The organism is Dysgonomonas sp. GY75 (assembly GCF_015234155.1).
Taxonomy (GTDB): domain Bacteria; phylum Bacteroidota; class Bacteroidia; order Bacteroidales; family Dysgonomonadaceae; genus Dysgonomonas; species Dysgonomonas gadei.
On record NZ_JADCLQ010000047.1, the window covers coordinates 1 to 57671 of the forward strand.

Here is a 57671-nt window from a genome sequence, read left to right on the forward strand (position 1 = left end):
GTTATCTCAAAGGTAACACATAAGCCGATTATGAAACTGACTTCAACAGCTTAGCACCAAAGATTGTGACCTGTGAGCACGTGTATGAAATTTTAATCTTCTTGGCTGTTCCCTTTTAATATATCCAATAACCATGCATTTATTACGATAAGTGCTCTCTCTTGTTTCGCCTGAAATAATGATTTAATAACTAAAAGTCCTATTTAGGGACTATAAACTATAATTTATTTACGTATGAAAACAACTATTATAACTTCAGTATTTGCAGTGTTAGTTTCAACAATGAACCTAAGTGCTAAAAATGTAATAACTTACAGCAATGTAGAGAATAATGAATCCGGGGTAAAGAAAGAATATGTTACTATAAACAAAGAAACTTCGAAACCCGAAAGCAAAGGATGCTACCTCTATGACAGAAAAGGCAACATAACTGAAAAAACCATAAGTGTATGGAACGACGGAAAAGGATGGGTAAACACTGCTAAATATGAGTATCAATACACAAGTGCAAACAAAATATCAGGTCTGACTTACACTGAATGGAATAAAGAAACGAGCAACTGGGCAGACAAATCATCTTTCATTGCCCACATATATGATGAAAATGATGAACTTCTCTCTATAGAACAAATCAATATACAAAACATGGCGAATAACGATAATAACTTCATTACCCAAAAATAAGTTAGGATTAAAACAACAACAAAATAAGGCTGCCTGAGAAGGTGGCCTTATTTATTTCATTTATTTCCCGGACAGAAAAAATGTTGAATTGTATCAAAAATGGACACTTATGTAAAAAATATTTACAGTACAAAACACACGCATTTGCGTAAAGCGTTGAATATAAGAAAATAAATTCTTTTGGCACAGAATTGGCATATTATATTGTAAATAAGAGATACAAATTATAACTATAAAAACATACAATTATGAAAACAACTATTTTAACTTCACTATTCGCAGTATTAGTTTCAATAATGAATCTTAGTGCTAAAGACGTAATAACTTACAGCAATGTGGAAAATAATGGATCCGGGGTAAAGAAAGAATATGTTACGCTTGATGACAAGACTTCCATCCCTTTAAGAAAAACCTCCTATTTCTACGACGAAAAAGGTAGACTTCTTGATAGAACAATACAAAAATGGAATGATAAAGGCGGATGGGTAAATCTTGCTAAATTTGAATATAGATATAACAAAGCGGGCAGAGCCAGTATGATAACTTTCACACAATGGAATAACAAGAAAAAAGACTGGGTTAATAAATCAGATATTTACACATACATATATAACGATAGCAATGAGTTCCTATCAATAAAACGAGAAATAGTAGATAACAAAATCAAAAACGAACTACTTACTCAGAAATAAGGTTGTTCGAAAATAAAAAGATAAGGTTGCCCATATGGAGCAACCTTATTTTCATTTAAATATATACTGGTTATAGTAAATTACCGATTTTAAATCCAAGAAACACAGTACGAGGCAAACTTGGTCCGTAAATATAAGAAGGGTCCCGGTCAATACCTTTATCAAAATCCTTTTGATAAGAATTGAATATATTCTTCATGCCGGCAAACCATTCAACTGTCACACCACCTGTTATCTTCATATCGTAATGAAACTTAAGACCGGCATCGAAAAATGTTTTTGATTTGCGCAGTTCCCCGGCATCGCGGGCATCTCCCTCCGGCAAACCAACTCCAAAATAGGGAACCAGCATCCTGCCTGTATAATTACCTGTTGCAGACACGCCGAAGTTGCGGGCAAACTCCCAGTCCACAGTAAAGAAACCATATGTATCCGGAGTCCTGAAAAAGTTCTTTTCTCCAAAAGTCTCCTCAGCTGTCTTATATTTACTTGATTGAATCGTAAATCCGGCACTCGCACTCAGCTTATCTGACGGCATTACTTTCAATTCCAGATTCAAACCTTGTACCGACGCCCCGTCTTTTGAATTGATACGGGTATAGATCACTGTACCATTCTCATCCGGCTCACCTATTTCATTCCTGAAAGGATTATGCAATTTATTGTAAAAGCCTTCTATCAGGATATTGGTATTGACGCTTCCCAGTTTCTTATTGAAATCAAAAGACAAAGTCAAACTGGAACTGTTTTCCTGTTTCAAGTCCGGATCATTCTTATTTATAACCTGACGCGAACCCGATGTCTCTATATGAAGATCCTCATCGAATATTTGCGGAGCACGGTAGCCTCTCGAAAAACCAAGGCGCGTTTGCAGATAATCTGTAAGATCATACATCACACTTGCCCTGGGTACAAGGACAGTTCCCGATTTGTCGCTATCAGTCTGTTTATCGTTGATAGAATAATGCTCTACACGTGCGCCGGCAAGAAATTTTGCCTTTCCCACCTTTATCTCATATTGAGCAAAAGCACCGGTGGTAGTAAGCGACTGGTCGGATACGATACGATTGGGAACATGCGTTGTTTCTATTTCACCATCATCATTCACCTTATATTCAGGATACCCCAGCTTCTTGTCTGTCAGATGTGATCCGGTATGTTCAACACCCCCTATAATAGTCGAAATATCATTTATCGAAGCCTTATATTGAGCGCCTATATTAAATGTTTTATCTTTTGTGTTGCCATAGTCGCTTAACGACTGGTTAGCCCCGTAATATGAGTCTCTGTCCAGATACTGTCCCGAAGCAAATACGGTAAGCAGGTCGCTTTCACGCAGATATTGTTCATAAGTCAATGCTCCTGTCACCATATCATGTTTTACCGATTCCGAGATATCCCGTTCATGGTCCGGATAGTCCTGCTTATTACCCCCTTTGCGTTGTTCTCGGATATTAAAGAAGTCGAGGCTTATTTTGCTCCTGTATCCGGGACGGTGAAATATACGGGTACCGATAACGGTATTCTTCATTGGTGCTATTTCTGAAAAACTATCATCATTAGCATCAAACATTTTACGGTCACGCATATTGCCGAATACCGAAATTCCGGTCTTATGGTCTTCTGTAACCAGAGTAGCGTTCATGGTTGCATTATAATCGGCTGCCGGGCCATTGGAACCACTTAACCCCGTACCTATCAATGAAGTATTAAATCCGGCTTCGAATGAATTCGTTTTCGGGTCTTTCAGTATCAGATTGATTGTTCCGGCAATGGCATTCGACCCGTAAAGTACCGAACCTCCGCCACGTACAACTTCTATCCGTTCCAGCATATTAGCCGGAATCAGTTCCAAACCATAAACTCCGGCAAGCCCGCTAAATATAGGGCGGCTATTTATCAGTATCTGAGAATAAGGGCCTTCCATACCATTCATACGTATTTGAGAAAAGCCACAATTCTGACAGTCGTTTTCATAACGTAAGCCGGTACAGTAATTCAAACCTTCTCCTAATACGACTGACTGGGTTGTTTCCAGCATTTTGGTACTGATGGTATTTACTATCACAGGGGCTTCGGCCCTTTTTTGAGAAGTACGGCCTGCAGTGACAACAACTTCGTTAAGATTCAGGGCATCTTCTTCTATTTCAAAGTTCACTTCTAACGATTTCCCACGCTTTAGTTCTATTTCTTTTTCCTGTGGCTTGAAGCCGATGCCTTCAGCAACAACAATAAACGTTCCTTCGGGCAAGTTCTTTAGTGCATAATGTCCGCTTGCATCTGTAGCAACTCCTATGGTTGTATTTTTAAGGATAATATTGATATACGAAATATGTTGTCCCGTCTTACTATTAACCACATGTCCGAAAATATTGGCGTCGGTACGCACCAGATTAGCCTGCATTACTCCTGCAGACAGTATTAGTATAAATAATACTATTATATGTTTTTTCATCTTTTATTTTTAATTAATCAGTATCTGTAAAAGTAAAGTCTGGTTCCGGATGCCGGATTATAAGAAAGGTGGAGGACGCAGCAGAAAACATCCTCGTTGATACTGAAAATGGAGTACGACACCCGAATTTGTAAGAAGTATGACCGGTTTAACAAAAGGAATACTTAAATCAATAATAGATGCGGATAAGTCTATTATTTCAAATGCCGATAAATGTTGTATTAATTGTAATTCTGTTTTTGTATGAGTATGCGCCGGTTTTCCATCACACCCTTTTTTATAGGGATGCGAATGGAGGATCATCGTATCATCAATCTTATGGATATGATGAAAGAAATTGATAGACCCCAGATATAAAACGGTTACAATCAATAAACCAAACTTACTGACTGTTAACGAATAACTGTTACGCATTAATTTGCGGTGTAATGATAAATAGCTTTTTAGTTGAGGTGCAAAGCTAAAGAAATCGGACTTTCCGGACAATCACCATTATTAGGTATATAAAAAAGCATCAATACCTAGATATAGGTATTATATATGCAAGATAGAAAAATATTATAACTAAAAAATCCGCAACATTTGTTACGGATTCAACTATATTGTTAGAACATCGGACCACCGGGTCCCCTGCCTCCTCCACCGGGACCAAATCGTCGTCCACCTCCGGGACCTTCCATATCACTGCTCTTAGCCCCGCCTTTAAAGGATTGGAAACGAATAGTAAGCCCAACCATGAAATAACTGCTGATTGTATTATAAGTACTATAAGTTATATTGTTGGCATTCGAACTACGGGAGATGTTGCTCTGATCCTGAAGTATATCATATATCTTAAAGCGTAGAGTAGCCGGAAGGTTGACTGTCCCTGACTCTTTCTTTATTTTTATATTAAATTCTTTAGCCAGAGAAGCATTCCATATCCATGAATTTTCCTGATAACCTCCGGTATATCCCGAATTGGATGAATAGTTCAAATCGCTTTCAAGGACAAAATTGTATGGCAGATACCAGGAAAAATCACCACCACCGCCATAGTTGTAAATCTCCTGATTATTAAGCGATTCATTCTCAGTGGATGCTAAGGAGTTTCTGGTATTCTCATAAGCAATATTACCCCTGATATTAAACTGGAATTTATCAGAGTTGAACTTTAATCCAAGGCCTTCACTGATGCTATATGTATTAGCTGTATTCTTCTGAGGGTCACCTCCGTTACGGTCCGAAATAAATGTATTATCACGGTTATAGTTACCGAATGTACGTGTATTGATAGAAAAACGCTTGTTTCTCAATGGTGTATTATACATGACCATAAGCCGTCCTGTCATATTGCCATCGATATTCTCATATGTGGTATTCCGGCTATTACCTTCCCCGATACGTGTAATGCTGGCAATGGCATTCATTGTGTACCTGATATCGGCAAAGCTCATTATGGACGATGCTTTTTCCTGTATATACTTCTGATAACGTATATTCAACCGGTGTTCAAAGCTCGGTTTCAAATTAGGATTACCCCGGGTGGTATCGGTCGCACTCTGAGAAAGAATACCATCAAACAACTGGTCGGTAGAAGCCTGCCCTGTTTGTCCGTTATACCTGATCCGGAGGTTATGGCGTCTATCCCAAAGGTAATTAAATTCCAGCCTTGGGGCAAAGTTCACAAAATTCCGGGCCCTGTCTTTATTTTCTTTCTCACCCGGCTCCACTACCGAAGTCTGTGAACGGGATGGTTCCAATCCTACACCTACTGTATAATTATACTTTTGTCTGTGAGCCTGAAAGTTTAATGATATATTCTGATTCAGAAAGTCATTCTTTGTATTGCGTGTATAGTCTTCTGCTATAACTGTATATTTCCCCGAAGCATCTTTTTCGTAAGTCTTCTTGTCTGTCTCGGAATGAGTATTCCTTATGTTATAGGCCAGTTCAAGGAAATTATTCCGTCCCACAGGTTCCAGGTATGACATACGGGCACGCCAATTGTTACTATTATTTTTTTGATTGTATACCTGATCCTGTATCCTGGACCTGGTTGGATCATTAGAATAATCGGTTTTCGAATATGTTATACCATCGGTATCTCCGTCCGATAACCCTCCTGATAGTTCTACGGTAACAGAGCGTCCTTTACTGTTCAACTTTCTGTTTATTAACAGATTTCCATCCAGCCGGAGCGTATGGCCATCCGATGATGATTCAGAACTAGTGGAAAAGTTATCTATTTCATTAGAAGCGCTCGTACGCTCCGACTTACTCATAGAAAACTGATTTGATTTGGAATAAGAAATATTGGGGCGGAATATAATATTAGTAAGGCTGTCGGGTGTCCATTCGAATTTGAAGCGGGTATTCATATTTTTATTAACGCTATTCCGCGAAGACACTCCATTTTCAATCATATCACTACCCGTATACGTTGTATTACTGGTTGTTTCCACTGTATTATCCGTACCCCGGTATTGAGCATCACCATCATACTTAAATTTCTTGGAAGGCTCCATAGCAACATTGACCCCACCCATTGTAGTCTCAGTGAGTCCTCTGTTGTTTCCCCAGCCACGTCCGCCGCCACCGCCACCGCCGGCATTGTTATTATTATTGAAATTGCCCAACGCCGAAAGACGGTTGCCCCCCCTGGCTACATTGACAAATCCGTTTGCTTCATAGCGGTCTTTGTTTCCGTATCCTCCCGATACACTACCCATAACTCCTTCTTTCATTCCTTGTTTTACTACCAGATTTATCACAGTTTGTTCTTCTCCGTCATCAAAACCTGTAATCTGAGCCATATCCGATTTTTGATCCAATACTTGCAACTTCTCTACCATCTTGGCCGGTAAATTCTCTGATGCGGTCTTAGGATCTTCACTGAAAAATTCTTTTCCATCTACAAGGATTTTGGTTATATCTTTTCCGTTTATGGTTATTTTGCCATCCGAGTCGATTTCTGCTCCGGGTATTTTCTTTATAAGGTCTCCCAATACTGCACTTTCCTGCACCTTATATGCTGCTGCATTATATTCTGCCGTATCCCCTTTTATAATTATTTCAGGAGCTTTAGCTTCTACTGTGGCTTCACTCAGCAAAATGCCATCCTCTTTCAGATATACATTTCCTATTGCAGTTTTTGTTTTTGTACTCACCTGAAAATATTGCTCAAGATACCCTAAGAACGAAACATGAACCAGATAGTTCCCCGGTTTTACAGCAACACTGAATTTTCCTGTTGCATTCGTAGCGGCACCTGTCACATAAGCACTATCTTTAGCGTTCAGAACACGGATGCTCGCCAATTCAATTTCCTCTTTGGTACCGTCATCAAATACGGTCCCTGTTATATTTACCGTCTGAGATTGTGCATTTAACTGAAAAAGCATGCACAAAAATAGAAGCAGGGGAATATTCCTTTTCATTATTTCCTTATATCTAATTTTTATTTACCTGACAAGTCTGACTTGATTAATTAGAAAAGGTTTAATTTCAATTCGCTTTTTTAATAAAAAAGTAGGGAATATTATAATTTTTGTATTATTCCTTTTTAAATTCTTTTACAAAAGATAAAAAAAGCCTGCGACGTTCCTTTCTAAAAAAGCGTTATATTTGTGTTTTATATCATTACAAAAATTAAAGAGATAAAGAGTATTCGTCTCACTTCACCATATGGCTAAAAAGACAGTCCAGAAAAAGAAAGCCCCAAGTAAAGGCTCTCGATTTTTAGAGTTTATAAAAAAAGAACGTACCAGGTTCCTGTTAGGCGTGTGCCTTGCATTTATCGGAGCATATATATTACTGGGGCAGGTGTCATTCTTCGTCACCGGAGCTGCAGACCAGAGCAAGGTTGTAAACAGATATTTCTTCGACCTTATATCCCATAAACAGCAGATTGCTAACTGGACGGGTGTTGCGGGTGCTTTTGTTGCGGAGAAATTTATAAACCAGTGGTTCGGCATTTTTTCATTACTTATCCCTGTCTATTTTATACTGATGGGACTTAAACTGATGCGGGTAATAAACATCTCCGCCATCCGTACATTCCTGCTTCTGGCTTTCGCAATGATCTGGGGTTCTATAACAAGCGCCTTTACCTTATCACGTATTTTCCCCGACAGTCATATTATATGGGGCGGCGCACACGGGCAATACATTGAACAAACCCTGGAAGCCGCACTGGGAATACCCGGAGTATTGATGATCATCGTCTTACTCCTGATTATATTTCTTATTATCACGAAAAAAGCGTCCATGGAGTTCTTCCGCGGATTGTTTAGAAATCCATTGAAAAATAATTCGGCACAGGATATAGATCCCGAACTTGAGAATTTCTATGACGAAGAAATAGAGGAAGAAGAACCCGCCAAAGAAAAGAAAAGCTGGTTTAGCTTCTTTAAAAGGAAAAAAGAAGACAAGGCTATAGAAGAAGAGGCTAATAAAGATATCCTTGAAGAAGATACAGAAATACTTCCGATAGAAAATACAAAGCCGAAAAAGACTTCGACAACTGTAAAAGTAGATCAGGACTTTGAAATTGTTGTACCAAAGGATGAAGAGTTTATTCAACCTGTTAGAAATGCGGATTCGCAACCTCCAAAACCAGCTGAACCTATTTTACCGGCCCTCGATGGAGAAACCGACATATTACCTGAAGGTGAAGAAATGGAGGATTATGACCCGACAAAAGACCTGTCTAACTTTCATTTCCCGTCCACGGAACTACTAAAAGTATACGACACCACTGGTAAAGGGGTAGATATGGATGAGCAAAATGCCAATAAGAGTAAAATTATAACTACTCTGCAAAATTATGGCATAGAGATCACTTCTATCAAAGCAACTGTAGGTCCTACAATCACATTATATGAGATAGTGCCGAAAGCCGGAGTGCGAATTTCGAAAATCCGTAATCTGGAAGATGATATAGCCCTGAGTTTATCAGCACTAGGTATCCGTATCATAGCTCCAATGCCGGGTAAAGGCACAATCGGGATAGAAGTACCAAACAAAGACGCGCAAATCGTATCCATGCAGTCGGTGATTGCCTCCCGCAGATTTCAGGAATGCACTTACGACCTGCCTGTTGCTCTGGGAAAGACCATCACAAACGAAATATTCATGTTCGACCTCTGCAAAATGCCACACTTACTGGTTGCGGGAGCTACAGGACAAGGAAAATCGGTAGGACTGAATGCGATTATCACATCCCTGCTGTACAAAAAGCATCCGGCCGAAATGAAGATGGTACTCGTAGACCCTAAAATGGTGGAATTCAACATCTATTCTACAATAGAAAAACATTATCTGGCAAAGTTGCCCGATGCGGAAAAGGCCATTATCACGGATGTAACCAAAGTAACCCAGACTCTCAACTCACTAACAAAGGAGATGGACGACCGTTACGAATTGCTGATGAATGCCGGAGTGCGTAACATAAAAGAGTATAACGAAAAATTCCGTAAGCGCCGTTTGAACCCGTTGAAAGGCCACCGCTTCCTGCCATATCTTGTTATCATCATAGACGAGTTTGGAGACCTGATAATGACCGCCGGAAAAGAAATAGAAATGCCTATCGCCCGTATTGCACAGAAAGCACGTGCAGTAGGTATGCATATGGTCATTGCCACTCAACGACCGACTACAAACATCATCACAGGTACAATAAAGGCTAACTTCCCTGCACGTATGGCATTCCGTGTAACATCGCAGATAGACTCACGTACTATTCTGGATATGTCGGGTGCAAACCAACTGATAGGACGGGGAGACTTACTATTCTCACAGGGGAGTGATCTGGTCCGCATCCAATGTGCCTTTGTAGACACTCCTGAGGTAGAAGGAATAGCTCAGTATATTGGTAATCAACAGGGATATTCACACGCTTTCGAATTACCTGAGTATGTTGGTGAAGGCGGGGATGACAAAATCGGAAATATAGACCTTAACGACCGCGACCCGTTGTTCGACGAGGCCGCACGGCTGATAGTCGTACACCAACAGGGGTCAACCTCACTTATTCAACGGAAATTCTCTATCGGATACAACCGTGCCGGACGCCTTATGGACCAGCTTGAAGCTGCAGGTATTGTAGGCCCTACACAAGGCAGTAAGGCCCGTGATGTACTGATTGCTGATGAATATAGTCTGGAGCAGAAATTAAATGCATTTAATTAGAGGATAATGCTAGTCAGTAGTTGAGATTAAATGTTCCTTTTTGTATAGCTACTATCCCTATTTATTATTTGATACCTTATCTCATTACTGCCGCGCCCTCCCGGGCTTGGCTTTCATTTTGCCTTGATGCAAAACGAAACAAAAAATCAAGGCTGCATCCCTCCGGCGACCCAAAACCGTAGCTGCGGTGGAGCAAAATAATACGGAGTCATCTTTAGCCTAATTATCATCTTAGCATAACAGCTACCCTATTTTGCTCTCCACCTCCGCTTTACGGATTGGGTACCCCGCCTGTGGGACGAGGCCAGAATCGCGATGCGACGACAGGACAAAGGTTCTTCAGGCGTTAGCCCCACGTGCGTCAGCCCTCGCGCATTAGTGACGCAGGCGGGGTACCCACACGGTGAAGCTGGCGTAGAAAGGGACGGGGCGATAGCCCGTTCGTCACTTTCAGCCGGCAAAACGGTTGTGGGTCGCCGAGGAACGAAGCGCTAGCTTTTTGCTTACTTTTGGGCAATGCCAAAAGTAAGGACAAGCCCGGGAGGGCGCGGCAGTAATGAGATAAGGTTGCAAGTTGTAAACAGGGATAGGTGTTATGTGTAAAAAAACGAACATAAGATCTCAACTACCGATTCGCATTAATAGTTATGCAAAACATCACTTACATAAAGACAAAAAATATGGTCGAAAATAAGAACAACATTATTTAACTTAATTTATTCCATTATTTTCTTTACCGATTATCTATACTGAAAGCTATATCATTAACTATTTAAATATTTCAGTATCATGGCAAAGTATAATCAGGAATTGGCGGAAAGAATTACTTCATTGATGGCGGAAGAACTGTGCAGTGTGTCCGATATCTGTAAAGCGACAGGAATCAGCAGAAATACCTTCTACAAATGGAAACGTGAAAATCCCGACTTCGATAAAGATGTTGAAGATGCAATGAGTTATCGTAACGAAGTATTGCTATCTATGGCATATTCGTCTATCAAGCAACGGCTCGAACGCCATACCCTTGTTGAAGAAAAAGACACATATACCCCTAACGAAGCCGACCCCGAGGAAATGGTGTTTAAATCGAAAACCGTGCACAAAAAAGAATACCTGCCCGACCTGAGGACTATAAAAATGATTCTCGACAGAGCCGATAAAAGTATAAAAGATAAGGTTTGCAAACGGGAATCTGCAATAAAGGATGTTGAAATAGTAGAACCACAAGTCGCTGCACACAACGCCTCCATAGCTGCCGACAAGCCCTTGCCCGAAGAAACAGATAATATGCAAGAGCCGCAACCATTCATTACTTCGGAAAATAGTCTGTCTCAAAAGAAGAAAAACAGTGTGGAAAATATGAAGAAGAATATGAAAATATTGAGTGGTGGCAAATCGCAAAGAAATGCACAGTACAGGAAACAATTTTTGAAAACAGCTTCTTAGAAATTTATGTAAAAGTGTAACTTTTGTAACTTTTTATATGAGATGTAAGTGAAACATTCTTAGAGCCTGTTTAAATTTTACCAAAACATTTTAATTACAGTTCCTAATTTGCTTTCACCATTTTTTAAACTTTTCTGTTTATTAATTGTCTATATTTGTATACTAAACAAAACAAGAAATGAAAATCAAATTATTCGCATTATTCATCCTTATCACATTCACAATAGGATTATTTGCGCAAAATGCCCGAGAGATATTAGACAAGGCATCGGAAACATATAATAAGGCGGGTGCAGTTACAGCGAGTTTCACACTGGATTCGAAAGATACAAAAGCCCGGTCGGTTCACAGCTACGATGGTAAAGCCTTTATGAAGGGTAATAAATTCAAGATAGAAATTCCTGATGCCATCACGTGGTTTGATGGAACAACCCAATGGGTATATATAAAAGATACCGAGGAGGTAAACATAAGCAATCCTACAGGTGAAGAGTTACAGGCAATCAGCCCTTCGGTGTTATTCAATATATATAAGAAAGGATTCAACCTGTCATATAAAGGAGAAAAAAGGATAAACGGCAAATCATTATATGAAGTAGAGCTAATACCTCAGAAAAAGGGTGGAGATTTTACTAAAATAGCCGTATTGATAGATAAAGCAAGCAATATCTTCTCAAAGATCACAGTAACCGATAAAGCAGGGATAGAAAACATACTCACGATTAAGAGTTATCAGGCCGGGAGCAACCTGACCGACGATGTATTTCATTTCAATAAAAAGGACTTTCCCAGGGCCGAGGTAGTTGATCTACGATAGATAGATTCTGTTTATCATACTATAAAAAATATGAAATAGATAAGCTTTGGATCAATAAATATTTTCTATATATTTGCACTAAATATAAACAAAACATATAAATCTCACAACATGAACGAAAAAGTACGTTGCCTGATCATCGGTTCAGGTCCTGCAGGGTATACTGCTGCTATTTATGCATCAAGAGCAAACCTATCACCTGTACTTTACGAAGGAATACAACCCGGAGGACAGTTGACAACAACTACCGAGGTTGAGAATTTTCCCGGTTATCCGGAAGGCATCACAGGCCCCGAACTGATGGAAGATTTGAAAAAGCAGGCTACACGTTTTGGCGCTGACATACGTTTTGGTATTGCCACATCTGTAGATTTCACCAGTTATCCCCGTAAAGTAACTATCGATGGAGAGAAAGTGATAGAAACCGATACTGTAATTATCGCTACCGGAGCCAGTGCTAAATATCTCGGATTACCTGATGAAACAAAATATGCAGGAATGGGAGTTTCAGCGTGCGCAACATGCGACGGATTCTTCTACCGCAAAAAAGTGGTAGCCGTAGTAGGTGGTGGCGACACAGCTTGCGAAGAAGCTATATATCTGGCCGGACTGGCGGAAAAAGTTTATCTGGTTGTACGCAAACCTTATCTCCGCGCATCGAAAGTAATGCAGGACAGGGCAATGCAGAATCCTAAGATAGAGATTCTGTTTGAGTGTAATGCAGTAGGACTATTCGGTGAGAACGGCGTTGAAGGAGCCCATATCGTGAAACATCAGGGAGAAGCTAACGAAGAAAAATTCGATATCAAGATCGACGGATTCTTCCTTGCCATTGGTCACAAACCCAATACAGACATATTTAAAGACCAACTTAACCTCGACTCAGTAGGCTATATCCTCACGGAACCCGGTACACCAAAAACATGCATAGAAGGAGTATTTGCAGCGGGTGATGTTGCCGATCCTCACTATCGTCAGGCTATTACTGCCGCAGGCACAGGATGTCAGGCAGCGATAGAAGCTGAAAGATATCTGAGCGAAAAAGGATTATAATATATCCAACATATAAAGTTTAAGGAAAGTCTACGGTATCCATATCCGTAGACTTTTTTTATTATTTTTGGTATTCTAAATTAAAAAATAACCTTGATGAACTGGAAAGACTACTTATACTTTCAGAAACGGGACAGAGTTGCAATTATATTACTACTCGTCCTTATCACACTCACCGGAGGGATATATATCTTTACCAGACCACAACAAAAGGCAAATAAAGAAGAAGCTGAACCTTCCAGTGTGCGAGTAACTACAAATACTAATACTCCATATAGCAATACAATTCCTACTTTTTCTAAGCAAAATAAGGATAAAACACCCGGCTATCCCTATCAGAAGAAACTAGAGACAGGGGGAATCGTGGAACTCAATACTGCCGACACCACATCGCTGAAAATGATACCCGGGATAGGGACCGGATTCGCAAAACGGATAGTCAAGTATCGTAATCTGTTAGGTGGCTTTGCGGATATCACTCAACTGAAAGAGGTCTGGGGACTGGATAATGAATTATATGACAAGATCACGCCGTATATTGTGCTTGTTCCACAGATAGAGAAAATAAAAGTCAACTCGGCTGACTTCAACGAATTGAACAGGCATCCCTATATAGATTACAAGCAAGCCAGAGTCATTGCAGATATCAGAGAGTGGAAAGGCAGGATAGAATCACTAAAACGCCTGCGTTTGCTCGAAGAATTTACCGACGATGACATCAAAAGGCTTACACCTTATCTTTCCTTTGACTAGATATAATATTCGGCGAGGTCTACCAGCCCGGCACGCATAGCATACTTAATAGCCTCATGCACATTGTTTACTTCCAACTTACGGAAGATATTCTTTCGGTGAGTGATGATCGTATGAAAGCTAAGATTGCGGTTAGATGCTATTTCTTTCGTAGTTCGCCCCAATGCTATCTCCTTGAGAATCTCTTTCTCTGTAACAGTAAGAATATGATCCAGTGATTCGGTCACAGGCTTCTGGCTTTGCAAAAGCTGGTTTGTAACACGTCCGCAGATAAAACGTTCGCCACGGAATATATGCAGCAAACCCATATTTATCTCATCCAGTTCGCATGACTTCAGGACAATACTAAACGACTCACTGCTCATAATCAGGCGACGGAGAAAGTCATAACTCAACTCTTCGGAAAACAATAGCCAACGGGACTGTGAAAATCTATACCCTACATTTAGCAGTTCGTCTACACTCCCAAAATCGGAGAGGGTATAATCCAGTATCACAACTGCATCGGGGGTAGTTGTAAGCATCTTCACCAGATCGCCCTTACTGTCGGCGACCTGAACAGATGATGCCTTGTTGGTATCACTTATAAGGGTTTCTATCCCCACACGTGTGATATCCTGCCTGTCGACTATAATTACATCTTTCATCCCAATCTTTTGCGATTTGATACGATTAAAACTCAAAGATAGTTATTTCCGTCCAAAGAATTTTGAAAAAAACATCATTTGATAATCCACGGCATTGTTCCAGTAGTCATGTGTATGTGCTCCCGGACGTATAATATAATCGTGAGGAATATTCATATATAACATTTTCTTATGCAGTTCTTCATTTACATTATAAAAAAAGTCATTCACCCCACAGTCTATTATTATGGCCAGTGAGTTCGGCTCTATCTTATACAATTGGTCTATAACAGTATGTTCATTCCATTGCCCTTCATTCTCTTTATATTTTCCAAGCCAGCTTTTCATTTCCCAATTGTTGGGAAAAGGACGGATATCTACCCCTCCGCTCATAGAACCGCATGCACCAAACACATCACTATGATTGATCCCAAGCCACAAGCCGCCATGACCACCCATACTGAAACCCGTTACAGCGCGCCCTTTTGGGGAAGCTACAGTATTGTAATGTTCATCTATATACTTAATCAACTCGGAGCTTACATATGTTTCAAATTGCATTGACGGATCAACAGGGCTATCCCAGTACCAACTATTCTGCCCGTCGGGGCAAACCACGATCATCTGCCAACGCGTAGCATCCTGAGGCAAACTCTTTTTAGTACCGTTTACCCACGTGTCATATCGTCCTCCATAGCCATGCAAAAGGTAAAGAACCGGGTACTTCGCGGGATTACTCTTGTCATATCCTTCCGGCAGAACAACTACATTTTTGATGGTCTTATTCATTTTAGGGCTGAATACCTGAATGGTATCTACTGTTTGCGAAAACAATGGCAGACATATTATAGCCACCAGCAAAGTCAAAGTTGTAAATAGTTTTTTCATTTTGTCAGATCATTTAGTTATTAGGTTTATAAGTTGCTCTTATTAAAAAAGTCGGAGAAAAACTGTAGCTGTTTTACAATAGCTTTGTTCCAGTATTTACGGTCATGTCCTCCGGATTCTACAATATATTGGTGCTCTATCCCTTTATGTAGCATTGCCTGATGAAGTTGTTCGTTTACTTTCAGAAATCCATCTTCATATCCGCAATTTATGATTACAGATAAAACATCCGGCTTTAGTTTTCCCAGCATATTAATAATCACACATTCATCCCATCGTTTTTTATTTGTGGCATAACCACCCAACTGGCTCCTCAGTTTATACACCTTTGGGAAGGGACGGAAATCCACAGCGCCACTCATAGACCCACATACACCGAAAACACCGGGATGAAGGATAGCCAGACGCAAAGCCCCGTAACCGCCCATACTGAATCCCGATATAGCACGAGCCGGGGATGAAGGTATTGTTTTGTATTTATTGTCTATCGACTCTACCAGTTCCTCTGTTATGTATGTTTCGAATTGTGAAGCAGGATTTACCGGGCTATCGAGATACCAGCTATTTTCCCCGTTGGGGCATACGATTATCATATTATATTTGGTTGCGTCGTCAGGCAATTCTTTCCTTATTACCTTTGTCCATGAGATATGATCGGCCTGTACACCATGAAGAAGATACAGTACCGGATATTTTATGCTGTCCTGCCTGTTATATCCGGCAGGAAGAATGACAAGATTCTTTATGTCCCTTCCCATCTTTTTACTGAATACCTCAATAGTATCAACAGTCTGCGCATTGAGACTACCGATAAAGCAAAGCAAGGAAAATAATATATAAAGACTCCTTTTCATATCATCTGAATATACCCCAGTTGTCATTCAGTTTCTTTAAGGCCGGACCTTCTTTATTTTCTGATTCTTTAAGGCCTTTTACACAATACCAATATTCGAATGGAGCAATATAATTCTCGAAATCGACATTCAGATGAATTATTGCAGTGTCATCCGTATCATATGTTATCCAATATCTTCGCACCGACAATTTCTTTTTCAACGAGTCTATTATACTGAGATCTTCATCTTCACTCGATGTCGATATCTTATCTTTTAGCAATTCGAAAGAGAATCTGTTATCTTCATAAAACATCGTTATCTTTTCTTCCTCCGTATACCAGAATCGCTGGTAAGATATATAAAGCAATGCGGCAATTAAACATAGTGTGAATATTCCTCTGGTCGATCTGTTCCTTCTGTTGCTCATATAGTTAATCCTCTTTCTTTCCAAACGATTTCTTCACCCATCCCGGTACAATTACGGCACCTACAAACAGGTAATTGTAATAAGTAAGTAGCCGCCACAGCAGGATTATAACAGGTACTACACCTGCCAACGGAATAAATTCGCTCAGGTACTGTTTGAATATAAATTCCGTAAACCCGCTTCCTCCAGGAGTGGGACTGACCACCATAACAACCCACATAACAAACTGGCGGGCAAAAATCAACAGATTATCATGTACCTGAAAGAATGCCATAAAAATAGCATTCACTACCAGATAACGTGAACTCCACGACAAGATGGTAGCCATTATCAGCGGAAACCAATACGACAGCGTCTTACCTCTAATCTCCCTTGAGCTTATAATAAGGTCATCTCCGGCTTTAGCCGCACTTTTGTGCCAACGACGAAGGAATGGTAGCCTGAATATCTTTATTATCAGCCAGCGGATAGCCTGAGGCCTGAAAAACAGTCCCACTATCAACAGTGTACACAGAAGCATCTTGATAATATAGGCAACAATGAAAAGCACCAACACCCCCGAACCCAATGCCGTATTGTCGGCAAACAGGTTATGGAAAGGGATAAATATAAGAAGTATAGGAAAGGTGACTACGAAAAACATCTCATCGAGCAGCAAAGTCACAAATACCATTGCCGTACTGCGCCCGACAGGAATTTTCTCTTTTGCCAGAAATAATACAGCCATACTCGACCCCCCTACTACGGAAGGGGTAACAGCTGTTCCAAACTCGGCTAACAGGGTAACTTTGATGCATTGTTTCCACGACAATTGCTTTTCTGTAAGGTAACGGTAACGGATTACAAAGCCGGTATCGCGCCCCAGCATAAAACAGAAAGCAACAAAAATCCAGAAAACAGTATGTCCCGTAATTGTGATTTGCCTGAGATCATCCAGATTAAATTCACGACTGAACATATAGATGATGACCCCCATGCCTATAAATGTAGGCACAAGTATTTTCCAAATACTAAAGCTTGAAGACTCCTTTCCCATCCACAAAATCTGATGAATATACAAAAGTAAGAAAACATTTTATCTTTTTCTTTTCTTTTGTACATTTACAGTAAAGTATAATATTACACGAGATAATTTACAGAATATCACAAAAGAAATAAGGTAATTTCAGCATAGGATATGACATTCTTATTATAACTTTATCTATATATTATAACCGGCTTATATTAAAGCCGGAAGAGAAAAAGTTACAATAGTAAAAATATGCAATATGTGTCAAGTTTGTCAGGTTTTGGATTTCATGTAAGCACAATTCCGTGTTGTTGCGCATTACTTATAAATATTTCGGTTCATCGGATTTGCAATCCAAATGGACGAGAATAAAGTAAAAAACAACAAATAAAAAATTATGAAAAAGTGTAACTTTTGTTACCTTTTTGAATTTTCAATTCACTCCCTACAAAGGAAATAATGAAAACAATGTAAAAGTTGTCAAGTTTGTCAGGTTTTAACAAGTAAGTAGAAAAGAAAAATGGTAACACAATACCTACGAATTATAAAATCTTTCCTTATTCGCCAGTGGGAACGATATAAGAGAGCAAAGAAGAAATACCAAATCGGTATTCCTCTGTGCCTTGTCTTACTTGTATGGTATATATTCTGTCTGTCATCGCCACTGTTCCATGTACCATACAGCACGGTAGTTTCCGACAGACACGAAGAGTTACTAGGCGCGCGTATCGCCAACGACCAGCAATGGCGCTTCCCCACTTCCGACTCCATACCTGATAAATACAAGACCTGTCTGATAGAATTTGAAGACAGACATTTCAACCGCCACTGGGGCGTAAATCCATTAGCTCTGGCTCGTGCTATAAAACAAAACATCAGTAGCGGACGGATTGTAAGCGGAGCCAGTACTATCACCATGCAGACTATCCGCCTCTCGCGTAAAGAGAGCCGAACCTTCGGCGAAAAATTCATCGAGATGATCCTGGCTACCCGCCTCGAATTCTCTTATTCGAAAGACGAAATACTTAACCTGTACGCCTCACATGCTCCTATGGGTGGAAATGTAGTAGGTATAGAAGCTGCGTCGTGGCGATACTTCGGACATCAGGCGGCGACTTTGTCCTGGGCAGAAGCAGCCACCCTTGCAGTACTGCCCAACTCTCCTACCCTGATGCACTTTGGTAAGAACAGAGACAAATTACTTACTAAAAGAAACAGGCTATTGGAGCTATTGTATCAACGGGAAATACTGGATAAGGTGGATTACGAGCTGGCGGTATCCGAGCCCCTGCCCTTCCAGCCACATCCCCTGCCACAAGTAGCGCCGCACCTTGTTACCCGCCTGTATAAAGAACAGGGAGGGAAGCATATAACTGCCACTATAGATAAATCGCAGCAGGAACGTATGGAGTCTGTTCTCAGCCGATGGAATGCCGAATTTTCACAAAACGGGATAAAGAATATAGCTGCCATAGTCTTCGACGTAGAAAAGAATGAGGTAGTGGCCTATTGCGGTAATGTAGACTTCGAAAAAAGCACGTCGGCTAATCAGGTAGATGTGATACAGGCTCCACGCAGTACAGGAAGTATACTGAAACCATTTCTATATTGTGCAATGCTACAGGAAGGCGAATTACTACCCGACCAGCTACTACCCGATGTACCTATCAACCTGAATGGCTTTGCTCCGAAGAATTTCAGCCTGCAATACGACGGAGCTACACATGCTTCTGAAGCGCTTGCCCGCTCGCTCAATGTACCGTTTGTTGTTTCGCTGCGCAAATATAGTGTCCCTAAATTCTACAACCTCCTAAAACGGGCAGGAATGACTACACTCAACCGCACTGCCGACAACTATGGCCTGTCGCTTATTTTAGGGGGTGCAGAAGGCAAGTTATGGGATATCAGCACCATATATCTTCAAATGGCTCAACAACTCAATACATACAATCAGGAGGGCCGGTATTATGATATGAAGCAGCCCTCATATATTTTTAATGAGAATAATAACGAAAAGAGAGATCGAATCCCTGCTCCATTATTCTCGGCAGGAGCTATCTGGCAAACCTTCGAAGCTCTGACAAACGTAAATCGCCCCGAGGAGATAGACTGGCGCTCTATCCCTTCTATACAGAAAATAGCATGGAAAACAGGAACCAGTTTTGGTTTCCGCGATGGATGGGCAGTAGGTATCAGCCCCAAATACGTTGTAGGGGTATGGGTGGGAAACTCTGACGGAGAAGGCCGTCCGGGACTTACAGGTGCGCGCACAGCAGGCATGGTGATGTTCGACATATTCAATGTCCTGCCGCAAAGCCGTTGGTTTGCCAGACCGGAAAATGATCTTGTAAGAGTCGAAATATGCCACGAAAGCGGCTACCTGAAAAGTATGAACTGTCCCGATACAGAGACTGATACGGTATGGGTAAGCAAAAAAGGGCTGAACGGCGCGGTTTGCCCTTATCACAAGCTAGTACATTTATCCGAAGATATGAAGTATCAGGTATATGACGAATGCGCAGGTAAAAGGGGCATTATCCATACTTCATGGTTTATACTGCCTCCGTCGTGGGAATGGTATTACAAAGAGCAACATCCTGCATACCGTCCGTTGCCTCCGTATTCACCCGAGTGCAGAGAAGATTCTGATATAAGGCTGATGGAGTTTATCTATCCTTTCCCTAATGCAATCATTAGCTTACCGAAGCAATTGGATGGCACTCCCGGCCAGTTGGTTTTCGAACTGGCTCACCGTTCTCCGCAAAACCGGGTATTCTGGCATCTGGATGGACAATATATCGGAGAAACTAAAGTATTTCATAAAATGGAGTATAGTCCGGCTAAGGGAGAGCACCGTTTGATAGCTGTTGATGAAAGCGGAGAAAGTATTTCGGTAAAATTTTCAATAAAATGATTATTTTTCACAATGCACAATTATTTGATTATAAACACATTATATGGTTAGCATTGAAGAATTGCAATATTTATTCATTTTTTTTAAATTCGTTATGCAACGTTTTACATATTTAGCCATCTTATAATTGTAGAGTAGTAAAAATACCTACTAGCGAATAGACAGACTTCCCAACCTTACACAGAGTTTTTTTACAAACTACATGGCTTCACATTCACATTCGCTACTGATGTGATGTTCTGAAAACAATAGTTCGACAGAAGAGCTAGCTTTTATTAAGCAAAAAAAAGTATCCTGAATCCAGGATACTTTTTTTATTATATTAAATAAGAGTATAACCTCTTATTCTTCAGTCTTTGGCTTCTCTTCTGCAGCAGGAGCCTCAGGAGCCACTTCGTCTACTACAGGCAAAGATCCCGGAGCAGCTTCTAATGCTTCCACTTCTTCCACAACCGATGCTTCAGGAGCAACTACATCTTTAGCTTTCGCTTTAGGAGCCGCAGCGCCTTTAGCAGCAGTTTCAGGTTGGTCAGCAGCTTTCTTAGATCTACGGGTTCTACCTTTCGATGCAGCTTTCTTCTCCTTCAACATATTTTCGTTATAGTCTACCAATTCGATAAAACACATAGATGCATTATCACCCAAACGGTTACCTGTTTTGATGATACGGGTGTATCCTCCCGGACGATCAGCTACTTTCTGAGATATGTTCTGGAACAACTCAGTTATGGCAGCCTTAGTCTGATCGCTGTTTATCTTAAGATCCTGGAAAACCAGACGTCTCGAATGTGTTGTATCTTCTTTCGATTTTGTAATCATCGGCTCTATAACCTTCTTCAAAGCCTTCGCTTTGGCCACGGTCGTAAAGATACGTTTATTAGGGCTCATGATCAAAGATACACACATATTAGCCAGCATGGCATTTCTGTGTGAGCTGGTACGCCCTAAATGATTAAATTTTTTATTATGTCTCATGTCGCTTACTAATCTTTATCTAATTTATATTTAGAAATATCCATACCGAAAGACAGGCTCAGGCTATCCAATAGTTCATCAAGCTCGGTAAGTGATTTCTTACCAAAGTTTCTGAATTTAAGAAGGTCATTCTTATTGAATTGCACTAATTCGCCCAGCGTTTCTACCTCTGCCGACTTCAAACAGTTAAGAGCGCGAACCGAAAGGTTCATATCAGATAACTTAGTCTTAAGCAGCTGACGCATATGCAGAATTTCTTCATCGAATTCTTCGTTTCCATCTACTTCGCTTTGTTCAAGGAGAATCTTCTCATCAGAGAACAACATAAAGTGGTGGATAAGAATCTTTGCAGCTTCTTTCAATGCATCCTTTGGATGAATAGATCCGTCGGTTGCTATTTCTATAACAAGTTTCTCATAGTCCGTTTTTTGTTCTACACGATAGTTTTCTATCGAATATTTTACATTACGGATGGGAGTATAAATAGAATCAATAGCTATAACATTAACATCGTCGGACAGATTGCGATTTTCATCAGCAGGTACGTATCCACGGCCTTTGTTAATATTCAATTCGATTTGGAAGCTTGCGTTCTTGTCTAAATGACAGATTTCCAAGTCAGGGTTCAATACTTCAAATCCTGACAGATGCTTTCCAATATCTCCAGCTTTGAATACTTCGGCACCTGAGACTGTAATACTCACCTTCTCGTTTTCGATCTCTTCTACTATCTGCTTGAAACGTACTTGTTTCAGATTCAGAATGATATTTGTAACATCTTCTATAACACCCGGTACGGTGGCAAATTCATGTTCAACACCGTCGATTTTTATAGAAGTGATAGCAAAACCTTCAAGAGATGAAAGCAGAATACGGCGTAAAGCATTACCAACGGTAATACCATATCCGGGTTCTAAGGGACGAAATTCGAATTTTCCGAAGAAATCGTCCGCTTCTAACATCAATACTTTATCCGGTTTTTGAAATGCTAATATAGCCATGAATTTAATTAATTTTTAGAATACAACTCTACGATCAACTGCTCTTTAATGTTTTCAGGGATATCTGCTCTCTCAGGCAGGTGAAGAAACTTACCTGTCATAGATGCTGCATCCCATTCGATCCAAGGGTATTTGCTATGGTTAAACCCAGACAATGCTTCACTTACTACTTCGAGAGATTTTGATTTCTCACGAACTGCGATCAATTGTCCCGGCTTGATTGTATAAGACGGAATATTCACGACTGAGCCATCCACTGTAATGTGGCGGTGAGATACAAGCTGACGGGCAGCTGCTCTCGTAGGTGCTATTCCAAGACGGAAAACGATGTTATCCAATCTTGATTCCAACATTTGAAGCAACACTTCACCTGTGATACCACGTGATGAAAGCGCTTTGTCAAACATATTACGGAATTGTCTTTCAAGCACACCATATGTGTATTTTGCTTTTTGCTTTTCACGCAATTGAATACCGTACTCCGACGATTTTTTCTTCCTTCCGTTTCCGTGTTGTCCGGGAGGATAGTTCTTTTTAGAAAGAACTTTGTCAGGTCCGAATATTGGCTCTCCGAATTTACGGGCGATTTTTGATTTTGGTCCAGTATATCTTGCCATTTCTTTTCTAATTAATAATTGATGAAAGCTGAAATTGTGCAGCCGCGATTACAGAGAGGGTAAACTTGCAATCAAAATCACAATTTAAGTTCCAAATTTAAAATTTTGATTAAACTCTTCTGTGTTTTGGAGGACGGCATCCATTGTGAGGTAGTGGAGTAACATCAACGATTTCTGTTACTTCTATTCCTGCTGCATGGATAGTACGGATAGCAGACTCACGTCCGTTGCCCGGTCCTTTTACATACACTTTTACTTTTCTCAATCCTAAGTCAAATGCAACTTTAGCACAATCTGATGCTGCCATTTGAGCTGCGTACGGGGTGTTCTTCTTTGAACTTCTGAAACCCATTTTCCCTGCCGAAGACCAGCTGATTACCTGGCCATCGCTGTTTGTAATCGAAATAATGATATTGTTGAAAGAAGAATGCACATGAGCTTGTCCTGTAGCATCCACTTTAACGTTTCTCTTTTTCGCTGCGACTGTTTTCTTTGCCATATCAAATTAATTATTTTGTAGCTTTTTTCTTGTTAGCAACAGTTTTCTTTCTACCCTTACGTGTACGGGCATTATTTTTAGTACTCTGACCTCTCAAAGGTAGACCGATACGGTGACGGATACCTCTGTAACAGCCTATATCCATCAATCGCTTGATATTGAGCTGTACTTCCGAACGCAAGTCCCCTTCTACTTTAAACTGGGCAGCGATAATTTCACGCACTTTACCTGCCTGATCATCATTCCAGTCTTTTACTTTGACATCTTTGTCTATTCCTGCTTCAGCAAGGATTTTGTTAGCAGAACTACGTCCGATACCATAAATGTATGTCAAGGCTATCTCGCCTCTTTTATTTTGTGGTAAATCGACACCAACTATTCTTATTGCCATATATTTTTTCGATTAATTTGCAAAATTAATAAATTATCCCTGACGTTGTTTGTACTTAGGATTTTTTTTGTTAATAACGTATAAGCGTCCTTTTCTTCTGACAATTTTGCAATCAGCAGTACGCTTCTTCAATGATGCTCTTACTTTCATATGTTTGTTTTTTATTTGTATCTGAATGAAATCCGTCCTTTTGATAAATCATAGGGTGACATTTCCACACGTACTCTATCTCCCGGAAGTATTTTGATATAGTGCATACGCATCTTTCCTGAGATGTGCGCTGTTATTTCATGTCCGTTTTCAAGTTCGACACGAAACATTGCGTTCGATAGTGCTTCTACGATCACTCCGTCTTGTTCTATTGCTGCCTGTTTAGCCATATATATAATAAAAGGTTTTTAAATTGCGTTATTTCCTAAAACAGCTTCTACAAATTCAAATGTAGATAAAATATCAGCTTTACCCTGACGAATAGCCACAGTATGCTCGAAGTGGGCCGAGGGTTTACGATCACGGGTTCTGATAGTCCAACCATCGCTTTCAAAAACAACATTTTTGCTTCCCATGTTAATCATCGGCTCTATTGCTATACACATCCCTTTTTTGAGTAAGGGACCTGTACCCCGTCTGCCATAGTTAGGAACTTCAGGCGCTTCATGCATCTTACGTCCTATACCATGTCCTACCAGTTCGCGAACGACCGAATAACCACGCTTCTCACAATATGTCTGAACGGCATCACCGATATCGCCTATGCGATTACCATCTACAGCCTTTTCTATTCCTTTATAAAGAGCCTCTTTCGTTGCCCTAAGCAAAGCCTTCACGTCTTCTGCTACTTCTCCTACACAAAATGTATAGGCTGAATCACCGCAAAATCCGTTTTTCTCTGTACCACAATCGACAGAAATAATATCACCGTCTTTAAGAACATAGTCTGTTGGAAATCCATGCACAACCTGTTCATTAACTGAAGCACAAATTGCACCCGGAAAATCCACAGCGCCCGGAGCACCCTTATATCCCAAGAAGGAAGGTCTGGCTCCATGATCCTGTATAAATTCTTTTGCAATTTTATCTAATTGAGCCGGAGTAACCCCCGGTTTTATATGCTTTGCCATTTCGCCCAAGGTCATACCTACAAGGCGATTGGCTTCGCGCATCAATTCGATCTCTTCGTCTGTTTTCAGAAATATCATTTATAACCTCCTTAATATGCTGCAATTGAACCAGAACGACCTTTGATTCTTCCCGATTTCAATAAACCGTCATAATGTCTCATCAACAAGTGACTTTCGATCTGCTGTAATGTATCCAACACAACCCCAACAAGAATCAACAATGATGTTCCTCCAAAGAATTGTGAGAATTCACGGCTCACACCAAAGTAGCTGGCAAACGCAGGAAGAATAGCAACCATAGCCAGGAACAATGATCCCGGGAATGTTATACGAGACATGATAGAATCGATATAATCTGCTGTTTTCTTCCCAGGCTTGATACCGGGTATAAATCCGTTATTACGTTTCAGTTCGTCAGCCATCTGCACAGGGTTTATAGTCACAGCTGTGTAGAACCATGTGAAAGCAATAATAAGAAATGCAAACACAACATTGTATGCTACACTGGTATGATCCATAAAAGAACCCCAGAATCCGCCTTTTTCGGTAGAGAATCCCGCAATAGAGATCGGTACAAACATAATTGCCTGAGCAAAGATGATCGGCATCACGTTAGCAGCATTAACCTTCAATGGTATATACTGACGTGCACCACCATATTGTTTGTTTCCTACAACTCTTTTTGCATATTGTACCGGTATACGGCGTGTACCTTGTACCAACAGAATTGCACCGCAAATAATAAGCAATAAGAATACAATCTCTGCAAGGAACATTACCAATCCACCTCCCTGGCTTGCCAGACGTGAAGAAAATTCACCGATAAGCGCATGTGGCAGACGGGCTATAATACCCACCAAAATGATGAAAGAGACTCCGTTTCCGATACCTTTATCTGTGATACGCTCTCCTAACCAAAGAACAAACATACTACCTCCGGCCAAAATAATGGTTGAAGGAATAAGAAATTCCCATGAAGTAGGAGCTGCCGCACCCAGCGCACCTAACAGGTATGCCGGTCCTTGAAATAGAAGTATGGCTACTGTCAGATAACGTGTGTACTGGTTCATTTTGGTACGCCCGCTTTCTCCTTCGCGCTGTAGCTTTTGGAAATATGGCACAGCCATACCCAACAACTGCATAACGATAGAAGCAGAGATATAAGGCATAATACCCAATGCAAAAATTGATGCATTAGCAAATGCACCTCCCGAGAACATGTTCAATATGTCCAGAATACCCCCTGAAGTCTTAGCCTGAAGGGCATTAAGAGCTTCCGGGTCTACTCCTGGCAGAACGATATGAACTCCGAAGCGATAGATCACCACGAAAAAGAAGGTAATCATGAGTCTTTTTCTAAGATCCTCAATCTTCCATATATTTTCCAGTGTTTTTACTAATCCCATCTTACTTCAGTTTAGTTACTGTTCCACCTATTGCTTGAATTGCAGCCTCTGCTGTTTTTGAGAAAGCGTGAGCTTCAACATCTACCTTTGTAGTGATGGCTCCGTTTCCTAATATTTTCACTAATTGATTGGAAGAAATAAAACCTGCATCGATCAATGTCTGAATATCGATTTTAGCAAGCTTCTTAGTTTCTGCCAAACGTTGCAATACATCCAGGTTGATGGCTTTGTATTCTACTCGGTTTATGTTTTTAAATCCGAATTTAGGCAAACGGCGTTGGATAGGCATCTGCCCTCCTTCAAATCCGATCTTCTTAGAATAACCTGATCTGGACTTAGCTCCTTTATGACCTCTTGTGGAAGTGCCACCTAATCCTGAACCCGTACCACGTCCGATTCTTTTTCCGGTTTTAGTTGATCCTTCAGCAGGTCTCAAATTTGATAAACTCATATTTTTATATTTTTTATCTTATAAACTAAATTACTCTACAATAGTAACCAAATGGTGTACTTTGTTGATCATTCCTCTGATAGCAGGTGTATCTTCGTGTTCTACTACACGGTTCAACTTTTTCAGCCCAAGAGCGTCTAAAGTTAACTTTTGGTCTTTCGGACACTTGATTCTGCTCTTAACTTGTTTAACTTTAATCTTTGCCATAATAAGTTTCTTTGCAAATTAACCTTTAAACACTTTTTCCATAGAAATACCTCTGTTCTGAGCTACAGTGTATGCATCTCTCAGCTCTCCTAAAGCTTCGATAGTAGCCTTCACAAGGTTGTGAGGGTTTGACGAACCTTTCGATTTAGCCAATACGTCTGTTACACCTACGCTCTCAAGTACGGCGCGCATCGCACCTCCTGCTTTCACCCCTGTACCGGGAGCAGCCGGGCGAATAAGTACTTCAGAACCTCCAAAACGGGCAACTTGCTCGTGAGGTACTGTTCCTTTAAGTACCGGAACTTTGATAAGGTTTTTCTTAGCAGCTTCAACTCCTTTAGCTATAGCTGTCGTTACTTCACCAGCTTTACCAAGACCCCAGCCTACTATACCATCTTCATTTCCTACCACTACGATAGCAGCGAAACTGAATGTACGTCCCCCTTTTGTTACTTTAGTAACACGGTTGATCGCAACTAGCCTGTCTTTTAATTCGATATCGTTGGTCGATTTTACTCTATTGTTAACTCCTGCCATGTCTATTAAAATTTAAGTCCACCGTTACGGGCAGCATCTGCCAATTCTTTAATTCTACCATGGTACAGGTAACCGTTACGGTCAAATACCACAGTTGTTACACCAGCTTCCTGAGCATTCTTAGCAATTAGTTCGCCAACTTTCGCAGCTATTTCTTTTTTAGGAGCTTTGTCTGTTATTTTGAGAGACGAAGCCGCTGCCAAAGTCTTACCTGTAAGATCGTCGATAACTTGCGCATATATTTGCTTGTTGCTTCTGAACACTGTCAGACGCGGACGTTCGGTAGTTCCTGAGATCTTTCCGCGTACGCGTAATTTTATTTTATTTCTTTTATCTGTCTTTGTTACCATGATTACTACAGTTTATGATTTATTTACCTGCGGTTTTACCAGACTTGCGACGGATAACTTCACCGACAAAGCGTATACCTTTACCTTTATAAGGTTCCGGTTTACGGAATGAGCGAATTTTCGAGCAAACCTGACCGATCAGTTGTTTATCACAAGATTCTAAAATGATTAGCGGATTCTTGTTTCTCTCAGATTTTGTTTCAAGGTTTACTTCTTTTGGCAACATCAAAAAGATATTGTGAGTATAACCTAATGAAAGTTCCAAGATCTGACCGTTGTTTGAAGCACGGTAACCAACCCCTACTAATTCCAATTCTTTGCGATATCCTTCAGAAACTCCAACAATCATGTTGTTGATCAACGATCTGTACAATCCATGTAAAGAACGGTGAGCTTTTTCATCAGATGGACGTGTTACTGACAACACACCATTTTCAACAGAGACTTTGATATCCGGATTAACTTCTTGCGATAGTTCTCCTTTTGGTCCTTTTACTGTAACTAAATTATCCTTGCCAACAGTAATATTTACTCCGGCAGGAAGATTTATGGGTAATTTTCCTATTCTTGACATAACTTTACTATCCTCCCCTTAATTAATAAACATAACACATTACTTCGCCGCCGACTTTCAACTCGCGAGCTTCTTTGTCTGTCATCACTCCTTTTGAGGTAGATACTACAGCTATACCCAGTCCGTTAAGGACACGAGGCAAATCTTTATACCCTACATATTTACGAAGACCTGGAGACGAAACACGGATTAATTTCTTAATCGCGTTCACTTTATTTACAGGATCGTATTTCAAAGCTATTTTGATAGAGCCTTGAGGTCCTTCTTCTACAAACTTATAGTTAAGAATGTAGCCTTTTTCCAAGAGAATTTTTGTAATCTCTTTTTTCAAATTTGACGCCGGAATTTCTACAACTCTGTGTCCAGCCATGATGGCGTTTCTTACACGCGTCAAATAATCTGCTATTGGATCTGTCATGATTAAATTGATTTAAATTAATCCCGACTGTCGGGACAATATTTAAAAACTGTTTTTATAATAAAAGAGTGAAAAATGAAGAATGAACGCATCAATTCATAATTCTTCATTTATCATTCTTTGTCTTTTTACCAACTTGCTTTTTTCACTCCCGGTATCAAACCTTTAGAAGCCATTTCCCTGAATTGGATACGGGAAATTCCGAACTGGCGGATAAAGCCTTTCGGACGACCTGTAAGGCTGCAACGGTTATGCAGGCGTACTGGTGAAGCATTCTTAGGTAGAGCTTGCAGCGCTTCGTAATCGCCTTCGGCTTTGAGTTGCGCTCTCTTAGCTGCATATTTAGCAACCATCTTAGCTCTTTTTACCTCACGAGCTTTCATTGATTCTTTTGCCATCTTATATCAATTCTTTTTTTGCGTTCTTAAATGGTAATCCGAACTCTCTCAGCAGGGCATACCCTTCTTCATCCGTTTTCGCGGAAGTTACAAAGGTAATATTCATTCCCAAAATACGACTAATATTGTCGATATTAATTTCAGGGAAGATGATTTGCTCCTGGATACCTAATGTATAATTTCCTCTTCCGTCAAGCTTGCTTTCGATACCTTTGAAGTCGCGGATACGAGGCAATGCTACACGTACAAGTCTTTCAAGAAACTCATACATTCTGTCGTGGCGCAGTGTAACCATCACACCGATAGGCATTTTCTTACGCAACTTGAAGTTTGAGATATCTTTCTTAGAGTATGTCGCTACTGCTTTTTGTCCGGTGATAGTTGTAATTTCGTTAATCGCTGTTTCGATTATTTTCTTATCGGCAACTGCTATACCAAGACCTTGGTTGATTACTATTTTCTTCAATACAGGAACCTGCATCGATGATTTATAACCGAATTCTTTCATCAAAGAAGCTACAATACGGTCTTTATAATCTGTTCTAAGAGTTGTTGTATTGCTCATTATTTAATTTCCTCCCCTGATTTTTTAGCGTAACGTACTAGCTTTCCATTCACTTCTTTACGACCAATACGTGTAGGTTTTCCCGATTTAGGGTCTACTACGTTAAGGTTTGAAATATGAATAGCAGCTTCTTTTTTCTCTATTCCTCCCTGAGGACTTTTAGCGTTAGGCTTAGTAGATTTGGATACCATGTTCAGGCCTTCAACGATAGCGCGGTTCTTTTCAACCAACACTTTCAGTACGCGGCCGGTTTTACCTTTGTCGACACCGGTATTCACATAAACTATATCGCCTTTTTTGATATGTAATTTACTCATTGCTTTTTTAGTTTTATGGATTATAGTACCTCTGGTGCCAACGAAACGATTTTCATATTAGTTGCGCGAAGTTCGCGGGCAACTGGTCCGAAAATACGGCTTCCTCTGATTTCACCTGCTGCGTTTAGCAATACACAAGCATTGTCATCGAAGCGGATATAAGAACCGTCTACACGGCGGATTTCTTTTTTAGTACGCACGATGATAGCTTTTGTTACAGCACCTTTCTTAATATCACTCGAAGGGATTACATTCTTGATAGCAACCACAATCACATCCCCTACAGACGCATAGCGTCTTCTTGTACCGCCTAATACGCGGATACATAAGCATTCTCTAGCTCCACTGTTATCAGTAACTACTAGTCTTGATTCTTGTTGTATCATAATTATTTAGCCCTTTCGATTATTTCGATTAATCTCCATCTTTTAGTTTTACTCAACGGACGAGTTTCCATGATGCGTACTGTGTCGCCGATGTTACACTCGTTCTTTTCGTCGTGAGCATGATATTTCTTCGTTTTGTTAACGAATTTTCCATAAATAGGGTGTTTTTCTTTCCATTTTACAGCTACTGTGATGGTTTTATCCATCTTGTTGCTGAAAACGACCCCGAATCTTTCTTTTCTTAAATTTCTCGTTTCCATCAGCTCTTATTTATTTTTTAGTTCTCTGTGGCGGATCTCTGTTAAGAAACGTGCGATATCGCGACGTTTTTCTTTAATCTTAGTCGGAGCATCCAATGGAGATACACTGTGGTTTAACACCAATTGGTTTAATGCTATTTTTTCAGCATCTAATCTTTCTTTCAATTCTTTGTCCGAAAGTTCTCTTACTTCTGCAATTTTCATACTTCTTAAGCGTTTTGAGTTAAGTCATAATCTCTGCGAACTATAAATTTAGTAGTCACAGGAAGCTTTTGTGCTGCAAGGCGCAATGCTTCTTTTGCCACATCATAAGATACTCCTTCGATTTCGAATAGTATTCTACCAGGTGTAACCGGTGCAACGAACCCTTCAGGAGATCCCTTACCTTTACCCATGCGGACTTCGGCAGGTTTCTTAGTGATTGGTTTGTCAGGGAAAATTCTAACCCAAACTTGTCCTTGACGCTGCATGTAACGAGTTACTGCAATACGGGCCGCTTCTATCTGGCGCCCTGTGATCCATTTGTTCTCCAGGGTTTTGATGCCAAACGAACCGAAAGCCAGTTCATGCCCTCTCTGAGCATTACCTTTCATACGACCTTTTTGCTGTCTTCTGAATTTTGTTTTCTTCGGTTGTAACATTTTACTTCAAACGTTTTTTTAATTACTTTCTCTTATTTCTCTTGAAACCTTTTCCCTGTTCTCTGTCGCCTCTGTCGTTACGACGGTCGCCGCCACCTCTGTTGTTAGAGTGACCACCATCTTTAGACGCAACAAATGAAGGAGCAAGGTCTTTCTTGCCGTAAACTTCTCCACGGCAAATCCATACTTTGATACCTATCAAACCAACTTTAGTCAATGCTTCGGCATGTGCATAGTCGATATCGGCACGGAATGTATGAAGTGGAGTACGTCCTTCTTTATACATTTCTGAACGAGCCATTTCCGCTCCGTTCAAACGGCCCGATATCTGTATTTTGATACCTTCGGCACCCATTCTGATTGTAGAAGCGATAGCCATCTTGATAGCACGGCGGTAAGCGATTTTGCCTTCCACCTGACGTGCTACGTTGTTAGCTACGATAACTGCATCCAGTTCAGGTTTTTTGATTTCGAAAATATTGATTTGAATATCTTTATCTGTAATTTTCTTCAACTCTTCTTTCAGTTTGTCTACTTCTTGTCCACCTTTACCGATAATGATACCCGGACGTGCTGTACAAACTGTAATAGTTACAAGTTTTAGTGTTCTTTCGATAACGATACGCGATACACTAGCTTTAGCTAGACGGGCATTCAGATATTTACGGATTTTGCTGTCTTCCAACAGTGTGTTGCCGTAATTTTTGCCTCCATACCAGTTAGAGTCCCATCCTCTGATGATTCCTAAACGATTTGCTATTGGATTTACTTTTTGTCCCATCTGCTATTAATTTTGATTTTCTTTATTTAGTGTATCTACGTGAAGGGTCACATGGTTTGAACGCTTACGTATTCTGTAACCTCTTCCCTGTGGAGCAGGACGCATTCTTTTCAGCATTGCGCCACCATCTACGTTTATCAATGATACAAATAGCTCACCATTTTCTGCTTTACGTTCATTTTTAGCTTCCCAGTTTGCGATAGCTGAACGCAATAGTTTTTCTAATCTGGCAGCAGCTTCTTTATTTGAGTATTTCAATACACCAAGCGCTCTGAATGCCTCCATTCCACGAATCATGTCAGCCACAAGGCGCATTTTGCGTGGTGAAGTCGGTACATCGTTCAACTTGGCAAAAGAAATGGTTTTTTGAGCTTCCTTTCTTTTTTCAGCTGTTATTCTTTTTCTAGCACCCATTATTTTTAATGTTTTCTTTTAATTAATTTATTGGCTTCTGCTCCAATTATTTTTTCTTGTTACCTCCGTGTCCACGGAATGTACGTGTGAGGGAGAATTCTCCTAATTTATGTCCTACCATATTTTCTGTCACATATACCGGAATGAATTTGTTTCCGTTATGAACAGCAATAGTGTGACCTACAAAGTCAGGAGAGATCATTGAAGCCCTTGCCCATGTCTTAACTACAGCTTTTTTACCTGACTCATTCATGGCCAAGACTTTTTTCTCAAGCTTAACATTAATATACGGGCCTTTTTTTAACGAACGACTCATAATTTCTTAATTAATCAGGTTATTATTTCTTTCTTCTTTCGATTATGTACTTAGAAGAATGTTTCTTAGGAGCTCTAGTCTTAAGACCCTTAGAATACAATCCTTTACGTGATCTTGGGTGTCCTCCCGAAGCGCGACCTTCACCACCACCCATTGGGTGATCGACTGGGTTCATTACAACACCACGGTTGCGAGGGCGACGTCCAAGCCAGCGAGAGCGTCCGGCTTTACCTGATTTTTCAAGAGCATGATCTGAATTACCTACACTACCTACAGTAGCTTTACAAGCCAATAGGATTTTGCGTGTTTCGCCCGAAGGCATTCTTATGATAGCATAGTCTCCTTCGCGGGAAGTCAACTGTGCAAATCCACCTGCCGAACGAACCATTTTAGCTCCTTGTCCGGGACGTAATTCAATGTTATGAATAACTGTACCAATTGGAATCTTTGCCAGTGGCAATGTATTTCCAACTTCAGGAGCAGCTTCGGCTCCTGACATCACTGTCTGACCTACTACCAATCCCTGAGGAGCCAGAATATATGTTTTTGCTCCGTCAGCGTAATATAACAATGCGATACGAGCCGAACGGTTCGGATCGTATTCTATCGATTTTACAGTGGCTGGTATTCCGTCTTTTGTTCTCTTGAAGTCGATTAGCCTCAATTGTCTTTTGTGACCACCACCAAGATAACGCATTGTCATCTTTCCTTGGTTGTTACGGCCACCTGACGCTTTTTTACCGACTACAAGGGATTTTTCTGGTACACTTGCAGTGATTTCTTCGAATGTACCAATAATTTTGTGTCTTTGCCCCGGTGTTGTGGGCTTTAATTTACGTACTGCCATTTTTTATTTAGATATTACTAAAAAAGTCTATACTCTCACCTTGTTTAAGGGTGATTATCGCTTTCTTGAAAGCTGAAGTTTTACCACTGATTACACCAGCTTTAGTGTAGCGGCTTTTACGTTTTCCGTCGTATTTGATTGTGTTCACTGACTCAACCGTTACGCCGTAAAGTTCTTCTATCGCTTTCTTAATCTCCACTTTGTTTGCATCTGGAGCAACACGAAAACCATAACGATTCGGGAATTTTTCCGAAATCGCAGTTTGTTTTTCTGTTAATATTGGTTTAATTATAATTCCCATAGTATCCTTCTTATGCTTTTAAAAGGTTATCTATAACAGCAACCGATGACTCAGCCAATACCAGACTTGAACAGTTAAGTATTGAGTAAGTATTTAAATCAGAAGCTTTTACAACTTTTACTCTTTCTAAATTACGAGCCGACAAATATACATTTTTATTTTGGTCTGGCAAAACTAGAAGTATCTTTTTATCAGCCACTTGCAAATTTTTAGTCAATGCTACGAAATCCTTTGTTTTCGGTGCATCGAAAGAGAAGTCTTCAACTATTACGATCTGGTTTCCTTTTGCTTTGGTAGCAAGAGCAGATTTACGTGCAAGCTGCTTTACTTTCTTATTTAATTTGAAGCTGTAATCTCTTGGTTTTGGACCGAATACACGGGCACCTCCAACCAATACCGGAGAGTTGATATCACCACGACGTGCACCACCTCCACCTTTCTGGCGGATCAATTTGCGTGTACTTCCCGACATTTCACTTCTTTCTTTAGATTTGTGAGTACCCTGACGTTGGTTTGCCAGGTATTGTTTCACATCTAACCAAAGAACGTGTTCGTTAGGTTCAATTCCATAAATAGCATCATTCAACGCTACTTTTTTACCGGTATCTTTACCGTTTTTATCTAATACACTCAGTTCCATTATTTCTCAATTATTACGATTGAACCTTTACTTCCCGGTACAGAGCCTTTAATCAACAAAAGATTGTGTTCCGGAATCACTTTAATTACTTCAAGGTTTTGGACAGTTGTGCGTACATTACCCATTTGTCCGCCCATTCTTGTTCCCTTAAATACCTTCGCAGGGTAAGAACAAGCACCGATAGAACCCGGAGCACGAAGACGGTTGTGTTGTCCCAAAGTAGCTTGTCCTACCCCACCGAAATTGTGGCGTTTAACAACCCCCTGGAACCCTTTACCTTTCGATGTTCCGATAACATCTACATACTGTGCATCTTCTAAGAAGTCTACAGTAAGTACATCGCCTAGTTTGCGACCTTCAATTCCTTTGAACTCGGCCAAGTGTCTTTGAGGTGCTACTCCAGCTTTTTTGAAATGTCCGGCTTGTGGCTTAGCTGTGTGCTTGTCTTTCTTTTCAACAAACCCTAGCTGTAAAGCTTCGTAACCGTCTTTCTCAACTGTTTTTACCTGAGTAACAACACAAGGACCCACTTCGATAACAGTGCATGGAATATTTTTTCCCTCGGCACTGAAAACGGATGTCATTCCGATTTTTTTTCCTAATAATCCTGGCATTTCTCTTAATTATTTATTTAAACTAGTATAAAAATTCATCAAACTTTGATTTCAACTTCAACACCACTTGGCAACTCAAGTTTCATTAGCGCATCTACTGTTTTAGCTGTAGAGCTGTAGATGTCGATCAATCTTTTATAAGAAGATAGTTCGAATTGCTCGCGAGACTTCTTGTTAACGAAAGTTGAACGGTTTACAGTAAAGATACGTTTGTGTGTTGGTAACGGAATTGGACCGCTTACTACTGCACCTGTTGCTTTTACTGTTTTAACGATTTTCTCGGCAGACTTGTCTACCAGCATGTAATCGTAAGATTTTAGTTTAATTCTAATTTTTTGACTCATTGTCTGTTTTTAATTAGTTATTCAAAAATTTATTATATAAAATAGATTCAGACTGCGATTAAGAGTCATTTACTAACCGCAGTCTGTATTTTATTATTTAATTAGATCGACGCGTCCTTTAACATCGGTTAATACCTGGCGTGCAATCGATGGAGATACTACCTCGTAGTGAGAGAATGTCATTGCTGATGTTGCTCTACCTGATGTAATTGTTCTCAACGATGTTACATAACCAAACATTTCTGCCAAAGGCACTTTTGCTTTTACGATGCGCGCACCCGAACGGCTCGATTCCATACCTTCCACTTGTCCGCGACGTTTGTTCAGGTCGGAAATTACATCACCCATGCTTTCTTCCGGAGTAACAACTTCCAGTTTCATAATAGGCTCCTGCAATACCGGACTTGCTTTCTCACAAGCATTTTTGAATGCAAACTTAGCAGCAAGTTCGAATGACAACTGGTCAGAGTCCACTGTATGGTATGAACCATCTACAAGCACCACTTTCAGTTTATCAAGCGCATATCCTGCAAGTACACCATTCTTCATTGCAGCAGCAAATCCTTTCTGTACAGAAGGGATAAATTCTTTAGGAACGTTACCACCCTTCACTTCATCGATGAATTGTAGTTCACCTTCGAATCCTGCATCTGTAGGACCAACTTTAACAATAATATCGGCAAACTTACCACGACCTCCCGACTGTTTCTTATAAACTTCGCGAAGCTCTACTGTCTGAGAGATTGCTTCTTTATAAGATACCTGAGGGCGTCCCTGATTACATTCCACCTTGAACTCACGTTTCAGACGGTCAATGATAATTTCCAAGTGAAGCTCACCCATACCTTCGATGATTGTCTGACCTGAGTCTTCATCTGTATGCACACGGAATGTCGGATCCTCTTCTGACAGCTTAGCAAGACCATTAGAAAGCTTATCCACATCTTTTTGAGTGATAGGTTCGATTGCGATTCCGATAACCGGTTCAGGGAAGTCCATAGACTCCAGAACAATCGGATTATTTTCATCACACAATGTATCACCTGTACGGATATCTTTAAATCCTACACCTGCGCCTATATCACCACAACCAATCACATCCTTAGGATTTTGTTTGTTTGAGTGCATCTGGAACAGACGGGAAATACGTTCTTTCTTCTCAGAACGGGTATTATATACATAAGAACCGGCAGCCAACTCTCCTGAATATACACGGAAGAAACACAAACGTCCTACAAACGGGTCAGTAGCGATCTTAAACGCTAAGGCACACATAGGTTCGTCCGGACTAGGGTGACGTACGATTGTATTTCCGTTTCTAGGATCTGTTCCTTCGATAGCTAATGTATCGATAGGGCTAGGAAGGAATTTACATACGCCGTCCAATAATGGTTGTACACCTTTGTTCTTAAATGAAGAACCGCAAAACATCGGGTTGATCTGCATAGAAAGAGTTCCGATACGAAGCGCTGCAAGTATTTCGTCTTCAGTAATAGAAGAAGGATCATCGAAGAATTTCTCCATCAATGTTTCATCACATTCAGCAGCTTTTTCCAGCATTTTTTCTCTCCACTCCTGAGCTTCAGCCAAGTACTCTGCCGGAATTTCATCCAGTTCGTAGTCAGCACCCATAGTTTCGTCGTGCCAGTACATCGCCTTCATTTTCACTAAGTCGACGATTCCTTTGAAGTTTTCTTCTGCACCGATAGGTATCTGTACCGGACATGGATTTCCGTTCAGCATTTCTTTTATCTGGCGAACTACTTCAAAAAAGTCTGCACCTGAACGGTCCATCTTGTTCACATAACACATACGAGGCACATCGTATTTGTCAGCCTGACGCCACACTGTTTCCGATTGAGGCTCTACCCCACTTACTGCATCGTAAGCAGCGATAGCTCCGTCAAGGATACGAAGCGAACGTTCTACCTCTACTGTAAAGTCAACGTGTCCGGGAGTATCTATAAGGTTAATTTTAAATACCTCATTATTATATTTCCAGCTCGCTGTAGTAGCAGCAGATGTGATAGTGATACCACGCTCCTGTTCTTGCTCCATCCAGTCCATAGTGGCAGCGCCATCATGTACCTCACCGATCTTATGAGTAAGACCTGTGTAGAACAAAATACGTTCGGAGGTAGTGGTTTTACCGGCATCAATGTGAGCCATGATGCCTATATTTCTTGTATTTCTTAAATTGTCGATAATTTTTGCCATCGGTTTATAGCTCTTTCCTTTTTGTTAAAATCTGAAATGAGCGAAAGCACGGTTAGCCTCAGCCATTTTGTGCATATCCTCTTTTCTTTTATATGCGCCTCCTTGACCATTGAATGCATCTGTAATTTCAGCGCCTAATTTATCGGCCATAGTCTTTCCACCTCTCTTGCGAGCATACAGGATAAGATTTTTCATACAGATTGATTCTTTGCGGTCAGGGCGAATTTCGGTAGGAACCTGAAATGTTGCACCACCTACACGGCGAGACTTCACTTCTACTTGCGGAGTTACATTATCTAATGCTGCTTTCCATATCTCAAGAGCAGACTTTTCTTCGTTTGGTAATTTTTTCTTTACAATTTCTAATGCTGTATAGAAAATATCGAACGCAGTCGATTTTTTACCATCGTACATCAAGTGGTTAACAAACTTTGTAACCTTTACATCACCGAAAACAGGATCCGGAAGGATCTGTCTTTTCTTTGGTTTTGCCTTTCTCATTGTTTACTTAAAAAATTTTGTTTTTGTTTTTGGTTGCCAATTTTCTGATGTCTTCAACGATTCCGCCGAACCATTTACTCAACCCATGTATAGCCTATCCAATAAACTTAAACCGTTTTAATACTTAATTAAAAATCTCGGTTAAAGGGATTGCCTCAAGGGATTATTTTTTCTTACCCCCTTTAGCTGGTGCACCTTTAGCTGGCGCTGCTCCCGGTTTAGGACGTTTTGCTCCGTACTTAGAGCGACGTTGTGTACGACCGTTAACACCGGCTGTATCCAATGTTCCGCGAACAATGTGATAACGAACACCCGGAAGGTCTTTCACACGGCCACCTCTAACAAGTACAATCGAGTGCTCCTGCAAGTTATGTCCTTCTCCAGGAATATAAGCATTCACCTCTTTTGTGTTTGTTAAGCGCACACGTGCCACTTTACGCATCGCTGAGTTAGGTTTCTTAGGAGTAGTTGTGTACACGCGAATACAAACACCTCTGCGTTGAGGGCAAGAATCCAATGCACGGGATTTACTCTTTTCAACCAAAACAGTACGTCCTTTTCTTACTAATTGTTGAATCGTAGGCATCTTGTTTTAATCTTTAGAACTTTAAATTCAATTTTTATTATACATTTTACTTTATCGAACAACACAATAAACAGAAGCTATTTCAATGACAATCAAATATTTGCCACCAAAACAAGCCTCTTTTCATGCTTTATTCGGGTTGCAAATGTAGACATAATCAGCAAGATACACAAATAATTACAAAAAAAAATAAGAAAAAGCGAATGAATAAACTTATTAGGTTCAGCGGATTAGTTATTACCTGCTTAATTCATTTCCGTTCCGATTATTTAATCAAATTCATTCATCAAAAAGAGCAGGAAAGATTTTGATCTTTCCTGCTCCTATACTATTAATTATATAATTTGTATACGGTCTACCTTAAAACGAAATATCCACTCCCGCAGCAAACACCTTATTGGTACGAGAGAATATATCTTTACCCGGAACCGGAGTCTGGTCTGCAGGGATTACATTGTTATAATTATCCCAATTTTTCTCATAATCAGAGTATGTAGTCCAGAAATAACCGACATTAATCTTTACGTTTTTAGCTACATTTACCGCACCACCTAAACCAATAGAATAGGAGTTACAAGAAAAGCTCAGGTCTGTCTGGTATCCGTCAGTTACACCATAACGGGTTATTTGTCCTCCGGCACTAACAAGAAACATGCGATCTATCTGATACTCAATACCAGCAAGATATTCATTTGTCCCTCCATTAATAAAGTTTTGCTTTTCAATTTTTTCCGACGTATTTGCAGGATTTGTAACTGTTGCCATGCCTGCATCCGAATCGAAGAAATGGTGATAACCCACACTCGCCAACAACTTCGGTGTTATCTGATACGAAACCCCTACTGTATATAGCGCAGGTATGTCATGAGCTGTATTTACCCCATCCTTAAACTGTCCGGTATCATCACGTTTTGTTTTATTCTCTACATTAAGCGCAGTTTTGAACTCATACTTCATACCAATATTCAGATTCTTATAGTTGAAGTTAAATCCTAATATCGGGGATATTCCCCAACCCGACTGAGAAGATTCAAGATACATATCGGAAGTCTTCGTAGCAAGACCTTCCAACGTTGGTTTATACTGCGCCGGAAGGGCAGGATTCTGTGCCAGTCCTTCAAAATAATCGGGAGCAGAAACCATTGTACCTGTACCCAAAGCCGGAACATTAGACGTAGGATTTATCATGATATTCCTCAAATGTCCTTCATATTTATTATTCACAATATTAAGGCGGAAACCTGCATATGCAGAAAACATATCGTTTATTTCGTAAGAGCCTCCGATTTGCGCGCCATATATAAATGACGAACCTCTCATATATGCATCCACGGAATACTGATTTGCTGTCAATGTAGCACCTGGCATTGCCTGTCCTACCAATGCCCCTAACTTAGTAACCGTTCCGGGCAGTACGGCCAGCTGCGCTTCGAAAGAAGGAAGGCCTCTATCGAATGTAGCCTTACCACCGCCTCCTGTAACCGCGATATTTCCGGAAAGCACCCATTTACCTGTTTTATAGGCGGCCTGCAAACTTGGAATGATAGGCGCTGATGCTGTTCCTTCAAATTCTTTTGTTGCGCTGCCGCCAAAACCGGCGAAAGGTGCAAAAGTAGAAGTAATAGTTCTGGTCTGAAAAGCACTTTGATTAGTAAATGAAAAATGGAATCCGTCATTTAGTTTCACCAAACCAGCAGGATTTGTATATGCAGCATCAATCTGAAGTGATGCATCACGGGCAACCATTCTGATAAAGTGGGCACTTTGATTGGTATTAGTCAATATACCTCCTGCAAAAATAAAAGAGGCCTGACATAGAGATAAAATGGTTATCAGTAGCGATTTCTTATTCATTATTAATAAAATTAGTTAAATGAGGGGACAAAGATATGAGTATTATATTAGTTTCAAAAGAAACTACGTTAAAAATACGACTTTATCTTACTGATAATCAAATATTTGTTGTTTATGCAACTATATTGAATATCTAATATCTTGACTCAATAACATTTACATTCAAGAAAAAAATGTACCTTTGCAACACTAAAAAAATACTATAATGAGACTCATACGTCTTTTCACCATTCTCTATCACTGAGGGACTCCTCATTCCTCGCAATCCTTAATTTTAATTAAGGCAAAATCCATTTTCACATACATTTGTTTAATATACAACAAATCACAGACACACACTGGTTTGTTTAACACACAGCTCTTTCTATCAGAGTAAATTACATTTATGAATAATTGGAAAAGAACATTCATTATCATATGGTCGGGACAGTTTTTCTCTACACTGTCCAGTTCTATAGTAGGCTTCGCAGTTGTATTCTGGCTTAGTATAAAAACAGGTTCGCCCGAAGTCCTGGCCTCTGCCATGATTGCCGTGCTGCTCCCTTTCATTATCCTCGGCTTGTTCACAGGGGTATATGTAGACCGCTGGGACAGAAAACGCACAATGATACTAGCAGATAGCTTCGTCGCTCTCTGTTCGGCAGCATTAGGTCTCCTTTTTTATTTGGAAATGACCCCGTTGTGGCTCATCTATCTTCTGCTGGCATTACGCTCGGCGGGCAGCGCCTTCCATATGCCCGCCATGCAGGCATCTGTCCCATTGTTGGCTCCCGAAAGCGAGTTGATGCGCATTGCGGGGATAAATCAGATGATACAGTCTATCAGCAATATTGCAGGCCCGGCTCTGGGGGCTGTACTCATATCACTCCTTAGCATGACTTATGTAATGATGTTCGACGTTTTGGGGGCGGCAATAGCCTGTACATCATTATTATTTGTCAAAATACCGAATCCTGAAAAGAAAGAAGACGTTGAACCTAATGTATGGCTGGAAGTGAAAGAAGGTGTCAGACATTTGTTCATGAACAGGGGAATCACCTATCTTATGGTTTCGGTAATAGGAATTACATTCTTTATAGTACCTATCGCCGCTCTTTATCCATTAATGACAACAAGTTACTTCGGTGGAAATGCCTACCAGATGGGACTGGTAGAAACAGCATGGGGTATCGGCATGCTGATAGGGGGAGCAGTTCTCAGCCTCAAATTCATGAAGACCGCAAATAAGGTTTTAAGTATGAACATTGTAGCTATGGGGCTGGGTATAACATACTGGGCTATGGGTATATTGCCTACATCAGGCTTTGCCTTATTTGTCGTACTAACTGCCCTCAGCGGGATAGCAGGCTCCATATACTGGAGTTCCTTTACGGTAATCCTGCAAACTAAAATAGATCCGGCCGCACTGGGTCGTGTATTTTCCATATACGATAGCATAAGCCTGCTGCCAACGATACCGGGATTACTTGCCACCGGATTTATTGCTGAAAGAATAGGGTTACTCAACGCGTTTATCATAGCTGGAGTGGCAACACTTGCCATAGGTGCAATTGCCAGCTTCGTTCCGGCGATAAAAAGGTTAGGCTACACCACAAGGGGAGTAAAAGAATGAATCCGTTAAATTAACGTAATTAAATAGCCCCTTTAACCGGATCATAAAACTAATAGCCGAAAGTAAATGTTGTAATTGAATACAAAGGTTTACTTCACATAATTAACCCCTTAATTATATTGGCTATGAGTAATGATATAAAAAAGCCTCTAAATTACCTGGAGGACCCGCATCTTAGTAAGAAAACCAAAGCTTTTCTTAAAGTATTGAATGCCGCCGGCAAGCCGGTAGAATCGCTGCCTGTACCCGATGCCCGCAATGTACTGGTAGAAGCACAAGCATCTGTAAAGGTAGACTTGTCGGGAATCGACGAATCGGAAAAAACAATCACAGCGGACGGATATACAATCAAGTTGAACATCGTACGTCCGAAAGGAGTAAAGGACAAACTACCCGTGTTCATCTTTATTCATGGCGGAGGATGGGTACTGGGCGATTATCCGACACACCAGCGCCTGGTACGCGATTTGGTGGTAGAATCAGGATATGCTTCCGTCTTTGTAAACTATTCATTATCACCCGAAGCCAAATTTCCGCAGGCAGTCAACGAAGTGTATGCTGCAACAAAGTGGGTTGTAACCCACGGAGATGAAATCAATGTAGACGGTAAACGGCTCGCCGTGGTAGGGAATAGTGCCGGAGGGAACATGGCTACTGTTACCAGTATCAAAGCGAAAGAGAATAACGGGCCCCACATCAAGGTACAAATACTTCTATGGCCTGTCACCGATGCAAGCACCGATTATGAATCATTCAAATTGTATGGTAAAGAGAGGTTTCTCACTACATCTCTTCTCGACTGGATGGCAGGACAATACATCTCAAAACCTGAAGATACCAAGAGTATTTATATGTCCCCGTTATTAGCGTCCATAGAACAACTCAAAGACTTGCCACCTACTCTTATCGAAGTAGCCGAAAACGACATATTAAGAGATGAAGGTGAAGCCTACGGACGGAAACTTGATGAAGCCGGTGTGGACGTAACTACAGTACGGTTCAATAGTGCGATTCATGACTGGGGTATGCTCAACGGGCTAGCCGATACACCGGAAACAAAAGCCCTGATCCTGTTATCCGCCGCGACACTGAAAAAATATCTGAAATAAAGATTCGTATATTATATATAAACGGCTGTTCAGATTGAATAGCCGTTTATATTATCAGATCACCAGATCTCCTGCGAGGTCTGTATAAATTGATTCACGATAGTCTTATATTGCTCTACTCCAATCGAAATATTCTTAGCAGAGTTAGGCGTACCTATTCCATATACAACCAGAGGCGTCTTCCATACCATGCCTGCATATGTAGCTCCAGCTTGATAGGGACGTAGTAATTCATCGACGGAAAAACCTATCTTGCCTCCGCTCCTGTATGCCTCCTGATTCCATCCGGTCGTTGTAACTACCATAAACGGTTTACCCGCAATTGCAGGAGTCTTTGCTAAAGAATTCATCACCTCGTCCTGCCACTCTTTTAGTTTTGCAGGTGCAGACATCCAGTAGAAAGGGAATTGAAAAATGACAAATGATGCTTTGGCCATAATATTCGCCCAATCCGTAACTGTATATTCCTTATCGCCATATAAGTTGTACAAATCTACATCGACAGGATTATATACGGCATCCAGCAAGGCTTTATTAGCTTCCGATTCGTTCCAGTCAGGGTGTGCCAATAGAATGACAACCTTATTCTTTTCATTTCTGTTTTCCAGTTCCATGTGTGATTTTTTTAGAATTAGAATGCGAAGTTCTCCTTCTACAAATATACATTTTTTTTCAATAGTGTTATCTTCAATGTAATATTTGATTAAAAATTTTGCTTTATCTGGTAAAGTCACCTATATTACTCACAAGCAAACCATTACAGACATTACACAGAAGCAAATCAATGCAATGTATCCAACTGCTTCATCCACAAAGCCACCGCTGCATCGCTCGGCATACGCCAGTCACCCCGTGGCGACAGGTTCACTGAACCCACCTTCGGACCATCCGGCAGACACGAGCGTTTGAATTGTTGGGAAAAGAACCGCCAGAAAAATGTCCGCAGCCATTTCAGTATCACTTCATTCTCATACTGCCCACTAAAAGCATGTTTTGCCAGATAATAGATCTTAGCAGGAGAGAAACCGAAACGAAGTACATAATATAAAAAGAAATCGTGTAGAATATAAGGTCCCACCACATCCTCAGTTCTCTGTGCTATTGTCCCGTCCTCTGCCGCAGGGAGCAATTCGGGGCTGACAGGTGTATCCATCACATCTTCCAGAATTATTTTTGACTCCTGATCCATCTGTGTTTCAGCAACCCACGACACCAGAGTACGCACCAATGTTTTCGGAACACCTGTATTCACAGCATACATAGACATATGGTCACCATTGTAAGTACACCAGCCCAAAGCCAACTCTGAAAGGTCTCCTGTACCGATAACCAAACCATTCACCTTATTGGCATAATCCATCAGTATCTGTGTACGTTCGCGCGCCTGTGAATTTTCGTATGTTATATCATGTGTACCTGCATCATGCTCTATATCTTTGAAATGCTGAACAACCGCATCTTTTATCGATATCTCCTTAATAGTAACGCCCAATGACCGCATCAGCTTTATGGCATTGGTATAGGTACGGTCGGTAGTTCCGAATCCCGGCATTGTAATACCATAGATACCTTCGCGAGACAGGCTCAGTTTATCAAATGTCTTCACCAATACCAGTAATGCAAGGGTTGAATCGAGTCCGCCCGACACACCTATCACAGCAGTCTTGCCATTCACATGCAGCATCCTCTTTGCCAAACCGCCCACCTGCATGGAAAAGATCTCATCGCAGCGTTCATCCAGTGTAGCATCTTGTGCCGGAACAAAGGGGGTGGACGAAACATAGCGATTGAGTGCAAATTCTTTTTCCTCCTTATTTATATCTATGTCTATCTCTTCGAATTGTATATTATCCAATACCCTGTACTCTGATAATGAGAACGATTTGTTTCTCAGCCTGTCATTCCTCAACCGTTCTATATCTATATCTGCCGCTATCAGCTGACTGTCGAATGAGAAACGTTCCGCTTCGGCCAGTACAGACCCGTTTTCGGCTATCAGACTGCTGCCTGCAAAAATAATATCGGTAGTAGATTCTCCAGCTCCGGCGGCCGCATAGACATACCCGGCGATACAACGGGCCGATTGCTGGCTTACCAATGCTTTGCGATATGCATGCTTTCCTGTGGTCTCATTACTTGCCGACAGGTTGAATATAACTTCAGCCCCGCTCAACGCTGCCGCGCATGATGGAGGAATCGGTGTCCATAAATCTTCACATATTTCTATGGCAAAGCTGAATCCGGACATCTTGAATATCAAATTAACGCCGACAGGTACACACTGTCCGCAGAGGGATGCCGACTGCGCTTTCAATTCCTCCGAGGACGAGAACCAACGTTTTTCGTAAAACTCATTATAATTGGGAAGGAAAGTTTTCGGTACTGCTCCATGAATATACCCGGCAGCGACAACTACCGCCATATTATAAAGCCTGCCTGATATTTCGACCGGCACACCGACAATGGCTGTCACTGACAAGTCGCGTGTAGCATCACATATTCGTTGCAGCGATTTCTCCGCTTCCTCGAGAAGCAGCCTTTGCAGGAACAGGTCGCCGCAAGTGTAGGCCGTGATACCCAGTTCGGGAAATACGATGACTGAAACACCCTTACTCTCCGCTTCATTTATTTGCTTAAGTATCTCGTCTGTATTATAATCACAATCCGCCACCTTCAGCGAAGGACTGGCTGCCGCAACGCGGACAAATCCGTAGTTATTCATATAAGTAATGTATTTTTACAATCACAAACTTACAAAAGTTTTTTTATGTTGCTTATTAGTTTCTTTAGCTTTTAGCTAATAGAGGTTAGCAACTTAGACCTTGTTTACTTATAACTCTTTCAAAAAAGTTGACAAAGTTGACACTTTTTACAGATTTTTCATCTGTCACTTTTTTTAATAAGTCTTCGTTACTACACATAGTTCGTAATTAAAAGGCCATTCCCAAAGATGCCAAGGCGCAAAAGGTAACACTTGTAACACCGAAAGCAATTAAGAATTAAGAATGAAAAATTAAGAACCACCGGTCAGCGGAGCCAATTCTTTCCCTCGTAACTCGTAACTGCCCGTAGGGCGCAGTAATTTGTAACTCTTAAAAAAGGTAACAAATGTAACACATGTTTCAGCTTTTAGCTGATAGCTATTCGCCGTTAGCTTAGGCTATCGCATAAGTGGCTTTACAGTGAACAGTCATCAGTCAGCAACTTGTATCTCGTGTCTTGTTTACTTGTATCTCATATAACTTTCAACTTAGTACTCAATACTTACTACTTATTAAAAGGTAACAAAGGTTACACTATTTCACCCATTTGCTAATATGCTAATTTGCTAATTATTTTTTTCAAAGAGCTATCGGCTAACAGCTAAACACTATCGGCTATATACATAGATAAACTTCTACAAAAAGAATAAAACTTCATGCATTTGAACCAAAAATATATACCTTTGTTATATCTTAAAAAAAGTAAATATTATGGGATTCGATATCAGTTTAACGCAAATCTTAAGCGCATTTGTAGTCTTGTTCGTTTTAATCGACGTATCAGGCTCCATCCCTATATTTCTAAGTTTCAAAGGGGAAGGTCGGGATGTTAATCCATTACAGGCAGCTATCTATTCATTTATCATAATGACAGCTTTTCTGTTTATCGGAAACTGGGTACTGAAATTATTCAATGTCGATGTTTCATCCTTTGCCGTTGCCGGAGCACTGGTCATCTTTATCATATCTATAGAGATGATATTCGGCGTGGAAGTTTTCAAAAATGATGCTCCCGGTGGCTCAAAAACACTTGTTCCTATTGTTTTTCCATTAATAGCCGGACCCGGTACATTTACCGTATTGTTGTCTATGCGGGCAGAATATGATGTCTCGAATATTATTATAGCCCTGTTTCTGAATATGATAATCGTATTCCTTGTACTTAGATACCTCAATGTAGTGGAAAAAATATTGGGTATAGGCGGAGTATACGTCTTGCGCAAATTTTTCGGAGTCATAGTTATGGCAATCGCCGTAAGATTATTTACTGCAAATATCAATGCGTTGCTGGACAGCTTGCAGCAATAAAATAAAAGATCCCGTACTTCATTCGAAATACGGGATCTTCTCTTTATTAATCAGAATTACTTGTTGGATCAAATTGTTCAATTATTTTCTACTGCGGGCAACCGAAGATCGCTTGTGTTATTTTCCAAGGGAAAAAATAATCAAAAATGCTTTAGCATCCCACTTCGACTACTCATTGCCCAAATACATCATTTCTTCAACAACACCTTATCAATCGCCTCTTTCAATGCAGGCTTAGGCAATGCGCCCTGTGCCATCTGAGGTTGTTCCTCACCCATAGGCACAAACAGCAGGCTCGGGATACTTCTGATTCCGAACAAAGCGGCAAGCTCCTGTTCTTCCTCCGTATTTATCTTATAGATATAAATTTCGCCGTCATATTCAGCAGCCAGTTCTTCCAGTACGGGAGCAATGGCTTTACATGGGCCACACCAGTCGGCATAAAAATCTATCAGTGCGGGTTTGTCACCCAGATATTTGAACTCACCCGGATTAGCCTCATAGTTAGCTACTTTTTTCAAAAAGTCTATTTTATTTAAATGTATCGTTTTCATCTTAGTCTCCTTTTTTGTTGATTCTTTTGTTTGATTGTTTTTTGTTTGTCCGTTGCAGGAACTGAATGTCAGTCCGGCTATAAACAGCATCAATAAAATATGTTTCATAACTTCCTTATGTTATTTTTGGTTTGTTTCTTCTGTTGTCTGTTCATAATCCGCAGTACCCGCCTGGCAGTATCCTGTAACACAACACGATGATAATATATATATTATAAGCACCGCAAATACCATGCCCTTAATATAGACAGGCAGCATGCTCCATTTATTCACTATCTTGCTCATTCTTTGTTTCTTTTTTGAAAAGGCTGAACAATAAGCTCCCCATCACTGCTCCCCAGATCATACTGTTTACAGGCGAAGCCGTAATAGGACATGTACCGTTGCTGCATCCGATAAAGTACCAGTACAGATAACCGGTGACAGCCCCGGAAGCGGCTCCGGCGAAATATGTCCAGTTTCGTTTCAATATGGTTATTAATTTGTCCATTGCTCAAAGATAATTTAATATTTCTCAAATAAATAAATTCACATTGGCATTCTCAGCCCTGTCGAGATAGGCGGCCACACCACCGATAGTAATATCGTCCATCAGTTCCTCTTTCTTTATTCCCATTACATCCATCGACATGGAACAGGCAATAAACTCCACACCATTATCTTTTGCCTGTTGCATCAGGCTTTCGAGACTGTCGATACGCTTATCTTTCATTATCATACGCATCATTTTGCTGCCCATTCCGCCCATATTCATTTTTGAAAGGCTTAGTTTTTTACTGCTCGACGGTAACATTAGGCCGAACATCTTACCCATAAAGTCTTTCTTTACTGCTGGCTTTTTCAGCTTCTTTATCACATTCAGCCCCCAGAATGTAAAGAATATACTTACCTTCTTACCCGAAGCCGCCGCTCCGTTGGCTATGACAAAAGATGCTAGTGCACGGTCGAGGTCATCGCTGAAAACAATGAGCGTTTTATTGTCTCCACGGGCAACAGACTTTTCACCTACGGGTTGTTTCTCCACAACAGCAGTAATCACTCCTCCTGAATTCTCCATGCCGAGAACTTTAGCACCCACCATACGGCTCCATCCATTAAGGTCTTCACCAAAAGCCTGGTCCGTCACTTTTATTTCGAGACGGTCACCCGCTTCTATTTGGTCATAGTTCTTTTTCAGTTGCATTATCGGGCCGGGGCATTGCAAGCCGCAAGCATCTATCGCGATCGTTTTCATATTGGAGAATTGTTGTATTACAGGTGTATTTTCTTCTTTACCGGATGTACTGACCTTGTTTAAAGCTGAATAATCTTCTGTAGCGCAGGAATAAGTCTTATATCCTCCCGACAGATTGAAAATGTCATTATATCCGTGTTGCGTCAAAATGCGATAAGCAATGTATCCACGCAGTCCGACAGCGCAGTATAATATTATCTTCTTATCTTTCGGTATTTCCGGCAGGCGGCTGCGTATCTCGTCCACAGGGATATTTACCGAGCCGGCGATGTGTCCGAACTGATGTTCTTCCGCAGTACGGGTATCGATAATAAATACATCCCGTTTATCCTGCTTTTTCAGTTCATCCCACTGAATGATATTTACTTTCTTCTTCAGAATATTATCCGCTACAAAGCCTGCCATATTAACAGGATCTTTCGCCGAGGAATAAGGCGGAGCATAAGCATGTTCCACTTCCTGCAAATCGTATATAGTACCACCTTTTTTTATTACTTGCGCAAACAGGTCGATGCGCTTATCCACACCGTCGAAGCCTACGACCTGAGCGCCTAATAACTTTCCGTCGGCAGGTGAAAAATTGATTTTCACGGACAGAGGCAATGCATCGGGATAATACCCTGCATGCGAGCTACCATGTGTATAGGAAGTGACATGAGAGATATTTTCCCTGTCCAGCAATTTGGACGAAGCCCCTGTGGCGGCAACCGCAAGGTCGAATACCTTGGCTATAGATGTACCTATTGTGCCCGCATACTTATATTTATTATTTTCGAGAATATTATCCGCTACTATACGCGCCTGCTTATTGGCAGGGCCGGCAAGGGGAATAAGAGCATACTTGCCGATTACGGGATTGAATACTTCTACTGCATCCCCTAAGGCATACACATCCTCTTCCGATGTCTGCATATAGTCGTTAACCTTAATACCGCCGAGCGAACCCAGTTCGAGTCCGGCCTCTTTGGCGAGTTTTGTTTCGGGGCGGACACCTATACTAAGGATAACCATATCGGCATCCAACGCAACACCCTTTTCTAATAAGACTTTCAGGCTATCTCCGTCCGGTTCAAAACCTGTCACCCCTTCTTCAAGATAGAGTGATACGCCTTTTTGCTTCAAGTGCTGATGTACTATAGCAGCCATTGCATAGTCGAGAGGTGCCATCACCTGATTGCCTTTTTCGACCACAAACACCTTTATCCCTGCATCATGCAGGTTTTCCACCATTTCCAAACCGATAAAACCACCACCGATAACAACGGCGGTTTTGGGCTTATGCTGATCTATATAGCCCTTTATCTTATCCATATCGGGCACATTGCGCAAAGAGAATATCCGGCTGTCATGCAAACCTGTCAGAGGCGGCTTAATCGGTTCTGCCCCGGTGGAGACAATCAGCTTATCGTAACTTTCGATATAACTGTCTCCGGTAGTTAAGTTATGCACCGTCACTGTTTTACTTTTGGTACCGATGCCTGTAACTTCCGATTTTACCCGTATATCTATATTGAACCGGCCGGTAAACCCATCCACAGTTTGCACAAACAACCTGTCACGCTCGCTTATCGTCCCGCCGATATAATATGGCAGCCCGCAATTGGCATAAGATACATATTCACCCCGCTCGAATAATATAATTTCCGCGTCCTCATCCATACGCCTGAGCCTTGCTGCCGCCGTTGCCCCTCCGGCAACTCCTCCTATTATAAGTATTTTCATAATTTATGATATAAATATTTGCTATTAGCAATTAATAAGTTTCAATATTTCATTATTTCAAGGATTTCAAGATAAAAAAGTAATCATGAGATTTTGAAACCTGAAATCTTGAAATTCCATAATGATTATTCCTGCAATTTTGAGATCAAAGCTGTAAGTTCCGAAAAATCCATTCCCTGCGCCTGCATTTCCTTTGTTTTTTGTTTCCCTGAGTCCGTCAATGTAAAAATCATCTGGCGTTTATCGGCAGTTCCCATTTCACGGACTATATACCCTTTGTCCTCCACCGTGGTAATAACACGTGACACACGCGAATTAGACAATCCCACAAAGTCACACAGCTCGTTAGCCGACCTCGGCTTACCGTCTTTGAGGCAGCAAAGAAGCATCCCTTCATTGATGGTGATACCATTAGCTTCTGCAAAACGCTTTTCGAAGTTGTAAAGAGCTTTATATATATCTTTTAATTTACAAATTGGTTCCATTTCTATTTATTTGCTATTACGAAATATTTACAAAGGAAACATTTTTATTTGGATGTGCAAAATATTTTAGTGTATTTTTTAATACAGAACAAAAAGGTTTAAAAAGATTCTCATAAAAAAGAGGATGAATATATACCCATCCTCTTCAAACTATATTATATATGATAACCGATTATTCAACAGCAACAAAATCCGCTTCCAGAAAATTTGTGACCTCAGTTTCCCAGCGTTCTTTTACGAATTTCACATGCTCAGGATGGTCATTATAGGCCTTATAGGCTTCCTGATTATCGAAAACCATCGAAAAATAGAACTTATATTCATTCTTACTGCTTACCTGACGGGAAACTTCGAAGTTTTTCACCATAGGAAGAGCACTTAAAATACGTTGTCCGTCTTGTAAGAACTTGTCGGTTTCGGGGGCATCCACGCCATATTTCAGATTGAACATGACTGTATGCCGTATATTTCCTTTTTCAAGTTTCGCCGAAGTCCCGGATTGTTCAACGACTACGTTTTCACTCACCTCTTTCTCCTGCTTAGACCCGTTACATGCGCTAAACAGAGAAGATATAAACAGAAGTCCTATTATTCTTATTATCATATTATTTGAGAGTAAGTTTCTTAGCTATTCCTTTTGGTAAAGCATCTTTGTGTATCATTACACTCATTGTCTTATACTTTACAAAAGCTTCCGAAGCATACCAGATACCTTTATATGCGCCAGCTTCACCCCAAGAGTTTTTTACCAGATAATACTTATTTCCATTCTGGTCTTTAGCGATGCCATATATCTGCATACCATGATCGTCGGTAGTCTCCTGATTATCATATGCTATCTGACGCATCTCCTGTGTAATTGTTTTTTCTTTCACAGGTCCCTCTTCTATCTTAGCTTTTATACGGTTGTTTTTCTCTGTTTGAGAAAGGCCTAGCCAATGTGCCTGGTCCGAACCTACATTTTCAGGAGCCTCGTCGTCAGGAATAACAGCCAGGCCGTTACGGGTAAAACCGATCTCGCTCACATCGGTAGCCCATGCCACTGTATAACCGTTATTCAAGGCATCATCGATAGTTTGCATCAGTTCATCTATTGGCAGGTTGTATGAAAGCGACCAACGCCAGTTGTCCGGTATCTCAAGTGCAAACGGAGCATAGAACGGATGATGGGTAAACGAGGTAAGAGAGATATAATTACTTGCCTCCAAACCTAAAGACTGACGCAGCGACCCGGCAGTATATGATTTTCCCTGATATTGGAAATTTTGAGGAACAGTTCCGAAATAAGCATCGAGAATACCATTCAATCCTTGTTTCCATACCGGGGAGATACGCTTGTTCTTATTTTCATTAACACCTTTCACATATCCGGAAAGGCCGGCTTCGACTTCCCCGTGCTTGTGCATTGTCTCACCGTAGTTAAGGCCGGTATAAACCTCGTTCGGAAGAACTCCGTACTCATTCAATGTTTCTACGACATCGGCAAAAGAACCTCCCTGAGCAAAATTCAGGTTACCTCCCACCCTTACAAATTTATCCGCCTTATCTGCATAATTACGGCGCACGATGTACATCTCCGACAGATCGTGCTCACCCTTGCCCATGCGGATAACTTCCGATTCGAGGAAACCCAGTCCTGAGAAACTCCAGCAAGTACCACTATTCCCCTGATTCTTGATAGAGGTAATCGGGTTTTCTTTCACAACCGAAAACTGATAACCACTTCCGGCACTTTGGGCACTTATACCCAATGTCAGCAAAACAAATGCTGATAACACTACTAATTTTTTCATCTATATTTTAGTTTTTACAGTATTAAAATCCTTATTGTTCTATCAATGTCTCGTCATTCTGCTTCTTCAATTCGGGATAGGCTACACGCATATGACGCATACTTACCAGTTTTTCGGAAAACACTTCTTTCGCTAATTCTATATCTTTAAATGTAATCGGCGCATTCTTGAAAAGCCCGTCGGCCACCTGCGAATCCACAAGTCTGTTGACTAGTCCGCTTATTGCTTCTTTACTGTTATCCTTCAAGCTACGTGATGCGGCCTCTATGGTATCGGCCATCATCAACAAAGCGGTTTCACGGGTAAAGGGATTAGGGCCCGGATAAGTAAAATCGGCCTCATCCACCTCTTCATCCGGATGACTATTTACATATGAATTATAGAAATACTTTGCTTTCCCTTTTCCGTGGTGCGTCTGTATAAAATCGATAATCTGCTGCGGCAGGTTATATTTTTTGGCAATCTTTACCCCTTCCGCGACATGTCCGATGATAATGCGGGCGCTTTCCTTCTCTGTAAGCCCGGCATGCGGATCGATACCTTCAACCTGATTTTCGGTAAAGAAAATAGGATTCACCATCTTCCCTATATCATGATAGAGCGCTCCTGTACGGACAAGGGTCGCATTAGCCCCTATACGGTGCGCCGCCGACACCACCAGTGTCGATACCTGCATCGAGTGCTGGAATGTTCCGGGCGCGACTTCGGACAACTCCTGTAACAATGGCCTGTTGGTATTCGATAATTCTATCATGCTCACTTCGGAAATGAAGCCGAAAACCCGCTCACACATATAGACCAGTAAATATGCAAAAGACACAAATACAAAGTTGATACAAAAATAAATATACATTCTTCCGTTCTCTATCAGGAGAGAAGGGTCTCCTTCTGTACAGAGAATCCAGGCCGTGTATGTAATCACATACGTCAGCAAAATGAGAATGGAGCAATATACGAGCTGAGAACGCTCCGAAAGATTTCTCAGACTGAATATACACATATATCCTATCATTACCTGAATGACGATAAATTGTGCCATCTGGGCCAATGGAAGCATCAGGGAGCAAATGAGCACGGTAATCATATGTGTGGTCATAGCTGTCCGCGAATCGATAAATGTACGGATCAGTATAGTAGGGATGGCAAAGGGAACCAGATACATCAGGCTGAACATCTTGGTGTCGGCCATCAGCCCGGTGATAATGGGAAATATCCCGACCATTATAAGTATAAAAATGATATTCTTCCGGTTGTTATACTCATGCAGCCTGTAAAACTTAAGATACACCATCAGCGACATCAACAGCAAAGAGAGCATGACAAGTTCTCCGAACATCAGCCAGCCGGGCTTGGACTTTGTGCCTACTTTGCTTTCTACTTCCCGGTTGTAAGAATCAAGTATATTCTTTGTACGGGCATCGACGATCTCTCCCCGGTCTATTATTTTTTCTCCCGATTGGACTTCTCCCTCGTATAATGCTACCTGCTTGAGCAGTTCTTCCTTCTCGTTAGACGACATCTTTTCGTCATACAGCACGTTTACATTCAGGTAGTCATTCAAGTTGATAGCTCGCAAATGACTTATATCTACACTGGATGGCGCATCACTTATTATTTTCTCATAAGCCTGCTTAGGGGTATAGAAAGATGCCAGATGGCGGGTACTGGCAACATTATTATCATTTACCAGTTGCAGTTGTTTTTTGTTCAGTTGCTGAACTTTATCATAATCCTCAGCGGATATTATACCGGCCTTATATACTTCGTTGAGTTTACGGTTCACATAGCTTATATATTCTGAGGGGATACTCTTCGCTAAAGCATCCTGCGAAAACTGAGATACTGTCTTCTTTGATATGGTAAGATCGGTATAATAATATGGCTGATAAGACCGCATTATGCTGTCTTTTTCTGCTTGTACCTGCTTATCGGATTTATGGATATGAAAATTGAACGGAGCAGTCAGCAAACCATATTGCCAGGGCCTGTTCTCGGTATATGAATACTTATATTTGCCTTCACGGGGCAAAAAATACCAAATGACCAGAATAGTCACTATAAAAAAAACCGGGGTAGGTATCTTAATCTTGGAATTGAATATCTTATTAATTTGCGCCATAACACTATGGTTTAGAATACAAATCTACAAGAATATTTTTTATTAGAAGAAAAATATACCTGAAAACGAAGAGTTCACAGTTTCAGTACATTCATTACCCTGTCTACGACTCCACTATTGGAACGGACATAATCTCCCGCATGTTTTCCGGCAGCGCTGAGGGTTTCGTCATATTGGAGAAATTCGTCCATCAACCCTCTGAATGATTCGGTATCAGCGATAGAATATCCTCCCCCCTGTTCGCGAAGCCCCTGGGCTTCACGGAATTTCTTGAAGTTGGGTCCAAATATCACAGGAATTTCATATACAGCAGCCTCAAGTACGTTATGTATGCCGACACCAAAGCCACCTCCCACATATGCAACCTGCCCATACCGGTAAATGGACGACAAAAGGCCTATGCAGTCGATGATAAGGCAATCATAATCGGCCATCATCTCAGGTATGGCATTCGAATAACGGATGTAAGGTCGTTGAAGATTGCTCTCTATATATTTCAGGTGAGCTTCATTTATTTCGTGCGGCGCAATTATCATCTTCAGGTCGGTAGTCATATTGAAGTATGGCATAATCACATCTTCATCTTTTGGCCACGAACTGCCTGCTACCAATATTTTTTCACTTTCGGCGGCGGCCTTCTTAGCAAATGCCTCGACAATATTTAACTGTTTAGCCTGTTGCTTTATATCGAGTACCCTGTCGAAACGGGTATCGCCACATACTTCTACATTTGTCACTTTTATATCCCGCAACAATTCGGCCGAATTGGTATCCTGCACACAGATGCATGTATATTTTTTCAGCAATTTGCGCATATCCATTCCATACCATTTGAAGAAGATCTGTGAAGAACGGAAGATAGCCGAAACCATATAGATAGGTATTCCCTGCTTGTGAAGGGTATTCACAAAATTATACCAGAACTCGTATTTGATAAATATTGCCATTTCGGGCTTTACCAGTTTCAAGAACTTCTTTACATTGCGTCTCTTATCGAATGGCAGGTAACAAACAATATCGGCCAGTGGATAATCTTTACGGACTTCATATCCCGACGGGGAAAAGAATGTAAGTAATATCTTATATTCAGGATTCTTACGTTTTACTTCTTCTATTATCGGACGACCCTGTTCAAACTCACCGAGCGAAGCAGCATGAAACCATATATATTTTGCATCAGGGTCAACTTTTTCCTTGAGTACCTTATATGTTTGCTTATGCCCTACTATCATCTTTCTCGCCTTCTTGTGGAAAGGGGAAATGATGCGAACGATAAATGCATACAGATATATGGCGAAATTATAAAAAAACATGTTTACGAATTTTAAAGGTCCTGAATCGCTTTTTGCAGACGAACGATAGTCTCGTCCTTACCAATAGCAGCCGTTATATCGAACATATGCGGACCTTTCGATTCGCCCACAACAGCCAGACGGAAAGCATTCATAATATTCCCCAGATGGTAACCTTTCGATTCTATCCATGCTTTTACAATTTCTTCCTGACTGTGCGCAGAAAAATCGTCTATATCCTTCAATATACCGATCAATTCGGCCATTTGCGCAGGAGAGTCTTCTTTCCAGCGTTTTTTCACCACCTTTTCATCGTATGAAACAGGTGCAACGAAAAAGAAGAAGGATTGGTCCCATAATTCTTTCACAAAGCTCACCCGC

The 57671-nt window shown here is 40.8% G+C and carries 64 protein-coding genes (1 of these 64 running past the window's edge); 11 read left to right on the forward strand and 53 right to left on the reverse strand.

Annotated elements, in window-relative coordinates; genetic code table 11:
• Positions 1-234: 234 nt before the first annotated feature.
• Positions 235-684 (forward strand): DUF3836 domain-containing protein, encoded by a 450-nt coding sequence (locus IR083_RS17145; protein ID WP_006800217.1) that lies wholly within the window; start codon positions 235-237, stop codon positions 682-684.
• A gap of 248 nt (positions 685-932) precedes the next feature.
• Positions 933-1376: a DUF3836 domain-containing protein gene (locus IR083_RS17150; protein WP_194225234.1), complete on the forward strand. Its 444-nt coding sequence runs from the start codon at positions 933-935 to the stop codon at positions 1374-1376.
• Between the two features lie 70 nt (positions 1377-1446).
• On the opposite strand, the gene IR083_RS17155 is transcribed toward IR083_RS17150, so the two are convergent.
• The 3 genes from IR083_RS17155 to IR083_RS17165 form a co-directional block, all read right to left on the reverse strand.
• Complete coding sequence (locus IR083_RS17155; protein WP_194225235.1) at positions 1447-3831, reverse strand: TonB-dependent receptor; 2385 nt, start codon at positions 3829-3831, stop codon at positions 1447-1449.
• A 57-nt stretch (positions 3832-3888) separates the two neighbouring features.
• Positions 3889-4245 carry a hypothetical protein gene (locus IR083_RS17160; RefSeq protein ID WP_194225236.1) on the reverse strand — a complete coding sequence of 119 codons (357 nt, stop codon included), beginning with the start codon at positions 4243-4245 and terminating at the stop codon, positions 3889-3891.
• Positions 4246-4436: 191 nt separating this feature from the next.
• A complete protein-coding gene (locus IR083_RS17165; protein WP_194225237.1) occupies positions 4437-7250 on the reverse strand; it encodes a TonB-dependent receptor in 2814 nt (937 codons plus the stop codon).
• Between the two features lie 247 nt (positions 7251-7497).
• Between IR083_RS17165 and IR083_RS17170 the strand changes: the two genes are divergently transcribed.
• From IR083_RS17170 to IR083_RS17190, 5 genes are all read left to right on the forward strand, one after another.
• Positions 7498-10002 (forward strand): FtsK/SpoIIIE family DNA translocase, encoded by a 2505-nt coding sequence (locus IR083_RS17170; protein ID WP_194225238.1) that lies wholly within the window; start codon positions 7498-7500, stop codon positions 10000-10002.
• 789 nt (positions 10003-10791) lie between these two features.
• Positions 10792-11448: a transposase gene (locus IR083_RS17175; protein WP_006800223.1), complete on the forward strand. Its 657-nt coding sequence runs from the start codon at positions 10792-10794 to the stop codon at positions 11446-11448.
• 178 nt (positions 11449-11626) lie between these two features.
• Positions 11627-12265 (forward strand): LolA family protein, encoded by a 639-nt coding sequence (locus IR083_RS17180; protein WP_194225239.1) that lies wholly within the window; start codon positions 11627-11629, stop codon positions 12263-12265.
• Between the two features lie 111 nt (positions 12266-12376).
• The gene (trxB, locus tag IR083_RS17185) at positions 12377-13318 is read left to right on the forward strand and encodes a thioredoxin-disulfide reductase (RefSeq protein ID WP_194225240.1); all 942 of its coding nucleotides are present in this window, start codon (positions 12377-12379) and stop codon (positions 13316-13318) included.
• A 96-nt stretch (positions 13319-13414) separates the two neighbouring features.
• Positions 13415-14071: a ComEA family DNA-binding protein gene (locus tag IR083_RS17190; protein ID WP_194225241.1), complete on the forward strand. Its 657-nt coding sequence runs from the start codon at positions 13415-13417 to the stop codon at positions 14069-14071.
• Here the strand turns inward: IR083_RS17190 and IR083_RS17195 are convergent.
• The 5 genes from IR083_RS17195 to IR083_RS17215 are packed head-to-tail and all read right to left on the reverse strand — an operon-like array spanning position 14068 to position 17842.
• Positions 14068-14718, reverse strand: coding sequence for a response regulator transcription factor (locus tag IR083_RS17195; RefSeq protein WP_194225242.1), 651 nt, complete (start codon positions 14716-14718; stop codon positions 14068-14070). The genes IR083_RS17190 and IR083_RS17195 overlap by 4 nt on opposite strands.
• A gap of 42 nt (positions 14719-14760) precedes the next feature.
• On the reverse strand, positions 14761-15585 hold the full coding sequence (locus IR083_RS17200; protein WP_194225243.1) for an alpha/beta hydrolase: 825 nt from the start codon (positions 15583-15585) through the stop codon (positions 14761-14763).
• Positions 15586-15611: 26 nt separating this feature from the next.
• Complete coding sequence (locus IR083_RS17205; protein ID WP_242052468.1) at positions 15612-16439, reverse strand: alpha/beta hydrolase; 828 nt, start codon at positions 16437-16439, stop codon at positions 15612-15614.
• Between the two features lies 1 nt (position 16440).
• The gene (locus IR083_RS17210) at positions 16441-16848 is read right to left on the reverse strand and encodes a hypothetical protein (protein ID WP_194225245.1); all 408 of its coding nucleotides are present in this window, start codon (positions 16846-16848) and stop codon (positions 16441-16443) included.
• Between the two features lie 4 nt (positions 16849-16852).
• The gene (locus IR083_RS17215; RefSeq protein WP_317174758.1) at positions 16853-17842 is read right to left on the reverse strand and encodes a lysylphosphatidylglycerol synthase transmembrane domain-containing protein; all 990 of its coding nucleotides are present in this window, start codon (positions 17840-17842) and stop codon (positions 16853-16855) included.
• 535 nt (positions 17843-18377) lie between these two features.
• Between IR083_RS17215 and pbpC the strand changes: the two genes are divergently transcribed.
• Positions 18378-20771 (forward strand): penicillin-binding protein 1C, encoded by a 2394-nt coding sequence (pbpC, locus tag IR083_RS17220; protein WP_194225247.1) that lies wholly within the window; start codon positions 18378-18380, stop codon positions 20769-20771.
• A gap of 342 nt (positions 20772-21113) precedes the next feature.
• On the opposite strand, the gene rplQ is transcribed toward pbpC, so the two are convergent.
• From rplQ to IR083_RS17390, 34 genes are all read right to left on the reverse strand, one after another.
• Positions 21114-21746: a 50S ribosomal protein L17 gene (rplQ, locus tag IR083_RS17225; RefSeq protein WP_194225248.1), complete on the reverse strand. Its 633-nt coding sequence runs from the start codon at positions 21744-21746 to the stop codon at positions 21114-21116.
• 8 nt (positions 21747-21754) lie between these two features.
• Entirely contained in the window at positions 21755-22747 is a 993-nt protein-coding gene (locus IR083_RS17230) for a DNA-directed RNA polymerase subunit alpha (protein WP_006800234.1), read from the reverse strand.
• 8 nt (positions 22748-22755) lie between these two features.
• Positions 22756-23364 carry a 30S ribosomal protein S4 gene (gene rpsD / locus IR083_RS17235; protein WP_006800235.1) on the reverse strand — a complete coding sequence of 203 codons (609 nt, stop codon included), beginning with the start codon at positions 23362-23364 and terminating at the stop codon, positions 22756-22758.
• Positions 23365-23473: 109 nt separating this feature from the next.
• Positions 23474-23863 (reverse strand): 30S ribosomal protein S11, encoded by a 390-nt coding sequence (gene rpsK, locus IR083_RS17240; RefSeq protein WP_006800236.1) that lies wholly within the window; start codon positions 23861-23863, stop codon positions 23474-23476.
• A 10-nt stretch (positions 23864-23873) separates the two neighbouring features.
• Positions 23874-24254 (reverse strand): 30S ribosomal protein S13, encoded by a 381-nt coding sequence (gene rpsM, locus IR083_RS17245; RefSeq protein WP_006800237.1) that lies wholly within the window; start codon positions 24252-24254, stop codon positions 23874-23876.
• A 33-nt stretch (positions 24255-24287) separates the two neighbouring features.
• Entirely contained in the window at positions 24288-24404 is a 117-nt protein-coding gene (gene ykgO / locus IR083_RS17250; protein ID WP_006800238.1) for a type B 50S ribosomal protein L36, read from the reverse strand.
• Between the two features lie 11 nt (positions 24405-24415).
• Positions 24416-24634 carry a translation initiation factor IF-1 gene (infA, locus tag IR083_RS17255; RefSeq protein WP_006800239.1) on the reverse strand — a complete coding sequence of 73 codons (219 nt, stop codon included), beginning with the start codon at positions 24632-24634 and terminating at the stop codon, positions 24416-24418.
• Positions 24635-24652: 18 nt separating this feature from the next.
• The gene (gene map, locus IR083_RS17260) at positions 24653-25453 is read right to left on the reverse strand and encodes a type I methionyl aminopeptidase (RefSeq protein WP_006800240.1); all 801 of its coding nucleotides are present in this window, start codon (positions 25451-25453) and stop codon (positions 24653-24655) included.
• A gap of 11 nt (positions 25454-25464) precedes the next feature.
• The gene (gene secY, locus IR083_RS17265) at positions 25465-26781 is read right to left on the reverse strand and encodes a preprotein translocase subunit SecY (protein WP_006800241.1); all 1317 of its coding nucleotides are present in this window, start codon (positions 26779-26781) and stop codon (positions 25465-25467) included.
• A gap of 1 nt (position 26782) precedes the next feature.
• On the reverse strand, positions 26783-27232 hold the full coding sequence (rplO, locus tag IR083_RS17270) for a 50S ribosomal protein L15 (protein WP_006800242.1): 450 nt from the start codon (positions 27230-27232) through the stop codon (positions 26783-26785).
• Positions 27233-27262: 30 nt separating this feature from the next.
• Entirely contained in the window at positions 27263-27439 is a 177-nt protein-coding gene (rpmD, locus tag IR083_RS17275; protein ID WP_006800243.1) for a 50S ribosomal protein L30, read from the reverse strand.
• A gap of 18 nt (positions 27440-27457) precedes the next feature.
• Positions 27458-27976: a 30S ribosomal protein S5 gene (gene rpsE, locus IR083_RS17280; RefSeq protein ID WP_006800244.1), complete on the reverse strand. Its 519-nt coding sequence runs from the start codon at positions 27974-27976 to the stop codon at positions 27458-27460.
• 5 nt (positions 27977-27981) lie between these two features.
• On the reverse strand, positions 27982-28326 hold the full coding sequence (rplR, locus tag IR083_RS17285; protein WP_006800245.1) for a 50S ribosomal protein L18: 345 nt from the start codon (positions 28324-28326) through the stop codon (positions 27982-27984).
• Positions 28327-28345: 19 nt separating this feature from the next.
• Positions 28346-28900 (reverse strand): 50S ribosomal protein L6, encoded by a 555-nt coding sequence (rplF, locus tag IR083_RS17290; protein ID WP_006800246.1) that lies wholly within the window; start codon positions 28898-28900, stop codon positions 28346-28348.
• A gap of 22 nt (positions 28901-28922) precedes the next feature.
• The gene (rpsH, locus tag IR083_RS17295; RefSeq protein WP_006800247.1) at positions 28923-29318 is read right to left on the reverse strand and encodes a 30S ribosomal protein S8; all 396 of its coding nucleotides are present in this window, start codon (positions 29316-29318) and stop codon (positions 28923-28925) included.
• 128 nt (positions 29319-29446) lie between these two features.
• On the reverse strand, positions 29447-29716 hold the full coding sequence (rpsN, locus tag IR083_RS17300; RefSeq protein WP_044216278.1) for a 30S ribosomal protein S14: 270 nt from the start codon (positions 29714-29716) through the stop codon (positions 29447-29449).
• A 1-nt stretch (position 29717) separates the two neighbouring features.
• Positions 29718-30281: a 50S ribosomal protein L5 gene (rplE, locus tag IR083_RS17305; protein ID WP_006800249.1), complete on the reverse strand. Its 564-nt coding sequence runs from the start codon at positions 30279-30281 to the stop codon at positions 29718-29720.
• Positions 30281-30598, reverse strand: coding sequence for a 50S ribosomal protein L24 (gene rplX, locus IR083_RS17310; RefSeq protein ID WP_006800250.1), 318 nt, complete (start codon positions 30596-30598; stop codon positions 30281-30283). The genes rplE and rplX overlap by 1 nt, the downstream gene beginning before the upstream one ends.
• Positions 30599-30618: 20 nt before the next feature.
• Positions 30619-30984, reverse strand: a complete 366-nt coding sequence (gene rplN, locus IR083_RS17315) for a 50S ribosomal protein L14 (protein WP_006800251.1) — start codon at positions 30982-30984, stop codon at positions 30619-30621.
• A gap of 2 nt (positions 30985-30986) precedes the next feature.
• Positions 30987-31244 carry a 30S ribosomal protein S17 gene (rpsQ, locus tag IR083_RS17320; protein WP_006800252.1) on the reverse strand — a complete coding sequence of 86 codons (258 nt, stop codon included), beginning with the start codon at positions 31242-31244 and terminating at the stop codon, positions 30987-30989.
• A gap of 6 nt (positions 31245-31250) precedes the next feature.
• Entirely contained in the window at positions 31251-31448 is a 198-nt protein-coding gene (rpmC, locus tag IR083_RS17325; protein ID WP_006800253.1) for a 50S ribosomal protein L29, read from the reverse strand.
• Positions 31449-31453: 5 nt separating this feature from the next.
• Complete coding sequence (gene rplP, locus IR083_RS17330; protein ID WP_006800254.1) at positions 31454-31885, reverse strand: 50S ribosomal protein L16; 432 nt, start codon at positions 31883-31885, stop codon at positions 31454-31456.
• A gap of 22 nt (positions 31886-31907) precedes the next feature.
• Positions 31908-32666, reverse strand: a complete 759-nt coding sequence (gene rpsC, locus IR083_RS17335; RefSeq protein ID WP_006800255.1) for a 30S ribosomal protein S3 — start codon at positions 32664-32666, stop codon at positions 31908-31910.
• Between the two features lie 6 nt (positions 32667-32672).
• A complete protein-coding gene (gene rplV / locus IR083_RS17340) occupies positions 32673-33080 on the reverse strand; it encodes a 50S ribosomal protein L22 (protein ID WP_006800256.1) in 408 nt (135 codons plus the stop codon).
• 46 nt (positions 33081-33126) lie between these two features.
• Positions 33127-33396 (reverse strand): 30S ribosomal protein S19, encoded by a 270-nt coding sequence (gene rpsS, locus IR083_RS17345; protein ID WP_006800257.1) that lies wholly within the window; start codon positions 33394-33396, stop codon positions 33127-33129.
• 22 nt (positions 33397-33418) lie between these two features.
• Positions 33419-34243 carry a 50S ribosomal protein L2 gene (gene rplB / locus IR083_RS17350; protein WP_006800258.1) on the reverse strand — a complete coding sequence of 275 codons (825 nt, stop codon included), beginning with the start codon at positions 34241-34243 and terminating at the stop codon, positions 33419-33421.
• 7 nt (positions 34244-34250) lie between these two features.
• Positions 34251-34544: a 50S ribosomal protein L23 gene (rplW, locus tag IR083_RS17355; RefSeq protein ID WP_006800259.1), complete on the reverse strand. Its 294-nt coding sequence runs from the start codon at positions 34542-34544 to the stop codon at positions 34251-34253.
• A 10-nt stretch (positions 34545-34554) separates the two neighbouring features.
• Positions 34555-35184: a 50S ribosomal protein L4 gene (gene rplD / locus IR083_RS17360; RefSeq protein WP_006800260.1), complete on the reverse strand. Its 630-nt coding sequence runs from the start codon at positions 35182-35184 to the stop codon at positions 34555-34557.
• Positions 35184-35798: a 50S ribosomal protein L3 gene (gene rplC / locus IR083_RS17365; RefSeq protein WP_006800261.1), complete on the reverse strand. Its 615-nt coding sequence runs from the start codon at positions 35796-35798 to the stop codon at positions 35184-35186. Before rplC ends, rplD begins: the two co-directional genes overlap by 1 nt.
• Before the next feature lie 38 nt (positions 35799-35836).
• Positions 35837-36142 carry a 30S ribosomal protein S10 gene (rpsJ, locus tag IR083_RS17370; protein ID WP_006800262.1) on the reverse strand — a complete coding sequence of 102 codons (306 nt, stop codon included), beginning with the start codon at positions 36140-36142 and terminating at the stop codon, positions 35837-35839.
• Positions 36143-36235: 93 nt separating this feature from the next.
• On the reverse strand, positions 36236-38359 hold the full coding sequence (gene fusA, locus IR083_RS17375; RefSeq protein ID WP_006800263.1) for an elongation factor G: 2124 nt from the start codon (positions 38357-38359) through the stop codon (positions 36236-36238).
• A 24-nt stretch (positions 38360-38383) separates the two neighbouring features.
• Complete coding sequence (rpsG, locus tag IR083_RS17380; RefSeq protein ID WP_006800264.1) at positions 38384-38860, reverse strand: 30S ribosomal protein S7; 477 nt, start codon at positions 38858-38860, stop codon at positions 38384-38386.
• 163 nt (positions 38861-39023) lie between these two features.
• Positions 39024-39446, reverse strand: a complete 423-nt coding sequence (gene rpsL, locus IR083_RS17385; protein ID WP_006800265.1) for a 30S ribosomal protein S12 — start codon at positions 39444-39446, stop codon at positions 39024-39026.
• Between the two features lie 360 nt (positions 39447-39806).
• The gene (locus IR083_RS17390) at positions 39807-41300 is read right to left on the reverse strand and encodes an OmpP1/FadL family transporter (protein WP_006800266.1); all 1494 of its coding nucleotides are present in this window, start codon (positions 41298-41300) and stop codon (positions 39807-39809) included.
• A 385-nt stretch (positions 41301-41685) separates the two neighbouring features.
• Between IR083_RS17390 and IR083_RS17395 the strand changes: the two genes are divergently transcribed.
• Together IR083_RS17395 and IR083_RS17400 are read left to right on the forward strand one after the other, a co-directional pair.
• Entirely contained in the window at positions 41686-42912 is a 1227-nt protein-coding gene (locus IR083_RS17395; RefSeq protein ID WP_194225249.1) for an MFS transporter, read from the forward strand.
• Positions 42913-43037: 125 nt separating this feature from the next.
• A complete protein-coding gene (locus IR083_RS17400; RefSeq protein WP_194225250.1) occupies positions 43038-44021 on the forward strand; it encodes an alpha/beta hydrolase in 984 nt (327 codons plus the stop codon).
• A 59-nt stretch (positions 44022-44080) separates the two neighbouring features.
• Here IR083_RS17400 and IR083_RS17405 read toward each other — a convergent pair whose 3' ends face one another.
• Together IR083_RS17405 and IR083_RS17410 are read right to left on the reverse strand one after the other, a co-directional pair.
• Positions 44081-44635 carry an NAD(P)H-dependent oxidoreductase gene (locus IR083_RS17405; RefSeq protein WP_006800269.1) on the reverse strand — a complete coding sequence of 185 codons (555 nt, stop codon included), beginning with the start codon at positions 44633-44635 and terminating at the stop codon, positions 44081-44083.
• 167 nt (positions 44636-44802) lie between these two features.
• Positions 44803-46743: an NAD(+) synthase gene (locus tag IR083_RS17410; protein WP_194225251.1), complete on the reverse strand. Its 1941-nt coding sequence runs from the start codon at positions 46741-46743 to the stop codon at positions 44803-44805.
• A gap of 751 nt (positions 46744-47494) precedes the next feature.
• Between IR083_RS17410 and IR083_RS17415 the strand changes: the two genes are divergently transcribed.
• A complete protein-coding gene (locus tag IR083_RS17415; protein WP_006800272.1) occupies positions 47495-48091 on the forward strand; it encodes a MarC family protein in 597 nt (198 codons plus the stop codon).
• Positions 48092-48279: 188 nt separating this feature from the next.
• Here the strand turns inward: IR083_RS17415 and trxA are convergent, their stop codons facing one another.
• The 9 genes from trxA to gltX all read right to left on the reverse strand — a co-directional run.
• Entirely contained in the window at positions 48280-48753 is a 474-nt protein-coding gene (trxA, locus tag IR083_RS17420) for a thioredoxin (RefSeq protein ID WP_006800273.1), read from the reverse strand.
• A 157-nt stretch (positions 48754-48910) separates the two neighbouring features.
• The gene (locus IR083_RS17430; RefSeq protein ID WP_194225253.1) at positions 48911-49135 is read right to left on the reverse strand and encodes a DUF6132 family protein; all 225 of its coding nucleotides are present in this window, start codon (positions 49133-49135) and stop codon (positions 48911-48913) included.
• 24 nt (positions 49136-49159) lie between these two features.
• Positions 49160-51601 carry an FAD-dependent oxidoreductase gene (locus IR083_RS17435; protein WP_194225254.1) on the reverse strand — a complete coding sequence of 814 codons (2442 nt, stop codon included), beginning with the start codon at positions 51599-51601 and terminating at the stop codon, positions 49160-49162.
• A gap of 125 nt (positions 51602-51726) precedes the next feature.
• Positions 51727-52086: a MarR family winged helix-turn-helix transcriptional regulator gene (locus tag IR083_RS17440; protein ID WP_194225255.1), complete on the reverse strand. Its 360-nt coding sequence runs from the start codon at positions 52084-52086 to the stop codon at positions 51727-51729.
• A 172-nt stretch (positions 52087-52258) separates the two neighbouring features.
• Positions 52259-52690, reverse strand: coding sequence for a Dabb family protein (locus IR083_RS17445; RefSeq protein ID WP_194225256.1), 432 nt, complete (start codon positions 52688-52690; stop codon positions 52259-52261).
• 1 nt (position 52691) lies between these two features.
• Positions 52692-53879, reverse strand: a complete 1188-nt coding sequence (locus IR083_RS17450; RefSeq protein ID WP_194225257.1) for an aminopeptidase C — start codon at positions 53877-53879, stop codon at positions 52692-52694.
• A 31-nt stretch (positions 53880-53910) separates the two neighbouring features.
• Positions 53911-55998 carry an HD family phosphohydrolase gene (locus IR083_RS17455; RefSeq protein ID WP_194225258.1) on the reverse strand — a complete coding sequence of 696 codons (2088 nt, stop codon included), beginning with the start codon at positions 55996-55998 and terminating at the stop codon, positions 53911-53913.
• Between the two features lie 74 nt (positions 55999-56072).
• Positions 56073-57311, reverse strand: a complete 1239-nt coding sequence (locus IR083_RS17460; RefSeq protein WP_194225259.1) for a 3-deoxy-D-manno-octulosonic acid transferase — start codon at positions 57309-57311, stop codon at positions 56073-56075.
• Between the two features lie 11 nt (positions 57312-57322).
• On the reverse strand, positions 57323-57671 hold the final stretch of the coding sequence (gltX, locus tag IR083_RS17465) for a glutamate--tRNA ligase (protein WP_194225260.1). It continues 1163 nt past the right edge of the window; 349 of the gene's 1512 nt are visible here — the last part of the coding sequence; its start codon lies beyond the right edge, outside the window — the gene reads right to left on this strand; the stop codon is at positions 57323-57325.

What these genes read in the sequence shown, in the direction of transcription:
- IR083_RS17145 (WP_006800217.1), top strand. Translation starts at nt 235, where the DNA reads ATGAAAACAACTATTATAACTTCAGTATTTGCAGTGTTAGTTTCAACA.
- IR083_RS17150 (WP_194225234.1), top strand. Translation starts at nt 933, where the DNA reads ATGAAAACAACTATTTTAACTTCACTATTCGCAGTATTAGTTTCAATA.
- IR083_RS17155 (WP_194225235.1), bottom strand. Translation starts at nt 3,831, where the DNA reads ATGAAAAAACATATAATAGTATTATTTATACTAATACTGTCTGCAGGA.
- IR083_RS17160 (WP_194225236.1), bottom strand. Translation starts at nt 4,245, where the DNA reads ATGCGTAACAGTTATTCGTTAACAGTCAGTAAGTTTGGTTTATTGATT.
- IR083_RS17165 (WP_194225237.1), bottom strand. Translation starts at nt 7,250, where the DNA reads ATGAAAAGGAATATTCCCCTGCTTCTATTTTTGTGCATGCTTTTTCAG.
- IR083_RS17170 (WP_194225238.1), top strand. Translation starts at nt 7,498, where the DNA reads ATGGCTAAAAAGACAGTCCAGAAAAAGAAAGCCCCAAGTAAAGGCTCT.
- IR083_RS17175 (WP_006800223.1), top strand. Translation starts at nt 10,792, where the DNA reads ATGGCAAAGTATAATCAGGAATTGGCGGAAAGAATTACTTCATTGATG.
- IR083_RS17180 (WP_194225239.1), top strand. Translation starts at nt 11,627, where the DNA reads ATGAAAATCAAATTATTCGCATTATTCATCCTTATCACATTCACAATA.
- trxB (WP_194225240.1), top strand. Translation starts at nt 12,377, where the DNA reads ATGAACGAAAAAGTACGTTGCCTGATCATCGGTTCAGGTCCTGCAGGG.
- IR083_RS17190 (WP_194225241.1), top strand. Translation starts at nt 13,415, where the DNA reads ATGAACTGGAAAGACTACTTATACTTTCAGAAACGGGACAGAGTTGCA.
- IR083_RS17195 (WP_194225242.1), bottom strand. Translation starts at nt 14,718, where the DNA reads ATGAAAGATGTAATTATAGTCGACAGGCAGGATATCACACGTGTGGGG.
- IR083_RS17200 (WP_194225243.1), bottom strand. Translation starts at nt 15,585, where the DNA reads ATGAAAAAACTATTTACAACTTTGACTTTGCTGGTGGCTATAATATGT.
- IR083_RS17205 (WP_242052468.1), bottom strand. Translation starts at nt 16,439, where the DNA reads ATGAAAAGGAGTCTTTATATATTATTTTCCTTGCTTTGCTTTATCGGT.
- IR083_RS17210 (WP_194225245.1), bottom strand. Translation starts at nt 16,848, where the DNA reads ATGAGCAACAGAAGGAACAGATCGACCAGAGGAATATTCACACTATGT.
- pbpC (WP_194225247.1), top strand. Translation starts at nt 18,378, where the DNA reads ATGGTAACACAATACCTACGAATTATAAAATCTTTCCTTATTCGCCAG.
- rplQ (WP_194225248.1), bottom strand. Translation starts at nt 21,746, where the DNA reads ATGAGACATAATAAAAAATTTAATCATTTAGGGCGTACCAGCTCACAC.
- IR083_RS17230 (WP_006800234.1), bottom strand. Translation starts at nt 22,747, where the DNA reads ATGGCTATATTAGCATTTCAAAAACCGGATAAAGTATTGATGTTAGAA.
- rpsD (WP_006800235.1), bottom strand. Translation starts at nt 23,364, where the DNA reads ATGGCAAGATATACTGGACCAAAATCAAAAATCGCCCGTAAATTCGGA.
- rpsK (WP_006800236.1), bottom strand. Translation starts at nt 23,863, where the DNA reads ATGGCAAAGAAAACAGTCGCAGCGAAAAAGAGAAACGTTAAAGTGGAT.
- rpsM (WP_006800237.1), bottom strand. Translation starts at nt 24,254, where the DNA reads ATGGCAATAAGAATAGTTGGTGTCGATTTACCACAAAATAAAAGAGGC.
- ykgO (WP_006800238.1), bottom strand. Translation starts at nt 24,404, where the DNA reads ATGAAAGTAAGAGCATCATTGAAGAAGCGTACTGCTGATTGCAAAATT.
- infA (WP_006800239.1), bottom strand. Translation starts at nt 24,634, where the DNA reads ATGGCTAAACAGGCAGCAATAGAACAAGACGGAGTGATCGTAGAAGCA.
- map (WP_006800240.1), bottom strand. Translation starts at nt 25,453, where the DNA reads ATGATATTTCTGAAAACAGACGAAGAGATCGAATTGATGCGCGAAGCC.
- secY (WP_006800241.1), bottom strand. Translation starts at nt 26,781, where the DNA reads ATGGGATTAGTAAAAACACTGGAAAATATATGGAAGATTGAGGATCTT.
- rplO (WP_006800242.1), bottom strand. Translation starts at nt 27,232, where the DNA reads ATGAGTTTATCAAATTTGAGACCTGCTGAAGGATCAACTAAAACCGGA.
- rpmD (WP_006800243.1), bottom strand. Translation starts at nt 27,439, where the DNA reads ATGGCAAAGATTAAAGTTAAACAAGTTAAGAGCAGAATCAAGTGTCCG.
- rpsE (WP_006800244.1), bottom strand. Translation starts at nt 27,976, where the DNA reads ATGGCAGGAGTTAACAATAGAGTAAAATCGACCAACGATATCGAATTA.
- rplR (WP_006800245.1), bottom strand. Translation starts at nt 28,326, where the DNA reads ATGGTAACAAAGACAGATAAAAGAAATAAAATAAAATTACGCGTACGC.
- rplF (WP_006800246.1), bottom strand. Translation starts at nt 28,900, where the DNA reads ATGTCAAGAATAGGAAAATTACCCATAAATCTTCCTGCCGGAGTAAAT.
- rpsH (WP_006800247.1), bottom strand. Translation starts at nt 29,318, where the DNA reads ATGACAGATCCAATAGCAGATTATTTGACGCGTGTAAGAAACGCCATC.
- rpsN (WP_044216278.1), bottom strand. Translation starts at nt 29,716, where the DNA reads ATGGCAAAAGAATCAATGAAAGCTCGTGAGGTAAAAAGAGCTAAGATG.
- rplE (WP_006800249.1), bottom strand. Translation starts at nt 30,281, where the DNA reads ATGAGCAATACAACAACTCTTAGAACAGATTATAAAGACCGTATTGTA.
- rplX (WP_006800250.1), bottom strand. Translation starts at nt 30,598, where the DNA reads ATGAGTAAATTACATATCAAAAAAGGCGATATAGTTTATGTGAATACC.
- rplN (WP_006800251.1), bottom strand. Translation starts at nt 30,984, where the DNA reads ATGATACAACAAGAATCAAGACTAGTAGTTACTGATAACAGTGGAGCT.
- rpsQ (WP_006800252.1), bottom strand. Translation starts at nt 31,244, where the DNA reads ATGGAAACGAGAAATTTAAGAAAAGAAAGATTCGGGGTCGTTTTCAGC.
- rpmC (WP_006800253.1), bottom strand. Translation starts at nt 31,448, where the DNA reads ATGAAAATTGCAGAAGTAAGAGAACTTTCGGACAAAGAATTGAAAGAA.
- rplP (WP_006800254.1), bottom strand. Translation starts at nt 31,885, where the DNA reads ATGTTACAACCGAAGAAAACAAAATTCAGAAGACAGCAAAAAGGTCGT.
- rpsC (WP_006800255.1), bottom strand. Translation starts at nt 32,666, where the DNA reads ATGGGACAAAAAGTAAATCCAATAGCAAATCGTTTAGGAATCATCAGA.
- rplV (WP_006800256.1), bottom strand. Translation starts at nt 33,080, where the DNA reads ATGGGTGCTAGAAAAAGAATAACAGCTGAAAAAAGAAAGGAAGCTCAA.
- rpsS (WP_006800257.1), bottom strand. Translation starts at nt 33,396, where the DNA reads ATGAGTCGTTCGTTAAAAAAAGGCCCGTATATTAATGTTAAGCTTGAG.
- rplB (WP_006800258.1), bottom strand. Translation starts at nt 34,243, where the DNA reads ATGGCAGTACGTAAATTAAAGCCCACAACACCGGGGCAAAGACACAAA.
- rplW (WP_006800259.1), bottom strand. Translation starts at nt 34,544, where the DNA reads ATGGGAATTATAATTAAACCAATATTAACAGAAAAACAAACTGCGATT.
- rplD (WP_006800260.1), bottom strand. Translation starts at nt 35,184, where the DNA reads ATGGAACTGAGTGTATTAGATAAAAACGGTAAAGATACCGGTAAAAAA.
- rplC (WP_006800261.1), bottom strand. Translation starts at nt 35,798, where the DNA reads ATGCCAGGATTATTAGGAAAAAAAATCGGAATGACATCCGTTTTCAGT.
- rpsJ (WP_006800262.1), bottom strand. Translation starts at nt 36,142, where the DNA reads ATGAGTCAAAAAATTAGAATTAAACTAAAATCTTACGATTACATGCTG.
- fusA (WP_006800263.1), bottom strand. Translation starts at nt 38,359, where the DNA reads ATGGCAAAAATTATCGACAATTTAAGAAATACAAGAAATATAGGCATC.
- rpsG (WP_006800264.1), bottom strand. Translation starts at nt 38,860, where the DNA reads ATGAGAAAGGCAAAACCAAAGAAAAGACAGATCCTTCCGGATCCTGTT.
- rpsL (WP_006800265.1), bottom strand. Translation starts at nt 39,446, where the DNA reads ATGCCTACGATTCAACAATTAGTAAGAAAAGGACGTACTGTTTTGGTT.
- IR083_RS17390 (WP_006800266.1), bottom strand. Translation starts at nt 41,300, where the DNA reads ATGAATAAGAAATCGCTACTGATAACCATTTTATCTCTATGTCAGGCC.
- IR083_RS17395 (WP_194225249.1), top strand. Translation starts at nt 41,686, where the DNA reads ATGAATAATTGGAAAAGAACATTCATTATCATATGGTCGGGACAGTTT.
- IR083_RS17400 (WP_194225250.1), top strand. Translation starts at nt 43,038, where the DNA reads ATGAGTAATGATATAAAAAAGCCTCTAAATTACCTGGAGGACCCGCAT.
- IR083_RS17405 (WP_006800269.1), bottom strand. Translation starts at nt 44,635, where the DNA reads ATGGAACTGGAAAACAGAAATGAAAAGAATAAGGTTGTCATTCTATTG.
- IR083_RS17410 (WP_194225251.1), bottom strand. Translation starts at nt 46,743, where the DNA reads ATGAATAACTACGGATTTGTCCGCGTTGCGGCAGCCAGTCCTTCGCTG.
- IR083_RS17415 (WP_006800272.1), top strand. Translation starts at nt 47,495, where the DNA reads ATGGGATTCGATATCAGTTTAACGCAAATCTTAAGCGCATTTGTAGTC.
- trxA (WP_006800273.1), bottom strand. Translation starts at nt 48,753, where the DNA reads ATGAAACATATTTTATTGATGCTGTTTATAGCCGGACTGACATTCAGT.
- IR083_RS17430 (WP_194225253.1), bottom strand. Translation starts at nt 49,135, where the DNA reads ATGGACAAATTAATAACCATATTGAAACGAAACTGGACATATTTCGCC.
- IR083_RS17435 (WP_194225254.1), bottom strand. Translation starts at nt 51,601, where the DNA reads ATGAAAATACTTATAATAGGAGGAGTTGCCGGAGGGGCAACGGCGGCA.
- IR083_RS17440 (WP_194225255.1), bottom strand. Translation starts at nt 52,086, where the DNA reads ATGGAACCAATTTGTAAATTAAAAGATATATATAAAGCTCTTTACAAC.
- IR083_RS17445 (WP_194225256.1), bottom strand. Translation starts at nt 52,690, where the DNA reads ATGATAATAAGAATAATAGGACTTCTGTTTATATCTTCTCTGTTTAGC.
- IR083_RS17450 (WP_194225257.1), bottom strand. Translation starts at nt 53,879, where the DNA reads ATGAAAAAATTAGTAGTGTTATCAGCATTTGTTTTGCTGACATTGGGT.
- IR083_RS17455 (WP_194225258.1), bottom strand. Translation starts at nt 55,998, where the DNA reads ATGGCGCAAATTAATAAGATATTCAATTCCAAGATTAAGATACCTACC.
- IR083_RS17460 (WP_194225259.1), bottom strand. Translation starts at nt 57,311, where the DNA reads ATGTTTTTTTATAATTTCGCCATATATCTGTATGCATTTATCGTTCGC.